51 protein-coding genes, 1 other RNA gene and 1 riboswitch (1 of these 53 only partly in view) are annotated in these 57,101 nt (G+C 61.8%); of the genes, 33 read left to right on the forward strand and 19 right to left on the reverse strand.

Going from position 1 to position 57,101, the window contains the following annotated elements; translation table 11 throughout:
• Positions 1-221 precede the first annotated feature (221 nt).
• Both BFQ00_RS13105 and upp read right to left on the reverse strand, forming a co-directional pair.
• A complete protein-coding gene (locus BFQ00_RS13105; RefSeq protein WP_065885798.1) occupies positions 222-1,496 on the reverse strand; it encodes a uracil-xanthine permease family protein in 1,275 nt (424 codons plus the stop codon).
• Between the two features lie 2 nt (positions 1,497-1,498).
• Entirely contained in the window at positions 1,499-2,137 is a 639-nt protein-coding gene (upp, locus tag BFQ00_RS13110) for a uracil phosphoribosyltransferase (protein ID WP_003188608.1), read from the reverse strand.
• 163 nt (positions 2,138-2,300) lie between these two features.
• Between upp and BFQ00_RS13115 the strand changes: the two genes are divergently transcribed.
• The 3 genes from BFQ00_RS13115 (at position 2,301) to BFQ00_RS13125 (ending at position 3,724) form a co-directional block, all read left to right on the forward strand.
• Positions 2,301-2,858, forward strand: coding sequence for a hypoxanthine-guanine phosphoribosyltransferase (locus BFQ00_RS13115; RefSeq protein WP_065885799.1), 558 nt, complete (start codon positions 2,301-2,303; stop codon positions 2,856-2,858).
• A gap of 3 nt (positions 2,859-2,861) precedes the next feature.
• The gene (locus BFQ00_RS13120; protein WP_065933745.1) at positions 2,862-3,329 is read left to right on the forward strand and encodes a WbuC family cupin fold metalloprotein; all 468 of its coding nucleotides are present in this window, start codon (positions 2,862-2,864) and stop codon (positions 3,327-3,329) included.
• A 107-nt stretch (positions 3,330-3,436) separates the two neighbouring features.
• A complete protein-coding gene (locus BFQ00_RS13125; protein ID WP_065933746.1) occupies positions 3,437-3,724 on the forward strand; it encodes a PA4642 family protein in 288 nt (95 codons plus the stop codon).
• 103 nt (positions 3,725-3,827) lie between these two features.
• On the opposite strand, the gene mqo is transcribed toward BFQ00_RS13125, so the two are convergent.
• Positions 3,828-5,366, reverse strand: a complete 1,539-nt coding sequence (mqo, locus tag BFQ00_RS13130) for a malate dehydrogenase (quinone) (protein ID WP_065885802.1) — start codon at positions 5,364-5,366, stop codon at positions 3,828-3,830.
• Between the two features lie 702 nt (positions 5,367-6,068).
• Positions 6,069-6,302 (reverse strand): hypothetical protein, encoded by a 234-nt coding sequence (locus BFQ00_RS13135; RefSeq protein ID WP_065933747.1) that lies wholly within the window; start codon positions 6,300-6,302, stop codon positions 6,069-6,071.
• Between the two features lie 182 nt (positions 6,303-6,484).
• Here BFQ00_RS13135 and BFQ00_RS13140 point away from each other — a divergent pair, with 182 nt between their 5' ends.
• Complete coding sequence (locus BFQ00_RS13140; RefSeq protein ID WP_065933748.1) at positions 6,485-7,069, forward strand: YajG family lipoprotein; 585 nt, start codon at positions 6,485-6,487, stop codon at positions 7,067-7,069.
• 57 nt (positions 7,070-7,126) lie between these two features.
• Here BFQ00_RS13140 and BFQ00_RS13145 read toward each other — a convergent pair whose 3' ends face one another.
• On the reverse strand, positions 7,127-7,336 hold the full coding sequence (locus BFQ00_RS13145) for a hypothetical protein (RefSeq protein ID WP_065885804.1): 210 nt from the start codon (positions 7,334-7,336) through the stop codon (positions 7,127-7,129).
• Positions 7,337-7,520: 184 nt separating this feature from the next.
• On the opposite strand from BFQ00_RS13145, the gene BFQ00_RS13150 reads away from it, so the two are divergent.
• Positions 7,521-7,769 (forward strand): hypothetical protein, encoded by a 249-nt coding sequence (locus BFQ00_RS13150; RefSeq protein ID WP_065933749.1) that lies wholly within the window; start codon positions 7,521-7,523, stop codon positions 7,767-7,769.
• A gap of 118 nt (positions 7,770-7,887) precedes the next feature.
• Here BFQ00_RS13150 and BFQ00_RS13155 read toward each other — a convergent pair whose 3' ends face one another.
• On the reverse strand, positions 7,888-9,051 hold the full coding sequence (locus tag BFQ00_RS13155) for a 1-acyl-sn-glycerol-3-phosphate acyltransferase (RefSeq protein WP_065933750.1): 1,164 nt from the start codon (positions 9,049-9,051) through the stop codon (positions 7,888-7,890).
• 132 nt (positions 9,052-9,183) lie between these two features.
• On the opposite strand from BFQ00_RS13155, the gene BFQ00_RS13160 reads away from it, so the two are divergent.
• The 4 genes from BFQ00_RS13160 (at position 9,184) to BFQ00_RS13175 (ending at position 11,240) form a co-directional block, all read left to right on the forward strand.
• Complete coding sequence (locus BFQ00_RS13160) at positions 9,184-9,366, forward strand: CPXCG motif-containing cysteine-rich protein (RefSeq protein WP_065933751.1); 183 nt, start codon at positions 9,184-9,186, stop codon at positions 9,364-9,366.
• Positions 9,367-9,381: 15 nt separating this feature from the next.
• Positions 9,382-9,642 carry a putative signal transducing protein gene (locus BFQ00_RS13165; RefSeq protein WP_065885808.1) on the forward strand — a complete coding sequence of 87 codons (261 nt, stop codon included), beginning with the start codon at positions 9,382-9,384 and terminating at the stop codon, positions 9,640-9,642.
• Between the two features lie 36 nt (positions 9,643-9,678).
• Complete coding sequence (locus tag BFQ00_RS13170) at positions 9,679-10,299, forward strand: SOS response-associated peptidase (RefSeq protein WP_065933752.1); 621 nt, start codon at positions 9,679-9,681, stop codon at positions 10,297-10,299.
• 122 nt (positions 10,300-10,421) lie between these two features.
• The gene (locus tag BFQ00_RS13175; RefSeq protein WP_065933753.1) at positions 10,422-11,240 is read left to right on the forward strand and encodes a M48 family metallopeptidase; all 819 of its coding nucleotides are present in this window, start codon (positions 10,422-10,424) and stop codon (positions 11,238-11,240) included.
• Positions 11,241-11,382: 142 nt separating this feature from the next.
• Here BFQ00_RS13175 and BFQ00_RS13180 read toward each other — a convergent pair whose 3' ends face one another.
• The 3 genes from BFQ00_RS13180 to BFQ00_RS13190 form a co-directional block, all read right to left on the reverse strand.
• Entirely contained in the window at positions 11,383-11,967 is a 585-nt protein-coding gene (locus BFQ00_RS13180; RefSeq protein WP_005784895.1) for a TMEM165/GDT1 family protein, read from the reverse strand.
• Positions 11,968-12,056: 89 nt separating this feature from the next.
• Positions 12,057-12,176, reverse strand: a riboswitch (yybP-ykoY riboswitch).
• A 51-nt stretch (positions 12,177-12,227) separates the two neighbouring features.
• Positions 12,228-13,226 (reverse strand): class I SAM-dependent methyltransferase, encoded by a 999-nt coding sequence (locus tag BFQ00_RS13185; protein ID WP_065933754.1) that lies wholly within the window; start codon positions 13,224-13,226, stop codon positions 12,228-12,230.
• A 30-nt stretch (positions 13,227-13,256) separates the two neighbouring features.
• The gene (locus BFQ00_RS13190; RefSeq protein ID WP_065933755.1) at positions 13,257-14,222 is read right to left on the reverse strand and encodes a 2-hydroxyacid dehydrogenase; all 966 of its coding nucleotides are present in this window, start codon (positions 14,220-14,222) and stop codon (positions 13,257-13,259) included.
• 84 nt (positions 14,223-14,306) lie between these two features.
• On the opposite strand from BFQ00_RS13190, the gene BFQ00_RS13195 reads away from it, so the two are divergent.
• The 6 genes from BFQ00_RS13195 to BFQ00_RS13220 all read left to right on the forward strand — a co-directional run bounded on the left by BFQ00_RS13195 (position 14,307) and on the right by BFQ00_RS13220 (position 24,794).
• Positions 14,307-14,939, forward strand: a complete 633-nt coding sequence (locus BFQ00_RS13195; protein ID WP_065892626.1) for a LysE family translocator — start codon at positions 14,307-14,309, stop codon at positions 14,937-14,939.
• 615 nt (positions 14,940-15,554) lie between these two features.
• Positions 15,555-17,237 (forward strand): fatty acid--CoA ligase, encoded by a 1,683-nt coding sequence (locus tag BFQ00_RS13200; RefSeq protein WP_065933756.1) that lies wholly within the window; start codon positions 15,555-15,557, stop codon positions 17,235-17,237.
• 334 nt (positions 17,238-17,571) lie between these two features.
• Positions 17,572-19,431: a DUF1302 domain-containing protein gene (locus BFQ00_RS13205; protein WP_065885815.1), complete on the forward strand. Its 1,860-nt coding sequence runs from the start codon at positions 17,572-17,574 to the stop codon at positions 19,429-19,431.
• Positions 19,432-19,473: 42 nt separating this feature from the next.
• Positions 19,474-20,838 (forward strand): DUF1329 domain-containing protein, encoded by a 1,365-nt coding sequence (locus tag BFQ00_RS13210; RefSeq protein WP_065885816.1) that lies wholly within the window; start codon positions 19,474-19,476, stop codon positions 20,836-20,838.
• Positions 20,839-21,088: 250 nt separating this feature from the next.
• The gene (locus BFQ00_RS13215; RefSeq protein WP_065933757.1) at positions 21,089-23,818 is read left to right on the forward strand and encodes a LuxR C-terminal-related transcriptional regulator; all 2,730 of its coding nucleotides are present in this window, start codon (positions 21,089-21,091) and stop codon (positions 23,816-23,818) included.
• Between the two features lie 202 nt (positions 23,819-24,020).
• Positions 24,021-24,794 (forward strand): OmpA family protein, encoded by a 774-nt coding sequence (locus BFQ00_RS13220; RefSeq protein WP_065933758.1) that lies wholly within the window; start codon positions 24,021-24,023, stop codon positions 24,792-24,794.
• A 68-nt stretch (positions 24,795-24,862) separates the two neighbouring features.
• Here BFQ00_RS13220 and BFQ00_RS13225 read toward each other — a convergent pair whose 3' ends face one another.
• The 4 genes from BFQ00_RS13225 to BFQ00_RS13240 all read right to left on the reverse strand — a co-directional run bounded on the left by BFQ00_RS13225 (position 24,863) and on the right by BFQ00_RS13240 (position 28,309).
• Positions 24,863-25,444 carry a BON domain-containing protein gene (locus BFQ00_RS13225; RefSeq protein WP_065885819.1) on the reverse strand — a complete coding sequence of 194 codons (582 nt, stop codon included), beginning with the start codon at positions 25,442-25,444 and terminating at the stop codon, positions 24,863-24,865.
• Positions 25,441-26,034, reverse strand: a complete 594-nt coding sequence (locus BFQ00_RS13230; RefSeq protein WP_003216190.1) for a phosphoheptose isomerase — start codon at positions 26,032-26,034, stop codon at positions 25,441-25,443. The genes BFQ00_RS13225 and BFQ00_RS13230 overlap by 4 nt, the downstream gene beginning before the upstream one ends.
• Before the next feature lie 92 nt (positions 26,035-26,126).
• Positions 26,127-26,498, reverse strand: a complete 372-nt coding sequence (locus tag BFQ00_RS13235) for a YraN family protein (RefSeq protein ID WP_065885820.1) — start codon at positions 26,496-26,498, stop codon at positions 26,127-26,129.
• Complete coding sequence (locus BFQ00_RS13240; RefSeq protein WP_065892621.1) at positions 26,498-28,309, reverse strand: penicillin-binding protein activator; 1,812 nt, start codon at positions 28,307-28,309, stop codon at positions 26,498-26,500. Before BFQ00_RS13240 ends, BFQ00_RS13235 begins: the two co-directional genes overlap by 1 nt.
• A 176-nt stretch (positions 28,310-28,485) precedes the next feature.
• Between BFQ00_RS13240 and rsmI the strand changes: the two genes are divergently transcribed.
• From rsmI to lpxC, 18 genes are all read left to right on the forward strand, one after another.
• On the forward strand, positions 28,486-29,391 hold the full coding sequence (gene rsmI / locus BFQ00_RS13245; protein WP_170827555.1) for a 16S rRNA (cytidine(1402)-2'-O)-methyltransferase: 906 nt from the start codon (positions 28,486-28,488) through the stop codon (positions 29,389-29,391).
• A 96-nt stretch (positions 29,392-29,487) separates the two neighbouring features.
• An RNA gene (rnpB, locus tag BFQ00_RS13250) (RNase P RNA component class A) lies at positions 29,488-29,841 on the forward strand.
• 353 nt (positions 29,842-30,194) lie between these two features.
• Positions 30,195-30,650 carry a division/cell wall cluster transcriptional repressor MraZ gene (mraZ, locus tag BFQ00_RS13255; protein WP_004371993.1) on the forward strand — a complete coding sequence of 152 codons (456 nt, stop codon included), beginning with the start codon at positions 30,195-30,197 and terminating at the stop codon, positions 30,648-30,650.
• Entirely contained in the window at positions 30,647-31,594 is a 948-nt protein-coding gene (gene rsmH / locus BFQ00_RS13260) for a 16S rRNA (cytosine(1402)-N(4))-methyltransferase RsmH (RefSeq protein ID WP_065892620.1), read from the forward strand. The genes mraZ and rsmH overlap by 4 nt, the downstream gene beginning before the upstream one ends.
• A complete protein-coding gene (gene ftsL, locus BFQ00_RS13265; protein WP_057724615.1) occupies positions 31,591-31,884 on the forward strand; it encodes a cell division protein FtsL in 294 nt (97 codons plus the stop codon). Before rsmH ends, ftsL begins: the two co-directional genes overlap by 4 nt.
• Entirely contained in the window at positions 31,884-33,626 is a 1,743-nt protein-coding gene (locus tag BFQ00_RS13270) for a peptidoglycan D,D-transpeptidase FtsI family protein (protein ID WP_165386125.1), read from the forward strand. The genes ftsL and BFQ00_RS13270 overlap by 1 nt, the downstream gene beginning before the upstream one ends.
• Complete coding sequence (locus tag BFQ00_RS13275; protein ID WP_065933760.1) at positions 33,626-35,089, forward strand: UDP-N-acetylmuramoyl-L-alanyl-D-glutamate--2,6-diaminopimelate ligase; 1,464 nt, start codon at positions 33,626-33,628, stop codon at positions 35,087-35,089. Before BFQ00_RS13270 ends, BFQ00_RS13275 begins: the two co-directional genes overlap by 1 nt.
• Positions 35,082-36,452: a UDP-N-acetylmuramoyl-tripeptide--D-alanyl-D-alanine ligase gene (gene murF / locus BFQ00_RS13280; protein ID WP_065933761.1), complete on the forward strand. Its 1,371-nt coding sequence runs from the start codon at positions 35,082-35,084 to the stop codon at positions 36,450-36,452. The genes BFQ00_RS13275 and murF overlap by 8 nt, the downstream gene beginning before the upstream one ends.
• Positions 36,452-37,534 (forward strand): phospho-N-acetylmuramoyl-pentapeptide-transferase, encoded by a 1,083-nt coding sequence (gene mraY / locus BFQ00_RS13285; protein WP_057724619.1) that lies wholly within the window; start codon positions 36,452-36,454, stop codon positions 37,532-37,534. The genes murF and mraY overlap by 1 nt, the downstream gene beginning before the upstream one ends.
• A 6-nt stretch (positions 37,535-37,540) precedes the next feature.
• Positions 37,541-38,887 (forward strand): UDP-N-acetylmuramoyl-L-alanine--D-glutamate ligase, encoded by a 1,347-nt coding sequence (murD, locus tag BFQ00_RS13290; RefSeq protein ID WP_065885824.1) that lies wholly within the window; start codon positions 37,541-37,543, stop codon positions 38,885-38,887.
• The gene (gene ftsW, locus BFQ00_RS13295) at positions 38,884-40,107 is read left to right on the forward strand and encodes a putative lipid II flippase FtsW (protein WP_065885825.1); all 1,224 of its coding nucleotides are present in this window, start codon (positions 38,884-38,886) and stop codon (positions 40,105-40,107) included. Before murD ends, ftsW begins: the two co-directional genes overlap by 4 nt.
• Positions 40,097-41,167 carry an undecaprenyldiphospho-muramoylpentapeptide beta-N-acetylglucosaminyltransferase gene (gene murG / locus BFQ00_RS13300; RefSeq protein ID WP_065933762.1) on the forward strand — a complete coding sequence of 357 codons (1,071 nt, stop codon included), beginning with the start codon at positions 40,097-40,099 and terminating at the stop codon, positions 41,165-41,167. Before ftsW ends, murG begins: the two co-directional genes overlap by 11 nt.
• A complete protein-coding gene (gene murC / locus BFQ00_RS13305; protein ID WP_065885827.1) occupies positions 41,160-42,605 on the forward strand; it encodes a UDP-N-acetylmuramate--L-alanine ligase in 1,446 nt (481 codons plus the stop codon). The genes murG and murC overlap by 8 nt, the downstream gene beginning before the upstream one ends.
• Complete coding sequence (locus BFQ00_RS13310; RefSeq protein ID WP_065933763.1) at positions 42,602-43,558, forward strand: D-alanine--D-alanine ligase; 957 nt, start codon at positions 42,602-42,604, stop codon at positions 43,556-43,558. Before murC ends, BFQ00_RS13310 begins: the two co-directional genes overlap by 4 nt.
• Before the next feature lie 3 nt (positions 43,559-43,561).
• A complete protein-coding gene (locus tag BFQ00_RS13315; RefSeq protein WP_065885829.1) occupies positions 43,562-44,431 on the forward strand; it encodes a cell division protein FtsQ/DivIB in 870 nt (289 codons plus the stop codon).
• A gap of 15 nt (positions 44,432-44,446) precedes the next feature.
• Positions 44,447-45,709: a cell division protein FtsA gene (gene ftsA / locus BFQ00_RS13320; RefSeq protein WP_057724626.1), complete on the forward strand. Its 1,263-nt coding sequence runs from the start codon at positions 44,447-44,449 to the stop codon at positions 45,707-45,709.
• Between the two features lie 75 nt (positions 45,710-45,784).
• On the forward strand, positions 45,785-46,990 hold the full coding sequence (ftsZ, locus tag BFQ00_RS13325) for a cell division protein FtsZ (protein ID WP_012722300.1): 1,206 nt from the start codon (positions 45,785-45,787) through the stop codon (positions 46,988-46,990).
• 112 nt (positions 46,991-47,102) lie between these two features.
• Complete coding sequence (lpxC, locus tag BFQ00_RS13330) at positions 47,103-48,014, forward strand: UDP-3-O-acyl-N-acetylglucosamine deacetylase (protein ID WP_003171886.1); 912 nt, start codon at positions 47,103-47,105, stop codon at positions 48,012-48,014.
• 73 nt (positions 48,015-48,087) lie between these two features.
• Here lpxC and BFQ00_RS13335 read toward each other — a convergent pair whose 3' ends face one another.
• The 6 genes from BFQ00_RS13335 to BFQ00_RS13360 form a co-directional block, all read right to left on the reverse strand.
• A complete protein-coding gene (locus BFQ00_RS13335; protein ID WP_065933764.1) occupies positions 48,088-49,584 on the reverse strand; it encodes a sensor domain-containing diguanylate cyclase in 1,497 nt (498 codons plus the stop codon).
• Positions 49,585-49,708: 124 nt separating this feature from the next.
• Positions 49,709-51,031: an OprD family porin gene (locus BFQ00_RS13340; protein ID WP_065933765.1), complete on the reverse strand. Its 1,323-nt coding sequence runs from the start codon at positions 51,029-51,031 to the stop codon at positions 49,709-49,711.
• A gap of 398 nt (positions 51,032-51,429) precedes the next feature.
• On the reverse strand, positions 51,430-52,794 hold the full coding sequence (locus BFQ00_RS13345) for a heavy metal sensor histidine kinase (RefSeq protein WP_065933766.1): 1,365 nt from the start codon (positions 52,792-52,794) through the stop codon (positions 51,430-51,432).
• On the reverse strand, positions 52,784-53,461 hold the full coding sequence (locus tag BFQ00_RS13350) for a heavy metal response regulator transcription factor (protein ID WP_065892611.1): 678 nt from the start codon (positions 53,459-53,461) through the stop codon (positions 52,784-52,786). The genes BFQ00_RS13345 and BFQ00_RS13350 overlap by 11 nt, the downstream gene beginning before the upstream one ends.
• Before the next feature lie 31 nt (positions 53,462-53,492).
• Complete coding sequence (locus BFQ00_RS13355; RefSeq protein WP_065933767.1) at positions 53,493-56,588, reverse strand: multidrug efflux RND transporter permease subunit; 3,096 nt, start codon at positions 56,586-56,588, stop codon at positions 53,493-53,495.
• Positions 56,585-57,101 carry the final stretch of an efflux RND transporter periplasmic adaptor subunit gene (locus BFQ00_RS13360; protein ID WP_065933768.1) on the reverse strand. Its footprint extends 650 nt past the window's final position, so only the last 517 of its 1,167 coding nucleotides appear in the window; the start codon falls outside the window, past its right edge — the gene reads right to left on this strand; its stop codon occupies positions 56,585-56,587. Before BFQ00_RS13360 ends, BFQ00_RS13355 begins: the two co-directional genes overlap by 4 nt.

Genomic DNA, 57,101 nt, shown 5'->3' on the forward strand with positions numbered 1-57,101 from the left:
AGCCTGCGTTCGGCCAGCGTGGTTTAACGGGGCGCCTGAGATCAAGATCAAAAGCAGATCAAGATCAAGAGCGACTCGCTGCGCATCGTGGTTACGGTTGAGCGTTACAGAGTTGTGTAGATACCTATGCCCCGATGAGGCTGTGTCAGTCAATAGATGTATTGACTGACACACTGCCATCGGGGGCAAGCCCCCTCCCACATTGGGTTCCAAGGTGTTAGTTAGAGCAGCGGTTCGTCAGGCTTCTTGTTCTTCCAGCCATCATTGCCCGGCAGCAGCAGGTTCAAACCAATCGCCACCACCGCACACAGGGCGATGCCCTTGAGGCCGAAATCGTCCGGGCCGGTGCCGGTGCCTACCAGCACACCACCAATCCCGAACACCAGGGTCACCGACACAATCACCAGATTGCGCGCTTCACCCAGGTCGATCCTGTGGCGGATCAGCGTATTCATCCCCACCGCCGCAATCGAGCCGAACAGCAGGCACAGAATCCCGCCCATCACCGGCACCGGAATGCTTTGCAGCAGCGCGCCGAACTTGCCGATGAACGCCAGGCTGATCGCGAATACCGCGGCCCAGGTCATGATTTTCGGGTTGTAGTTCTTGGTCAGCATCACCGCCCCCGTCACTTCGGCGTAGGTGGTGTTGGGCGGGCCGCCAAACAGGCCGGCGGCCGTGGTGGCAATCCCGTCACCCAGCAAGGTGCGATGCAGCCCTGGCTTCTTCAGGTAGTCGCGACCGGTCACGCTGCCTACCGCAATCACGCCACCGATATGTTCGATCGCAGGGGCCAGGGCCACCGGCACGATAAACAGGATCGCCTGCCAGTTGAACTCCGGCGCGGTGAAGTGGGGCAGGGCGAACCACGGTGCGGCGGCGATCTTTGCCGTGTCGACCACGCCGAAGTAGAACGACATGGCAAAACCCACCAGTACGCCGGAGATGATCGGCACCAGGCGGAAAATGCCCTTGCCGAACACGGCCACGATCAAGGTGGTCAGCAGAGCGGGCATCGAGATCAGCATGGCCGTCTGGTAGTGGATCAACTCGGCGCCGTCGCCGGACTTGCCCATGGCCATATTGGCGGCAATCGGCGCCATGGCCAGGCCGATGGAAATGATCACCGGGCCGATGACGACCGGCGGCAGCAGTCGGTCGATGAAACCGGTGCCTTTGACCTTCACGGCAAGGCCCAGGAAGGTATAGACGAAACCCGCCGCCATCACCCCACCCATGGTCGCCGCCAGGCCGAACTGGCCCTTGGCGAGAATGATCGGGGTGATGAACGCAAAGCTCGATGCCAGGAACACCGGCACTTGCCGTCCGGTCACCACCTGGAACAACAGCGTGCCCAGGCCTGCGGTGAACAGTGCGACGTTTGGATCAAGACCTGTGATCAGCGGCATCAACACCAGCGCGCCAAATGCTACGAAGAGCATTTGTGCGCCAGACAGGATCTGGCGCCAAAGCGGGTCGTTGAATTCATCCTGCATGGTCACGCGTCCTTCTGCTTGGTGCCGAAGATCTTGTCACCGGCATCGCCCAGGCCCGGGATGATGTAGCCGTGTTCATTCAGGCGTTCGTCGATGGAGGCGGTGTAGATCTGCACGTCAGGGTGCGCTTTCTCGACGGCGGCGATGCCTTCGGGGGCGGCCACCAGCACCATGGCGCGAATGTCGCGGCAACCGGCTTTTTTCAGCAGGTCGATGGTGGCGACCATGGAACTGCCGGTGGCGAGCATCGGGTCGATGATCATGGCCAGGCGCTCGTTGATTTCCGGGACGAGTTTTTCCAGGTAGGTGTGGGCCTGCAAGGTTTCTTCATTGCGGGCCACGCCCACGGCGCTGACCTTGGCGCCCGGGATCAGGCTGAGTACGCCTTCGAGCATGCCGATACCGGCGCGCAGGATCGGGACCACGGTGATTTTCTTACCGGCGATTTTCTCCACTTGTACGGGACCGGCCCAACCGGGGATCTCGTAGGTCTCCAGGGGCAAATCCTTGGTGGCTTCGTAAGTGAGCAGCGCTCCGACTTCCTGAGCAAGCTCACGGAAGTTCTTCGTGCTGATGTCGGCGCGGCGCATAAGGCCGAGTTTGTGTCGGATCAGCGGGTGGCGGATCTCGCGAGTGGGCATGGGAAAGGCTCCGGCGGCGGGCAAAAAAACCGGCCTAGATTAATCTATCCGAGGGTGTTGTCCTATAGACATCAAGTACGTTAGTCCATAAAGGCTTGATTGGAGCGCAGTAGAAGCGTACCTTCGCCCGCTTTTCTTGCCACAGCACCCCCTGGAGAGCGCCATGTCCGCTGATCTCGAGCATATCCGTCAAATCATGCACGAGGCTGACTGCCTGTACACCGAAGCGCAAGTCGAAGCAGCGATTGCCAAGGTCGGCGCGCACATCACCCGCGAAATGGCCGACACCAACCCAGTGGTTTTTTGCGTGATGAACGGTGGCCTGATCTTCGCCGGCAAATTGCTTACCCATCTGCAATTTCCGTTGGAAGCTTCTTACCTGCACGCCACCCGCTATCGCAACGAAACCAGTGGCGGCGATCTGTTCTGGAAAGCCAAGCCGGAAGTGTCATTTATCGACCGTGACGTGCTGATCATCGATGATATCCTCGACGAAGGGCATACCCTGGGCGCGATCATCGACTTCTGCAAACATGCCGGCGCGCGTAAAGTGCACACCGCCGTGTTGATCGACAAAGACCACGATCGCAAGGCGCGCCCCGAGCTGAAAGCCGATTTCGTCGGGCTGCCGTGCATCGACCGCTATATCTTCGGTTATGGCATGGACTATAAGGGCTACTGGCGTAACGCCAATGGCATCTACGCCGTTAAAGGAATGTAATCGATGGCCCGTTTTCTTGATCAGACCTTATTTGCAGAGTTGGCCGAGAAAGCGGGCGACAGCCCCCGTGGCCGGCACCATCACAACTTCCACCAGATGGAAGAGCCGTGTCATCGCCTCGCCGTGGCCCTGCAACCGAGTACCTATGTGCCGCCTCATCGGCACCTGAGCGCGGACAAGGCGGAAACCTTGCTGGTGCTAAAGGGCCGCTTGGGTTTGCTGATATTCAGCGAAACCGGTGAAGTCATCGCCAAGCGTGTCATGCAGGCGGGCGGCGAGTGCGCGGGCGTCGACCTGCCGCCCGGCGTATTCCATGGCCTGGCGGTGCTGGAACCCGATACGGTGATGTTCGAATGCAAGGCCGGGCCTTATCGGCCAGTGGGGGAGGGTGAACTGGCCGCCTGGGCGCCGCGCGAAGGCGATGCCGGTGTGGCCGACTACCAGCGCTGGATGCTCGCTCAGTTCGAGTGAGCTGACCAAAATCCAAATGTGGGAGGGGGCTCTTCAACGCTTTCGAAGCCTGTGCACCACAGGTAGACTTCAAACCCCGTGTCAATGTCTGCAGGCTGGAGTCGGTAATGCGTAAAGATAAAATACAGGTGATCGGTGACGAGATCGGCGACGACCAGATCAAGTTGTTCCTGAACTTCGAGCCGGTCGATGCGACTTCTCCGTCCCTGCACAAACTGATCAAGGCCTATCGCGGCCTGCGTATCGACGACTTCGAGCGCTTCCTGGGGTTCTTCAAGGCTGCCGGCCTGGACCTGGACGGCAAGGATGAGCATGGCCAGACCTTTGTCGACCTGATCAAGGACCAGCGCAACGCCGCCGAGTACATCGCGCTGATCGACAACGCTCGCGGCTGATTATCCGAAGCAATAAAAAACGCCCCGGCCTCATAAGAGTCCGGGGCGTTTCGCTTTTAACGGTAGGAGCGAGCTTGCTCGCGAAGAACCTGAGAGCGCCGCGTTAATCCACTTGCGCTGCGTTATCGTTGACGTTTTTCGCGAGCGAGCTCGCTCCTACAGGCTCCACCAGCTCAAGGCTGATGTTGTTCTGCGTATTGATCGTGCGATATAGCTCGGCATCCGTCTCCAGCACTTTTTCGCGCGCCGGGAAGATCTCATGCAGCTTGGTCGCCCATTCACCGTTGGCTTTCTCCGGGAAGCAGCGCTCGATCAAATCCAGCATGATCGACACCGTCACCGAAGCGCCCGGCGAGGCGCCCAGCAGCGCCGCCAGCGAACCATCCGCGGCGGCAACCAGCTCGGTGCCAAATTGCAGTACGCCGCCTTTCTTCGGGTCCTTCTTGATGATCTGCACGCGTTGGCCGGCCACTTCCAGGCGCCAGTCTTCGGCTTTCGCTTCGGGGTAGAAGCGGCGCAGGGATTCCAGGCGCTGCTCCATGGACTGGCGCACTTCGCTGACCAGGTACTTGGTCAGGTCCATGTTGTCGCGAGCCACTGCCAGCATCGGGCCGATGTTGCCGGCACGAATCGACATCGGCAGGTCCAGGAACGAGCCGTGCTTGAGGAACTTGGTGGTGAACCCGGCGTAGGGGCCGAACAACAGCGACTTCTGGCCATCCACCACGCGGGTGTCCAGGTGCGGCACGGACATCGGTGGCGAACCCACGGCCGCCTGGCTATAGACCTTGGCCTGGTGCTGCTTGACCACTTCCGGGTTATCGCAACGCAGCCACTGGCCGCTGACCGGGAAACCGCCGAAGCCTTTGCTTTCTTCGATGCCCGAAGCCTGCAGCAGCGGCAGGGCCGCGCCACCGGCGCCGAGGAACACGAAGCGGGCGTCCACTTCGCGGCTGTTGCCGCTGTTGACGTCCTTGATGCTGACGGTCCAGCCCGCACCATTGCGCTTGAGGTCGGTGACACGCTTGCAGTACTTGACCTGGGCGTCCGGCGAACTGGTCAGGTGGTTGAGCAGTTGGTTGGTCAGGGCGCCAAAGTTGACGTCAGTGCCATTGATCACGCGGGTGGCGGCGATTTTTTCATCGAGCGGGCGGCCCGGCATCATCAGCGGCATCCACTCGGCCATCTCGCTGCGGTCTTCGGTGTAGTGCATGTCCGAAAACGCATGGTGCTGGACGAGGGTTTCAAAACGCTTCTTGAGGAAGGCAACGCCGTTGTCGCCCTGCACGAAACTCAAGTGCGGGACCGGGCTGATAAAGGACTTGCACGAGCCAAAGGTGCCCTTTTTGGCCAGGTACGCCCAGAACTGCTTTGATACCTCGAACTGGGTGTTGATGTGCACGGCCTTCTTGATGTCGATGGAACCATCGGCGGCCTGCGGCGTGTAGTTCAGCTCACAGAGCCCGGCGTGGCCGGTACCGGCGTTGTTCCAGGGGTTGGAACTCTCCGCGGCACCCGAGTCCATCAGCTCAACGACTTCCAGCTTGAGGCCGGGGTCGAGCTCCTTGAGCAGTACGGCCAGGGTGGCACTCATGATGCCGGCCCCTACCAGAACTACGTCGACTGCTTCGTTATGCGCCATTTAACGCGTCTCCAAAATCTGCAGCACCAAATTGACGGCATGGCTGCCAGGAGTGACGGGGCGATTCACGTGTTGCCCCAGGTTACCCATGGCCAGGATCGCCATGTCCGTTTCGCAATTCTTTGCAACTTCAGCGCACGCTTCCTGCCCGGCTAATCTGCCTATGAACGCATTCATGGGCGCCTGTGGCAATTCGACTTATGGTCAAAGCGTGCGATTCGTGCAACCAATCCGTAGCGGACAGGCTCAAGCTCCGCTTATTGAGGAACGCTCGGTCCTGTGTTGGGCTGTTTCAGACGCTGATGGTGCTTGTACAAACGCCAAACTATTCATTTGCTCGCCACACTCTTGTGAAGTTGTGAAAACCCGTTTTTTTCACGCTCTTTTGAAGACGTGAACCTCAAAAAAGGGCTGCCCCAGCCTGGCACCTGGCCCGCGAAACGGGCAAACAACTCAAGTGGCCGAGCGCAATGGCAGCTCTGGCAGATTCGATAAAGACGGGTGGTTTGCACAGGAAACAGCAAGCACGCCAGCTTCACTCGATCTGTGTGGGCGGCTCTCTGTGGGCGATTGGGAGGTTAATGCCGAGGCAATAACGATGCTGCGGGGCCCGATCAGGAGACGTCCTTATAATCGGGGGGAGATTGTAGCGAAGAACGCCATGGAAATGGGCGTGTTTTATGACTTTTATTAGTGCGCCGGTCAGGAGGCCAACGCTTGGTGCGATTGTGCGCGTACAAACTGAGGGCTGACCCTGGCACTGGCCGGCAGCGGGCGGTGCATCCAGCCCAGATGCGTCTCCGCGACTTCGACCCAGCCTTCACCGACGGGCGGCAGGCTGCATTGCTTGAACGCCAGGCAATAACCGTGGGCATCGAGCAGGGCAAAGTGGCGGTGGCGGCTGTGTGACAGGAACAATGACTTGAGAAGGCGCATGGCTGTGTACCGGTTGCGTTACATGCTTGAAGGTTGTCAGTCTGGCATGACAGGGGAATGACGTTTTGATGGGAAATTGTAATTTGCCGATGTCTTCAGCTGCGGTTCAGGATCGCTGGTGGGTGACGCGCGTGCACCGTTATACTGGCGGCCTGTGTGCGCCTAGTCCTGGAGAAATGAGTATGTTGCAACGCCTGTTGTTCGGTTTGATCACTGTGACCAGTTTGGCTTTGGTTGGCTGCGCCAACAGCCCGCAACAACTCAGCCCGCAACCTAAAGTCACGGCGCAGTTGGCGCCGGTCGGTCACGGCCAGCCTGTATCGGTGCGTGTAGTGGACGGTCGCCCGTCACCGACCCTCGGTTCCCGTGGCGGCCTGTACCCGGAGACCGCGCTGATTTCGGTGACCGGCCAGGACGTGCTGCCCAAGCTGCAGGCCCAGGCTGAAGCCGCTGTGCGTCTGCTGGGCTTTACCCCGACCAATTCGCCCGGCGCGCCGCAACTGACCGTTACCCTGGCCGAACTGAAATACCAGTCGCCCAAGGAAGGCCTGTATGTGACCGAAGCGTCCATCGGCGCAACCTTCAAGTCCGACGTCAGCGCCGGTACCCGTCGCTACAGCGGCCGCTACGCCGCCTCCCTAAACCAGCGCTTCGGCATGTCGCCGAACCAGGAAACCAACACCAAGCTGGTCAGCGACGTGCTCAGCGATGCCTTTACCCGACTGTTCAAGGACCCGAGCATCGGCCAGTTGCTCAGTTCGCAATAAGCTGTTCACGTCAAACCGGGCTCATCGCTGAGCCCGGTTTTTTTATGCCTGTCGCTTTTAGGCGGCGGTATCGACGTAAAAATCCAGCATGCTCACGCCCGTGAGTAAATCCAGTTCCGGCAAGTCGGCATGCGGGTGCCCGGCGAGGGCGCAATACACCAGCCAATGGCGGTCCTGGACATTGAAGGCAAGGCCGCCGATCAGGGCTTCCTGTTCATCGCTCGGGGCGATCAGATACAGCCGGTCCTGGTTTTGCGCGTGCAGCATGACAAGCTCCTCAAACGTCGAAGGGCAACAGAGTGGCCTGTTAAGGTGACGTTCAGGTGACGCTGTAAATTACTGGATACATTAAACCGTCAACGGGGAGGGAGCTTTAAAGGCGCAGGGAGCCACTATCGTTCAGGTTCGTATCTGGACCGATACCCGAATACTGTTTCGCCGAGGTTTTGCGATGGCGCTGCTGATCAATGCTGTTGCCCTGATGGTTGCCTGCTGCGGCGCCATACTGCTGTTCATCACTCGCCTGCGGGCGCAACGGGCGATGGCCGAACTCACCGCGCAAAGTGAAGAGCGCGCCATTGACCAGCCGATGCTGTTTCTGGACACGCGCACCGAACGGGCGCATCGCCAGGCTTACCGCATCGGGTTCGCCGGCCTGGGGTTGGCGCTGGCCATTTCCTGGCTCAGTACCCACTTCTAAGAACACCTGCAGACAAATGTGGGAGGGGGCTTGCCCCCGATAGCGGTGGGTCAGATACAGATAGGCTTACTGACACACTGCAATCGGGGGCAAGCCCCCTCCCACATTGGATCGATGTTTACAGCGCGATCCCGGCCTTGACCCGGTATTGATTGCGCACCGGCGTCGCATATTGCGTCACCAGATACGGACGATGCTCGGACGGGCATTCATTCAAGCGCCGTTCCCACTCCGCCTTCGCCTTGGCCAGCTCATCGGCCGGAAATACGTCTTCGGCCTTGGGCACGTCCAGTTGCGGGTCGGCATCGTTCCATTGGGCGTAAGCCAGGTAGTGCACCGGGAACAGCCGATAACCGCCGAGAATCTGCCGGTCCATTTCGACCGCCAGCAACTTGGTGTCCTCGAAGCGCTCGGTAATCGGTGGCGCGAAATTCACGTGCACCCGGCCTTTGTAACCGGTGATGCCCAGCGCAATGCTCACGTCATCCTCGCCCGGCGCCTTGCTGTAGGTGCCGGTGGTGGCGCGGATATACAGCTCGCGCGCCTTGGCGGCGTCGCACGGATCATACTCGTAGCTGATCGACACCGGCGTCAGGTTCAACGACTGGATGACTTCGGCGAACGGCTCGTCCTTGCGGCTGACGTGGAACATCTTGAGGATCGCCGATTCGGTGCGATCATCCCCATCCTTGGCCCGGCCTTCCGCCTGGGCGATCCAGATCGACTGGCAGTCGTTGCGGATCGAATGGTTGATGTAGGCCGACAGCAACTGGTAGGCCGCCATCTTTTCCTTTCGCCCGGTGATCGAGCGGTGCACGATGAAGCTCTTGTTCAAGCGCATCAGGTCGCTGACAAACGGTTTTTGCAGCAGGTTGTCGCCGATGGCGATGCGCGGCGTCGGCAGGCCGGCATGGTAGACGGCGTAGTTGACGAAGGCCGGGTCCATCACGATGTCACGGTGGTTGGCCAGGAACAGGTAGGCGGTGCCGGACTTCAATTGCTCGACGCCGGTGTAGGTCACGCCGTCGGTCGCGCGGTCGATGGTATGGTCGACGTAATACTCGACTTTATCCTGCAGCGTCGCCACGGTGGTGACGCCGGCAAACTCACGGCGCAGTTTGCGCGCGATCATCGGCTTGAGCAGCCAGCCCAGCGCGCCGGCAAAGCGCGGGAAGCGAAAGTGAGTCAGGATGTCCAGAAAGGCCTTGTCACTGAACAGCCGGTCCAGTACTGCGGGGACTTCGCTGTCGTTGTAAGGTCGGATGGTATCGAATTCGCCCATCATGCTCTCTTGTTAGAAACGGCTAGGGTAAGTAAAGGAAATACCAGGGGCGGCTTGAGTAAACGGGCTCAGCCGGGAATAGCCCTGTCAATAGACCGGCGATTATACGCACAAGTCACCTGGGAGACTGCGATGCTCGAAACTGCGCTGTACGATTGTCCTTATTGTGGGGAAACGGTCGAAACGATGGTGGATTTGTCCGGCGGTGATCAGGTTTATATAGAAGACTGTCAGGTGTGTTGCCGACCAATCACTTTCGATCTGCAGGTTCATGTGGACGAGTGGATGCTCGAAACCCGCAGCGAGAACGAATAAACAACAGGTATTTCCATGCAGCGAATCTACGAACCGGAAAACCTCATGGAAGGCGAGCTGCTGCAACAGATGCTTGCCAGCGAAGGCATCGAGGCGCACCTGGTGGGTCGCCATTTGCTCGGTGGCACGGGTGAGCTGCCGATCTTCGGCTTGCTGGGACTGGAGGTCGATAATGATCAAGCCGCTTGCGCACGCGAGCTCATAACCGCCTATAACGACGCGCAGCCCTTACCCTTTGATGACGCCGACAGCTTGCCCGACGTATTGGTCTGTTAGGCTGTCGGTTGGTTTACCCAAGAGTCGTGTTGCCCCATGTGTGGACGTTATGCCCTGTTTCGCTGGAACCCCGCCTTTGCTGCCTTGCCGGGTTTCCCGGCCGACCAGCAGGCCCAGTGGAATATCTCCCCCAATGATTCGGTGCTGATCCAGCGTGCCATCGATGGCCAGCTCAGCCTGGCGCGTGCGCGCTGGGGGCTCACACCGCCGTGGCTCACCGACCTCTCCCGCACCCCCGCCCACGCCCGCGCCGAAACCGTGGCCGAGCAGCCGATGTTTCGCGAAGCGTTCCGCCAGCGCCGCTGCCTGCTGCCCGCCAACGGTTTTTACGAATGGCGCGGCACCCAGCGCAAGCGCCCGTACTGGCTGACGCCGGGGGAAGGCTCCACGCTGTTTTTTGCGGCGATCTGGGAGGCGTACCCGGTGCAGGAGCAGGTGTGGCTGAGCACGGCGGTCATCACTCAAGCGGCGCAGGCCCAGCGCCGACCGTTGATCCTGGATGAGGCGGGGCAGGCCGCCTGGCTGGACCCCGAGACGCCGCTGCATGTGCTGCAAAGCCTGCTGGCCGGTGAACCCGCCGCGTTGCGCGAGCGGGTGCTGGCCAATATGGTCAACGATCCCAAGCTCAACGGGCCGGAGTGCCTGACCCCGGCTTGAGCCTGAGCTTATCGGCCGGCACGTGGGATGGATCCGAAATACACCCGTTAAACGTCTGATGTATCTGGCGCGGATACAAATGTCCGCCTACGATACGCGCCATGTTTCCAGGGAGCGTGTTCATGAATAAGTCATTGGCGGTAAGTGGGTTGGTTGCAGCGATGCTGCTGGCCGGGTGTCAGTCGGTCAACACTACCAGCGGCGGCGCGGTGGGGGTTGAGCGCAAGCAGTACATGTTCAGCATGCTGTCGAGCCAGGAAGTCGATCAGATGTACGCCCAGTCCTACCAGCAGACCCTGGGCGAGGCCAGTGGCAAAGGGATTCTGGACAAGACCAGCGCCAACGCCAAGCGCGTGCAGGCCATTGCCAATCGCCTGATCGCCCAGGCACCGACCTTCCGCCCGGATGCGGCGCAATGGAAGTGGGAAGTGAACCTGATCAAGAGCGACGAGATGAACGCCAACTGCGGGCCGGGTGGCAAGATCCTGGTGTACAGCGCATTGATCGATAATCTCAAGCTCACCGATGATGAACTCGCCGCCGTGATGGGCCATGAAATCGCCCACGCCTTGCGCGAACACGGCCGCGAAGCCATGTCCAAGGCCTACGGTATCGAAATGGCCAAACAGGGCGCCGGTGCGATATTCGGGCTCGGCCAGGACAGCCTGGCGCTGGCCGATACCGTGGCCAACTATGGCATGACCTTGCCCAACAGCCGCAGCAATGAGAACGAAGCCGACCTGATCGGCCTCGAACTGGCCGCCCGCGCCGGTTACAACCCGAACGCGGCCATCACGCTGTGGAACAAGATGGCCAAGGCCTCGGAAGGCGCGCCGCCGGAGTTCATGAGTACTCACCCGGCGTCTGATAGCCGCATTGCCTCGTTGCAGGCGGCGATTCCGAAGGTCATGCCGCTGTACCAACAGGCCAAAAAATCCTGATATTCCAAGTCTGGTAAAGATCCAAATGTGGGAGGGGGCTTGCCCCCGATAGCGGTGTTTCAGCTAAATATTTATAAGCTGATCCACCGCTATCGGGGGCAAGCCCCCTCCCACATTGGATTGGGTTTACAGCCCTGGTTCCTTAGATCCAGCCACTGCTCTGCATGGCCTTGTACACCGCCACAATCGCCAGTACAAAAAACGCCGTAGCCGCCAAACGCCGAATCAACGTCAACGGCAGCTTCTCCGCCGCAAAATTCCCCGCCAGCACCACCGGCACGTTGGCAATCAACATGCCCAGGGTGGTCCCGATAATCACCAGCCACAATTCCGGATACTGGGCTGCCAGCATCACCGTGGCGATCTGGGTCTTGTCACCGATTTCCGCGAGGAAGAATGCAATCAACGTGGTCAGGAACGGCCCGAACTTGCGCGTGGTGCTGGCTTCGTCATCGTCGAGTTTGTCCGGCACCAGGGTCCACAGCGCCGTGGCGCAGAAGCTTGCCGCGAGAATCCAGTGCAGCACCGCGTCGGAGAAGAAACTTCCGAACCAGGCTCCCACTGCACCGGCAGCCGCATGGTTGGCCAGGGTCGCGGCGACGATGCCGGCGATGATGGGCCAGGGCTTGCGAAAGCGGGCAGCGAGAATGAGCGCGAGCAGTTGCGTCTTGTCGCCGATTTCGGCCAGGGCAACGATTGCGGTAGGTACGAGCAATGAATCCAGCATCAGGTAGGTTTCCAGGGGCGGGTCGACACGGCTATGACACGTACAGCCTTCCCGCCCCGGGTAAGGTGTGCGTGTCATAGGTCTTGTCAGACCCCGGTCCGTCTGTGCGGACTCCTGGGTCGCATACGCCATGGTCTGCTGACCAAGTATGTTGACGTATGCCGGACGAGCATGGCGCTCGTGGGAGACTACTCCCCTAGGACGCTGCGGATTCTGCCTAGGCAAAACCCTTTCGGCAAGCGTTCTTTTTCAAACGCCCGTCAGGGACGCTTGGCCCGGTAGATGCGAAAACCATTGCCCTCGGCCTTGATCGCGCAGATGCCCAGATGCTCTTCGATCAGCGGCTGGTATTTCAGGAAGCTATTGGCGACCAGGCGCAGTTCGCCGCCTTTTGCCAGATGTTTACCTGCTTTTCGCAGCAGGTTTTCCGTAGCGAAGTAATCCGTGTGCACCCCGACATGGAACGGCGGGTTGCTTAAAATCGCGTTCAAACCCATCGGTGCGGCGTCGATGCCGTCACCGGTCAGTACTTCGGCTTCCAGGTCATTGGCAGCCAGGGTCAGGCGGCTGCTGGCGGCGGCGAAGGCGTCCACATCAAGCAGGGTCACGGTGTTGTGCGGGTAGCGACGTTTCACCGCTGCTCCCAATACGCCGGCGCCGCAGCCAAAGTCGAGCAAATGCCCGCTGGGCAGCTTGTCCAGGTGTTCCAGCAACAGTTCGGTGCCCCGGTCCAGGCGACCATGGCTGAACACGCCCGGCAGGCTCACCACCTTGAGCGGCCCGTCGACCAGCGGTACCTCAAAGGTCTGCGCCAGGCTATCCAGGTCGGGCGCTTGCGGCGCGTTGCCCACCGTGACCTGCCAGAGCTGGCAGTGCCGCGCGTTATCCAGCTTGCGCGGTTTGCCGAAGGGGATCATCTGCTTGGCCGCGCTTTCGATGCCGGCCTTTTTTTCGCCCACTAGAAACAGCTCGGCGCCGGGCAGGCGCGCGGCCACGGCGTTGAGCAGGTAGTCGGTGAGGTCTTTGGACTTGGGCAGGAAAATCACCGCGGCATCAAATGCGCGTTCGGGCACCTTCACGCCGAACTGGCTGCGCTCGGGAAAACGCGCCTCCAACGCCGCCTGATCGCCGGCGTGCCAGCTCCAGCCGTGGGCGTTGGGCAGGCGGCCGAGCAAATCGTCGGCAGGCAAGCCGACCAGCAGCAGGTTGCCTTGAAAAAGTTCGGCCTGGCGAAGCAGTACTTCACTGCGCGGATCCATGGTCTGCTCCTTGAAAAGGGGCGCAGTTTATCAAGCGACGACGCGCAGCGGGGCACCGTTGAAAAAGCCCAGGGCGTTTTCGCTCAATTGCGCGACGATCCGCTGCCGCGCTTCACGGCTGCCCCAGGCATTATGGGGCGTGACGATCAGCCGAGGGATATCACCGGCCAGCAGCGGGTTGCCGTTTACCGGAGGCTCGACGCTCAACACATCGGTGGCCGCACCACCCAGGTGGCCGTTGCGCAATGCGTCGGCCAGGGCCTGTTCGTTGATCAAGCCACCGCGTGCGGTGTTGACGATAAACGCGCCGGGCTTGAGCAAGGCTAGTTCGCGCGCCCCGATAAAATCGCGGGTGTGCTCGTTGAGCGGGCAGTGCAAGGTCAGCGCGTCGACCTGTGCCAGCAATTCATCCAGCGGCATGCGGTCGGCGCGGGCAGGGCGCCCGGGAATCGCGCCCAGCACCACGCGCATGCCAAAGGCTTCGGCCAGACGTGCCACGGCGCTGCCCAGTTCGCCATGGCCGAGCAGGCCGAGGGTCTTGCCTTCCAGCTCGACAATCGGGTAGTCCAGCAGGCAGAACTGCCTGGCCTGCTGCCATTTGCCGGCTGCCACATCGCGCTGATAGTCCTTCAAGTGCGTGGCCAGGTTCAGCAGCAGCATGATCGTATGTTGCGCCACCGATGGCGTGCCGTAGCCGTGGCAGTTGCTCACGGTGATGCCCTGGGCACGGGCGGCTTCAAGGTCGATGTTATTGGTGCCGGTGGCCGACACCAGGATCAGCTTGAGCTCGGGGCAGGCCGCCAGGAGCTCGGCGCTGAGCGGAACTTTGTTAGTGATGGCGACTTGAGCGCCCTGCAAGCGTTCGCGCACATTCTGCGGCGTGGTCTGCTCGCACAGCTGCAGCTCGCTGAAGCAGTCACGCAACCCGCTGAGGTCGAGGTCGCCGAGGTCCAGGGAGGGGTGATCGAGGAAAACGGCGCGGCGCTTGTTCATCATCAACTGTACCTTTTGCGGCGGAGTTCGAAGGCGTAATCTGCTGAGCCTATCAGATGAAATAATCCGTTACTTAATGGAGTGCGCATGTACGTCGCCGAGTTTTTGACCGTAGCCTTGATTCACTTGTTGGCGGTCGCCAGCCCCGGGCCGGACTTCGCCGTGGTGGTGCGTGAAAGTGTGACCCATGGCCGTCGCGCCGGCACATGGACTGCGCTGGGCGTCGGTTCGGCGATTTTCCTCCACGTTGGCTACTCGTTGCTGGGCATCGGCTTGATCGTGTCCCAGTCCATCGTGCTGTTCAATGCATTGAAATGGGCGGCGGCGGCGTACCTGCTGTATATCGGCTTCAAGGCGCTGCGCGCGCAACCGGCCAAGCCGCCGGTGGAAGGCGAGTTGCATCGCGAAGTGGGCGAGCGCACCCCGCGGGGCGCGTTTACCGCAGGTTTCGTGACTAACGGTTTGAATCCCAAGGCCACGCTGTTTTTCCTGTCACTGTTCACGGTAGTGATCAACCCGCACACACCGCTGGCGGTGCAGGCTGGTTATGGCGTGTACCTGGCGGTGGCGACGGCGCTGTGGTTTTGCCTGGTGGCCATGCTGTTCAGCCAGCAGCGCGTACGCGCCGGGTTTGCGAAGATGGGGCATTGGTTCGATCGCACCATGGGCGCGGTCTTGATCGCGATTGGGGTGAAGTTGGCATTTACCAGCATGAAATAAGCGCCGCTCACTCAAGCCGGCACGGTCAAAATGTGGGAGGGGGCTTGCCCCCGATAGCCATAGGTATCTACACACCTGCGTAGCACCCAACCGCAACCACGATGCGAAGCGAGCCGCTCTTGATCTGGCTTTTGATCTTGATCTCAGGCGCCCCGTTAAACCACGCTGGCCGAACGCAGGCTTGAATCCGTGGGTAACCCGGCAGGACGCCGGGTTAGCCGCACTGGGCCAGGGATGGCCCATTGCGGCGGCCCACGGATTCAAGCCTTCGTTCGGGCACACCGAGCCTGGGCGAGGTGCCGAGTGGTGGGGCAAGAGCGTTTTGCTTACTTTTGCGCTTTTCAAAAGTGAGCCGCTGTAAAAGCGGAACCCATAGCAGCCGTTACCGCAGAAACGGATATGGACTCGATCTGATCCAACATCCTGGTCGGCCCAGAGGCCGCCATCGGGGGCAAGCCCCCTCCCACATTGGATCGGCATGCGTCCAAGATCATGGCTAAAAGCTAGCATTTACCGGACCCTGCAAATCATTCCTTTGGCTGATTTAGCTGCAACATAACCTCTCTACAGTGCAGGTCTTCACGCCAAGACCGCGCAGTCATAAAAGGGAGTCGTATGTTGCAGACCCGTGTTATCCCACCCGCCGAAGGCGCTTACCAATACCCGCTGTTGATCAAACGCCTGTTGATGTCCGGGGCGCGTTACGAGAAAACCCGGGAAATCATTTACCGCGACAAACTGCGCTACACCTACCCGACGCTGATCGAGCGCGTCGCGCGCCTGGCCAATGTGCTGACCGAAGCCGGGGTCAAGGCCGGTGATACGGTGGCGGTGATGGACTGGGACAGCCATCGTTACCTGGAGTGCATGTTCGCCATCCCGATGATCGGCGCGGTGATCCACACCATCAACGTGCGCCTGTCGCCGGAACAGATCCTCTACACCATGAACCACGCCGAGGACCGCTTTGTGCTGGTCAACAGCGAGTTCGTGGGGCTTTACCAGGCGATCGCCGGACAGCTCACCAGCGTCGACAAGACCGTGCTGATCACCGACGGCGACAGCAAGACAGCCGACCTGCCCAACCTGGTGGGCGAGTACGAAACCCTGCTGGCGGCGGCGAGCCCGACGTACCACTTCGAGGATTTCGACGAGAACTCCGTGGCCACCACCTTCTACACCACCGGCACCACCGGCAACCCCAAGGGCGTGTATTTCACCCATCGCCAACTGGTGCTGCACACCATCGGCGTGGCGACCATCATGGGCAGTGTCGACAGCGTGCGTTTGCTCGGCACCAACGACGTGTACATGCCCATCACACCAATGTTCCACGTGCATGCCTGGGGCCTGCCTTACGTGGCGACCATGCTCGGTTTGAAGCAGGTCTACCCCGGCCGCTACGACCCTGAATACCTGGTGGAGCTATGGCGCAAGGAAAAGGTCACCTTTTCCCATTGTGTGCCGACCATCCTGCAAATGGTGCTCAATGCCAAGGCCGCCCAGGACGTGGATTTCGGCGGTTGGAAAATCGTCATCGGCGGCAGCGCCCTCAACCGTTCGCTGTACGAGGCCGCCAAGGCCCGTGGCATTCAGTTGACGGCTGCGTACGGCATGTCCGAGACCGGGCCGCTGGTGTCCTGTGCTCATCTCAATGACGAGCTGATGGCCGGCAGCGAAGACGAACGTACCACCTATCGGATCAAGGCCGGTGTGCCCGGGCCGCTGGTGGAGGCGGCGATCATGGACACCGATGGCAACTTCCTGCCTGCCGATGGCGAATCCCAGGGCGAGCTGGTACTGCGCGCACCCTGGCTCACCGAGGGCTATTACAACGAGCCGCAAAAGGGCGCCGAGCTGTGGGCCGGTGGCTGGATGCACACCGGTGATGTCGCCACTCTGGATGCGTTCGGCGTGATCGATATCCGTGACCGCATCAAGGATGTGATCAAGACCGGTGGCGAGTGGGTCTCGTCCCTGGCCCTGGAAGACCTGGTCAGCCGCCACCCGGCGGTACGCGAAGTAGCGGTGGTGGGGATGGCCGACCCGCAGTGGGGCGAGCGCCCGTTTGCCCTGTTGGTGTTGCGTGATGGCCATGTGATAGGGGCTCGTGAGCTCAAGGAACACCTCAAGCCGTTCGTTGAATTGGGCCACTTGAGCAAGTGGGCGATTCCGAGCCAGATCGCCGTTGTTACTGAAATTCCCAAGACCAGCGTCGGCAAGCTCGACAAAAAACGTATCCGTATCGACATCATCGAATGGCAGGCCAACAACAGCACGTTCCTGTCGACCCTGTGACGCCGCTTGCCGTCCCCGTTCGGGGGCGGCAATGCTCTATCTCAGGCCTTTACTTGTGATTTGTGGAATTTCAGCCATCCTTGCCGCGTCGACCTTCGTCGGCGTGGCGAAAGGGTCGGGGCAGACGGGTTGGTGATGCAAATCACACTTTAGAGGGATCAAGCACTACCCCCTGCTGGCTATAGTCCCTTCCAGAGTTTTTCGCGGATGTTGCGCTTCGGGTGAAGGTGGCCCGGTTGTCGCTCGGCATTGGAATCGTTGTATCCCGGCCGTTACATGCATCTTCCGAAAGAGCTCGCTGCCATAACAATAAAATGCACATGGAGTAGCGTCGATGACCTCAGTAAACCAGTTCTGGCGCCGGGCACGTCTGCCCCTGGCCGTCAGTCTCGCTTCTACGCTCGCCGGGCCCGCATTCGGCGTCAGTTTCAACATTGGCGAAATCGAAGGGAGCTTTGACTCATCCCTGTCGGTAGGCGCCAGTTGGAGCACGTCCAAGGCCAATCGCGACCTGATCGGCGCCAATAACGGCGGCAGGGGCCTGTCCCAGACCTCCGATGACGGGCACCTGAACTTCAAGCGCGGAGAAACCTTTTCGAAGATCTTCAAAGGTATCCACGACCTGGAACTGAAATACGGCGACACCGGTGTGTTTGTGCGTGGCAAGTACTGGTACGACTTTGAACTCAAGGACGAAAGCCGTCCGTTCAAGGACATCAGCGACAACAACCGCAAGGAAGGCGCCAAGTCTTCCGGCGGGCAGATCCTCGATGCGTTCGTCTACCACAACTACTCGATCGCCGACGCGCCGGGTTCCGTGCGTTTCGGCAAGCAGGTCGTGAGCTGGGGCGAAAGTACCTTCATTGGCGGCGGTATCAACTCGATCAACCCGATCGACGTCTCGGCGTTTCGCCGTCCGGGGGCCGAGATCAAGGAAGGCTTGATTCCGGTCAACATGTTCTACGTGTCCCAGACCCTCACCGACAACCTGTCGGCCGAGGCGTTTTACCAATTGGAATGGGACCAGACCGTCACCGACAACTGCGGCACCTTCTTCTCGCAGCCGGACGTTATTTCCGACGGCTGCAGCAACAACCTGCGGGTACTCAACAAGCGCTCGACCATCCCTGCCGCAGCGCTGCCGACCCTGGGCGCGCTGGGTGTGGACGTCAACAGCGAAGGCGTACTCGTGCGCCGTGGCCCGGACCGTGATGCCCGCGACAGCGGCCAGTTCGGCGTGGCCATGCACTATAACTTCGAACCGCTGGATACCGAATTCGGCGCCTACTTCATGAACTACCACAGCCGTGCGCCGATCTTCAGCGCACAGGGCGCGCCATCGGCGGCCTACACCCGTCCGCTGGGCCCGCTGGGGGCATTGCGTCCGCTGATCGTGGCGGGCAGTTCGAACTACTTCGTCGAGTACCCGGAAGATATCCGCCTCTACGGCCTGAGCTTCTCCACCACCTTGCCCACGGGCACCGCGTGGAGCGGTGAGTTGAGCTACCGGCCGAATGCGCCGGTGCAGTTGAGCACCACCGACATTCTGTTCGCCGGTGTTACGCCGATCCCGGGGTTTGGCAATGCGTCCGTGCTCAAGGGCACGCCGGGCCAGGACCTGCACGGCTACAACCGCAAGGAAGTGACCCAGTTCCAGACCACCTTCACGCACTTCTTCGACCAGGTGATGGGCGCCAGCCGCCTGACCACCGTCGGTGAAATCGGCGTGACCCATGTGGGTGGCCTGGAAAGCAAATCCCAGGCCCGCTATGGCCGCGACCCGGTATTTGGCCCTGGCAGCTTGCCAGGTGGGTTCTGCAACGCCCTCAACAATTCGACCGCAACCGGTGCCGGCCTGCCCAACGCTGCCGGCCTGAACACCAACTGCAACAACGACGGCTACACCACCGCAACCTCCTGGGGCTACCGCGCCCGTGCCATCTGGGAATACCCGGACGTGTTCGCCGGGGTCAACCTCAAGCCCAACGTCGCCTGGTCCCATGACGTCAAAGGTTACTCGCCAGGCCCTGGCGGCAACTTCGAAGAAGGGCGCAAGGCGGTCAGCCTGGGCCTGGATGCCGAATACCAGAACACCTACACCGCCAGCCTGGCCTACACCAACTTCTTTGGTGGCAAGTTCAGCACCGTGGATGACCGCGACTTTGTCGCGCTGAGCTTCGGCGCCAACTTCTAAGCACACTCTTTTCAAGTGGTATGTATTCAGGAAGTCCAGAACATGAAAATAACTAAAAGTCTGTTGCACGTGGGTGTGCTTGGGCTGTCGATCCTGGCGAGCAACGTCATGGCGGCGGTGTCGGCGGATGAAGCAGCCAAGCTGGGCACCAGCCTGACCCCGATGGGCGCCGAAATGGCCGGGAACGCAGCCGGCACCATCCCCAAATGGTCGCCGATGCCGGTGAACGCAGGGGCGGTGGATGCCAAGGGTTTCCTGGCCAACCCGTACGCCAGCGAACAACCGCAGTTCACCATCACCGCGCAGAACGTCGAGCAATACAAAGACAAACTGGCCCCCGGGCAGTACGCGATGTTCAAGCGTTACCCGGACAGCTTCAAGATGCCGGTGTACCCGACCCATCGCGGCGCCACGGTGCCGGCTGACGTGTTCGCCTCCATCAAGAAAAACGCCACCACGACCAACCTGGTGTCCGGCGGCAACGGCCTGGAAAACTTCGAGACGGCGGTGCCGTTCCCGATTCCGAAAAGCGGCGTCGAGGTGATCTGGAACCACATCACCCGTTATCGCGGCGGCAGCGTCACCCGCCTGGTGACCCAGGCCACGCCGCAAACCAACGGTTCCTACAGCCTGGTGTACTTTCGCGACCAGTTTGTGTTCCGCGACAAAATGAAGGACTTCGACCCGAAAAACCCCGGCAATGTGCTGTTCTACTTCAAGCAGCAAGTCACCGCGCCGGCGCGTCTGGCCGGTGGTGTTCTGCTGGTGCACGAGACTCTGGACCAGGTCAAGGAACCGCGTTCGGCGTGGGTCTACAACGCCGGGCAACGCCGCGTGCGCCGGGCGCCGCAGGTGTCCTATGACGGGCCGGGCACGGCCGCCGATGGCCTGCGCACCTCCGACAACCTCGACATGTACAACGGCGCGCCGGACCGCTACGACTGGAAACTGGAAGGCAAGAAGGAAATCTACATCGCCGCCAACAGCTACAAGATCGACGATCCGAAGTTGAAATACGCCGACATCATCAAGGCCGGCCACATCAACCAGGACCTGACGCGCTACGAGCTGCGCCGCGTCTGGCATGTGGTCGCGACCTTGAAGGAAGGTCAGCGCCACATCTATGCCAAACGTGACTTCTACATCGACGAGGACACCTGGCAAGCTGCGGTGATCGACCATTACGACGGCCGTGGCCAACTGTGGCGCGTCGCCGAAGCCCATGCCGAGAACTACTACGACAAGCAAGTGCCGTGGTATGCCCTGGAAACCCTCTACGACTTGCAGTCCGGCCGCTACCTGGCCCTGGGCATGAAGAACGAAGAGAAGCAGGCGTATGACTTCGGCTTCACCGCCACCACCAGCGACTTCACCCCGGCAGCCCTGCGCCAGGACGGCGTTCGCTAACCTGCGCTGATCCTCAAATGTGGGAGGGGGCTTGCCCCCGATAGCGGCGCGACAGTCGATGCATGTATTGACTGACCCATCGCCATCGGGAGCAAGCTCCCTCCCACATTTGTTTGGTGTGTCTGTAGGGATATTTTTTGTCGCAGTTCTTTTTCAGACATTTGTTGCAAAGATCTACAATCCCGCCGCTTTTACCGCTAGTCTGCGGACATCTGCAATGCCGACAACAGCCTTCTACAAGAGCCCGGCGATGACTGATCTGTCCCGAATCCAGGGGCCTGCCGGCGCGGTGATTCCGAGCCTGGAAGGCCGTTTCTACAGGCCGCCGTTGCCCGACGGTTACGTGCTGCGTCCACGCCTGTGCGAACGCCTGGGCGCCGGCCTGGAAGGGCGGCTGTTGCTGGTCAGCGCGCCGGCGGGGTTCGGCAAGAGTTCCCTGGCGGTCGAGTTCTGCCAGAGCCTGCCGGCCCACTGGCAAAACCTGTGGCTGGGCCTGAGCCCACGGGACAACGACCCTGGCCGTTTTCTCGAGCGCCTGCTCGAAGGCTTGCGCGCGTATTTCCCGCAACTGGGTGCCCAGTCCCTGGGCTTGCTGAAAATGCGTCAGCGTCACCAACCCTTCGCCTTTGAAGAATGGCTCGATGGCCTGCTCGATGAGCTGACGGTGCATTTGTCTGTCCACGCGCCGCTGCTGCTGGTGCTCGATGACTACCATTTGGCCCAGGGGCCGGTGCTGGACCGTTGCCTGCAGTTTTTCCTCAATCATCTGCCCGATGGCCTGGTGATGCTGGTCACCAGCCGCCAGCGTCCGGACTGGCACCTGGCGCGCCTGCGCCTGTCGCGGCACCTGCTGGAACTGCATGAGCAGGACCTGCGCTTGACCCATGACGAATCCCTGGCCGTGCTGCACCGGCACAGCAGTTCGCTGCGCGGTGAGGCTCTGGAGAACCTGATCCGTCGCAGTGAGGGCTGGGTCGCCGGCCTGCGCTTCTGGCTGCTGGCGGCCTCCGAAGCCGGCAGCGGCGGTGCCTTGCCCCAGGGCCTGAACGGCGGCGAAGGACTGATTCGCGATTATCTGCTGGAAGAGGTCATCGACTGCCTGCCTGCGCAGGTGCAGGCGTTCCTGTACGACACCGCGTCCCAGGAGCGTTTCTGCAGCGAGCTGTGCGACGCGATCCGCGAGGCCCATGACAGTCCGGAAATCCTGCGCTACCTGCAGGCCCACCAGGTATTTCTGGTGCCGTTGGATGAACAGGGCCACTGGTACCGTTACCACCATTTGTTTTCCGACCTGCTGCGCGCGCGCCGCGAGAAGAGCGCCACCTTGCCCCTGGCCAGTCTGCACCTGCGGGCCTGTCGCTGGTTCAACGCCCAGGGCTTGATCGATGAGGCGGTGGAGCAGGCGCTGCGGGCCGGTCACCTGGATGTGGCGGCGAACCTGGTGCAGAACCTGTCCGAGGAACAACTGCTGGCGGAACAGAATATCGGCATGTTGCTGCGCTGGAAAATGGACTTGCCCGACAGCCTGTTGATCAGCACGCCGCGCTTGATCGTGCTCTACAGTTGGGCGCTGGGGTTGGCGTGCCAGTTGGACGCGGCGCAGGAATTATCCAGCTACCTCAGCCGCTTCCTGCCGGCGCCGTCGGCCACCGCGCAGAAATCCATGCTGGCCCAATGGCTGGCACTGAGCGGGATCATCGCCCGTGGGCGAGGGGATCGCGAATTGACCCAGCGCTATTGCAGCGAGGCGTTGGAGAGTCTGCCGCACAAGCGTTATGGCCAGCGCCTGATGTGCCTGTCGACCTTGTCCAACCTGGCGATCGTCGATGCCGATCTGTGGCGTGCCCGTGGCCTGAATCGTGAGTCCCTGGAATTGGCGCAGCGTGTCGGTAACCCGCTGTTTGAAGCCCTGGCCCATTACGACCGCGCCCGGGTGCTGCAGGCGCGCGGCGAGGTCCTGCGTGCCCTGGACGAAGTGCGCCAGGGCCTGCAGCGCCTGCACGGGCTGGCGGCTCAGCGGCTGTATGCCGTGCGCGCGCGATTGTCGCTCTATGAAGGTTTCCTGTTGCTGCTGCGTTACCAGCCCGAAGCCGGCCTAGCGCGGTTGCGCGCCGGCCTGACTGAAGCCCGCGCCTGCCGGGATATCAGCGTGCTGATCGGGCATTGTGTGATCGCCAGCTTCGAAGGCCGGCGTGGCGATTTTTCCACGGCTTTTGCCGAACTGGCCGAGGCTGAACGCCTGATGCACATCTGGGACGTGCCGCCGATCTACTACCTGGCGATGATCACCCTGATCAAATGCGAGCTGTGGCTGGCCCAGGGCCGTACCGACCTGGCCGAGGCCTGGCTGGCCCGGCTGGGACAGACCTACACCGGTGAGCAGGCCGCCGCCGCACCGGAGTTTCACCCGCACTTGCCGCAACATGTGGAGCTGCAACAGGCCGCGCTGGATGCCATTCGCCAACAGCCCGACAAGGCGCTGCAACGGCTTGAGGACTTGGCGCAACAGGCGCTCAATAGCGGTCGCCAGATAATCGCCCTGATCGCCCTGGCCCAGCAGGCGCATTTGTTGCTGGCGTGTGGTCAGCAAGCCAGGGCCGGGTTGGTGCTGGCTCGCGCCCTCGAGGCCGGTACGGGGGGCGCACTGCAACCGTTCCAGCGGTTGCTGGAGCAATACCCGCAGTGGATGCGCGAGCAGTTGGGCAAGCATCCACATAACGTGCTGAACCAGGCGTTGCTGGCACTGCTACCGGCAATCGCCGCCGTTGAGATCTCCCCTCACCATGAAACCCTGAGCACACGGGAGCTGGCGGTACTGCAACTGATCGCCCAGGGCTGTTCAAATCAGGAGATCAGCAACCAGCTGTTCATTTCCCTGCACACCGTGAAAACCCACGCCAGCCATATCAACAGCAAGCTCGGCGTGGAACGCCGTACCCAGGCGGTGGCGCGGGCCAAGTCGATGGGGCTGCTGGGCTGATGGCGCCGCGCATTGTGCAGCGTTGAATTGAATGATCCACCGCTGTCGGGAGCACGTACCTCCCGAACCTGAATGATTCATGGCCTGGCTCCGGTTTGCGTCTCGCTCACGGAATTTTTACCGCTTGTCGTGTTCCAAACCCGGCACAGGCCCGTTGCCCACGTCCTCTGCATCACCGAATGCAAAAGTAGGAGCTTCCTTCATGTTCACTCCGCGTCGTCTGCTTGTTGTTGCTACCGCCGTAGCCCTTTTATCCGGCTGCGCTTCACCTAATCCTTATGATGGCAGCCAGGGACAGGCCGGCAATGGTTCCGAGAGCGGCATGAGCAAGACCGCCAAGTACGGCGGCCTCGGCGCGCTGGCCGGGGCATTGGCCGGTGCGGCCATCGACCATAACCACCGTGGCAAGGGCGCGCTGATTGGCGCAGTGGTCGCCGGTGCCGGCGCTGCCGGCTATGGCTACTACGCCGACCAGCAAGAGAAAAAACTGCGCGAAAGCATGGCCAACACCGGCGTTGAAGTGCAACGCCAGGGTGACCAGATCAAGTTGATCATGCCCGGCAATATCACCTTCGCCACCAACTCCGACGCTATCGCCAGCAGCTTCTACCAGCCGCTGAACAACCTGGCCAACTCCCTCAAGCAGTTCAACCAGAACACCATCCAGATCGTCGGCTACACCGACAGCACCGGCAGTCGCCAGTTGAACATGGACCTGTCCCAGCGCCGTGCGCAGAGCGTGGCCAATTATCTGACGTCCCAGGGCGTCAGTGCCGCCAACCTGAGCGCACGCGGTGCCGGCCCGGATAATCCGATTGCCAGTAACGCCGACGTCAATGGTCGTGCCCAGAACCGTCGTGTAGAAGTGAACCTTGGTCCGATCCCGGGCCAGCAGTACGGCCAGCCGGGCGCCCAGCAACAGGCGCCGCAGCAGAACAACCAGTTCCAGGGCAACCCGTACTCGCAATACCAGTAAACAACCGATACAAAAAAGGGCGCCGTGCAGTCAATGCACGGCGCCCTTTTTCATGGCTGACGGTTACATCAGTCGATGTATTCGAACACCTTCACGATTTTCTGCACACCCGACACGCCCTGTACCAGGTTGGCCGCGCGAGTGGCTTCAGCCTGGGTCAGCAGGCCCATCATGTAGACGATGCCGTTGTCGGTGACGATCTTGATACGCGAGCCCGGTACGGCGCTGTCGGTAAGCATCTGCGCCTTGATCTTGGTGGTCAGCAACGCATCGTTGCTGATCGCCAGCAGGGTGATCGGGTCCATGACCTGCAGTTCGTTGTGCACCTTCTTGACCCGCTGCACCGTCGAGGCAGCCTGTTCGGCCTGGGCCTTGAGCTCTTCGCGCGGCGTCTGACCGGCCAGCAGCACGACGCCGTTGAAGCTGGTCACGACGATGCGCGATGCGCCATTACCCAGGTCCGTAGCCGCTTTGGCGACGTTGACCTTGACCTTGGTTTCGATCAGCGAGTCATCGATGGTGCTGCCGAAGGTGCGTGTGCCCCGGTCGTCCTGGATGGGGGTGTCCCGTGTTGCGGTGATTGCCGTGCTGCAACCGCTGATGGCGAGGCACAGCGTGATGGCCAAAAGGCTAAGGCGGTTAACGGTCATTCTTCACTCCCGAACAGTTGGCTGTCGATCAGATCGCACAGGCAGTGGATCGCCAGCAGGTGGACTTCTTGAATGCGTGCAGTGACATTGGCCGGGACGCGAATCTCCACGTCCTCAGGCAGCAGCAATGAGGCCATGCCACCGCCGTCGCGCCCGGTCAAGGCTACGACAATCATTTCGCGATCATGTGCGGCCTGGATCGCTTGAATGATGTTCGCCGAGTTGCCGCTGGTGGAAATCGCCAGCAACACATCGCCCGGCTGACCGAGGGCGCGGATCTGTTTGGAGAAGATTTCGTTGTAGCTGTAGTCGTTGGCGATTGAGGTAATCGTCGACGTGTCGGTGGTCAGGGCGATCGCCGGCAGGCTCGGGCGCTCGCGCTCGAAGCGGTTGAGCAGCTCGGAGGAAAAATGCTGGGCGTCACCGGCCGAGCCGCCGTTACCGCACGAAAGCATTTTGCCTTCGTTGAGCAAGGCATTGACCATGACCTGACTGGCTTGCTCGATGTGCGGTGCAAGTACGTCCATCGCCTGTTGCTTGGTGTCGATGCTGGCCTGGAAAAGCTGGCGAATTCGGGATTGCATGTCCATCTGTGTGACCTTAATTAGCGCGGCTGTTTGACACGGAAATGTGCAGCCCGCAAAGCAAAGAGCAAAAGTGTGTGGTGAAGGTGCCGGGTGAGTCAGCTGTCGAAGGCATCTTTGAGCCAGTTCAGATCAGCAGGGCCCGACGGTGTGCTTTCTATGGCAACCACATCGAAACGGCAGGGGGAATTGGCCCAGCGATGCTCTTTTAACAGGAAAAACTGCGCGGCGAGTATCAGCTTCTGACGCTTGCGCCCATCGATACTGGCGAGCGCGCCACCCCATTGTGCGTGTTTTCTGTAGCGGACTTCGACGAATACTACTGTATCGCCGTCAAGCATGACCAGATCAAGCTCACCGCGTTTACATAACCAGTTCTGCGCCAGAAGGCGCAGACCCTGTTGTTGCAGGTAGCTCAATGCGTGGTGTTCGGCATCCTTGCCGCTTTGTGCGCTGGACCGCTCGGGCATCAGCGCGGGGTGTCCGGCAGGCGCTGGATTTCGCCGCCGACAAACTTCGCCCAAGGCATCTGGCGGTCAACGCGCTGGTTGGCGCCGATGCCCAGGTTACCGGAGAGACCGTCGACCCGGGTGTCCGGCAGCGCCTTGAGCTGGCCCAGGCGTGGCGCCAGGCGATAGGCATCGACGCCCATCGCGTAGAGGCGGCCCAGGCTGCCATTGGCTTGCGGCCATTGTGCGGCAACCTGGTTGCGCAGCGGGTCGGTGGTGTTGAGCAGCCAAGGGGTTTCGCAGAACATCACGTTGGTCATGTCCAGGTACTGGTTGCGGTCGCCGCTGGCGCTGAATACGTGGGAAGTCGCGTAGACAGGCACATCACCGGCGTATTGGAAGTTCAGGGTCGGCTTGATCTGCTGGGCCAGTTGCGGGGTCACGGCCAGGAAGATGAACTCGATGTCCTGGCGACGCGACGGCTGGGCGGCAACGTCAGTACCGACGGTGCTTTGCAGGCTCTTGGCGCGGCCTTCGCTCTTGCGCAGCTGGAACAGGTCGGCGATCTGCTGGGCCAGTGCCACCGGCTGATCGACGTACTCGACGCCCATGACGGTGCCGCCGTTGGCTTCCCAATCCTGACGGAACGCTTTGTACACACGCTCGCCCCATTCGCCACGGGGCACCATGGCGGCGGCGCGGTGCAGGCCGTCGGCACGGGCGCGGCGCGACACTTCACGGGCTTCGTCTTCAGCGGCCAGGCCGAACTGGAACAGTTGCGCCGGGCCTTGATCGGTTTCGCTGTAGTTCAGCGCCAGGGTGGTGATGGGGAGTTGCGGGCGAGCACTGAGCTGTTTGACCAGCGGCTTTTCCAGCGGGCCGACCACCAGTTGCACGCCGGCGGCCTGGGCCTTGGCGTAGAAGTCGTCGATGGAGGTCAGGCGCGAGCTGTCGTAAAACTCAATCACGGGCGGTTTCTGCCCGGCCTGTTCGGCCTGGTAGTGCGCGGCCATGAAGCCTTCACGCAACGCCTTGCCGACTGCCGCCAGGGCGCCTTCCTGCGGCAGCAGCAGGGCGATCTTGTTGAGCGGCTGGCTGGCCAGTTCCTTGAGTTTGGTCAGCGGCGTCGGCAATTGCACAGCCGCCGGATGGCCCGGGTTGCGCGCACGCCAGGTGTCGATGGCGGTTTGCTGTTGCTCCAGTGTGCCGGCGCCCTTGACCGCCTGGGCCAGGGTGATCCAGCCGTCCAGCGTCGGGTTGCCGGTCGCTTGCAACTGCTCGGACGGCAGTGCGGCAATCAACGCCCAGATCGCTTCGTGGTTGTTGTTGGCAGCATCGCCGCTGAGCAGAGGTGCCATGGCGACACGCTCGCGCGCCGCAGCCAGGGTCTGGCCGTCGGCTTCATAGGCGCGGGCATGCACGGTGCCGGTGCGGACCTGCTGATCGGCCGGCAGCTCCTTCAGGCTTTGCAGGCTGGGATGGTCCAGCGCCGTCAAGGCAGCCTTGGGCTGGTTGCGGGTCATCGCCAGTTCCGCTGCCAGGGTGCTGGCAAATATCTGCCCGGCCGGCTTCAGTACATTCAGGGGCACCTGGGCCAGGATCTGCGAGGAACGGCCAGCATTGTTCTGCCGGTAGGCCAGGTCAGCCGCACTCAGGCGCAGCAATGCGGCCTTTTCCGGTGTGCTGGCGGCCGTGGCCTGTTCAAGCAATTGCTCGATACTGGCATCCGGGGTGCGTGGAAGGTCGCCAAGACTCGACGAGGGCGAGCTGGCGCAAGCGGCCAGCAAGGCAGCGAGGCAGAGGGCGGAGAGCAGCCGCAGGCAAGCGATCATGTAAGTGTTCCTGATACCGAACAAATTAGCGTGGAAGTGTACCCAAGCACTGGCTCAGGCGCGATGTTCGTGGCGTGAAACCGTGGATTTAGGTCGTGCAATTGTTGCCGGTTGCTAACAGTGGCTGAAACGACATCCGCCGTGACGGCATATTTTCAGCGCGTCGACGCGCTACAATGTGGCTTTTGCCAATCATCGAGGTGTGCGTTTTGACTGCTCCAGGTCCTTTGAATTCCACTGCAGGCTCGCTTTTTGTGGTGGCGACGCCGATTGGCAACCTGGACGACATCAGTGCCCGGGCATTGAAGGTGTTGCGCGACGTCAAATTGATCGCGGCGGAAGACACGCGGCACTCCCAACGGTTGATGCAGCATTTTGGTATCAGCACGCCACTGGCGGCGTGCCATGAACACAACGAGCGCGAGGAGGGCAGCCGTTTTATCACCCGTTTGCTGGCGGGTGATGATGTTGCGCTGATCTCCGATGCGGGCACGCCGCTGATTTCCGACCCCGGGTACCATCTGGTCCGCCAGGCGCGCGCCGCAGGTATCAATGTAGTGCCTGTTCCGGGAGCGTGCGCGCTGATTGCCGCATTATCTGCAGCCGGCTTGCCGTCGGACCGTTTTATCTTCGAAGGCTTCCTGCCCGCCAAGACCGTGGGGCGTCGCGCCCGTCTCCAGGCGTTGAAGGAAGAGCCGCGCACCCTGATTTTCTACGAAGCCCCGCACCGCATCCTGGAATGCCTGCAGGATATGGAACTGGTGTTCGGCGGCGAGCGTCTGGCGCTGCTGGCGCGTGAGTTGACCAAGACCTTCGAGACCCTCAAGGGCCTGCCCCTGGAAGAGCTGCGCGGGTTTGTCGAGGGTGACAGCAATCAGCAGCGTGGCGAGTGCGTCGTGCTGGTGGCCGGCTGGACGGCTCCCGAGAGTGAGGACGCGGTCGGTAGCGAGGCCATGCGCATTCTCGATTTGCTGTTAAAGGAAATGCCGCTCAAGCGCGCCGCTGCCCTGGCGGCGGAAATTACCGGGGTGCGCAAGAATGTGTTGTATCAAGCCGCGCTCGATAAACAGAAAGCCGAATAGTTCCGGGGGCGGGCCGGTGTTTCGTCCGAACGTGATGGCAATGCTGCACTTTTAATACTTGTCCTGAAGCCGTCGTGCCGTTAACCTGCGCGGCGGAGAGTCGATTGGACAGTCGCTGCCTTCTATGAAAATTAGGGGGGGGAGGAAAGTCCGGGCTCCATAGGGCGAAGTGCCAGGTAATGCCTGGGAGGCGTGAGCCTACGGAAAGTGCCACAGAAAATAACCGCCTAAGCACTTCGGTGCCGGTAAGGGTGAAAAGGTGCGGTAAGAGCGCACCGCGCGACTGGCAACAGTTCGTGGCTAGGTAAACCCCACTTGGAGCAAGACCAAATAGGGTCCCAAGGCGTGGCCCGCGCTGGGACCGGGTAGGTTGCTAAAGATGTCCAGTGATGGCCATCGTAGACGAATGACTGTTCAAGACAGAACCCGGCTTACAGATCGACTCTCCACCTTTTTCCTTCCGTCCGAATCTCGGGCAGAAACCGGTAGTAACGCAAGAATCCCTCCCTGCCAAATCATTGGCAGATGCGTCTTCGTAATACCAAAAAAATCTTACTCTTAATAAATTACTTTAACTTTGAGCCTCAGCTCTTTGAGTTCTTTGCGCTTGTTGAGTCAAAAACAACGCTGAAGTCGGGTTTCTCCTCTCTTTACGCTCGTAAATCTCCGTTCTGTAAGGCTTTTCCTTCTATCCGCGCCTTGACGGTGTGGTGGGCGCATTCCTATAGTGTGCGCAAGTGGCGGAAAGTGGCACAAAGTGGGTTTTTTGAACGTAAAACGCTAAAATTTGGAGAAACGCATCTGTGTTTCGCGGAGCTAACGCTATCAGTCTCGATGCAAAAGGCCGTCTCGCCATGCCGAGCCGGTATCGTGACGAGCTCATTTCGCGAAGTTCAGGGCAGTTAATCATCACGATTGACGCTGTTGACCCTTGTTTATGTGTTTACCCCCTCGATGAGTGGGAGTTGATCGAAACCAAGTTGCGCGCGCTCCCTTCATTGCGTGAAGAAAACCGCCGCCTGCAGCGTTTGCTGATCGGTAATGCCGTCGACCTTGAACTCGATGGCAGCGGTCGTTTCCTGGTGCCTCCGCGGTTGCGCGAATACGCCAGGCTCGACAAGCGCGCGATGTTGGTAGGCCAACTGAACAAGTTCCAATTGTGGGACGAAGATGCCTGGGATGCTGTTTCTGCAGCTGACCTGGCTGCTATTCAACAACCGGGCGCCATGCCTGATGAACTGCGTGATTTGATCCTGTGACTATTGATAGCGGCTTTAACCACATCACCGTACTGCTTGACGAAGCCGTTGAGGCTCTCGCCGTACGCGCGGATGGCTGCTATCTGGACGGCACCTTCGGCAGGGGCGGGCACAGTCGGTTGATACTCAGCCAGCTCGGGCCCAACGGTAAACTCCTCGGGTTCGACAAAGACCCTCAAGCGATTGCCACCGGGCAAGCGCTAGCGGCCGAAGACGGCCGCTTTGTCGTTGTGCAGCGCAGCTTTGCCGAGCTTGGCGCTGAAGTCGCCGAGCGCGGCATGGCGGGCAAGGTGGCCGGGGTTCTGCTCGACCTGGGCGTGTCCTCGCCGCAGCTCGATGACCCGGAGCGCGGCTTCAGCTTCATGAACGACGGCCCCCTCGACATGCGCATGGACCCGACGCGTGGCGTCAGCGCCGCGCAGTTCATCGCCACCGCGCCAGTCGAAGAAATCGCCCGGGTGTTCAAGGAATACGGTGAAGAGCGCTTCGCCGGCCGCATGGCTCGCGCCGTGGTCGAGCGCCGCGAGATCCAGCCGTTCGAACGCACCGCCGACCTGGCCGAAGTGCTCAAGGTCGCCAACCCGGCCTGGGAGAAGGGCAAGAACCCGGCGACCCGTGCGTTCCAGGGCTTGCGCATTCACGTCAACAACGAATTGGGCGATCTGGAGGCCGGCCTCGAGGCTGCCCTCGAGGCGCTGGAAGTGGGCGGTCGCCTGGTGGTGATCAGTTTCCATTCCCTGGAAGACCGCATCGTCAAACTGTTCATGCGGCGCTTGGTCAAGGGCGAATCGGACAACCTGCCGCGCAACCTGCCGGTGCGTTTCGAAGCCTTTGTGCCGAAAATCAAAATCCATGGCAAAGCGCAGTTCGCCTCCGAAGCCGAACTCAAGGCCAACCCACGTTCCCGTAGCGCCGTCATGCGCGTCGCGGAGAAGTTGCGGTGAGCAAGCTTTTCGCCAAACCCCTGCCGGGCGGCAGCTTCTTTATGTTGCTGCTGTTTGTCGGCGTGCTGGTGTCCGCGATTGCGGTGTCCTACAGCGCGCATTGGAACCGTCAGTTGCTCAATACCCTCTACGGGGAATTGAGCGTGCGCGACAAGGCGCAGGCGGAATGGGGTCGGCTGATCCTGGAGCAGAGCACCTGGACGGCCCATAGCCGTATCGAAGTGCTGGCCACCGAACAACTGAAAATGCACATTCCGGGCGCTGCCGACGTTCGCATGGTGGCGCCATGATGAAGCTCGAGGGCGCACTCTACCCATGGCGCTTCCGTCTGATGCTCGGCTTGCTGGCGTTGATGGTAGGCGCGATCGTCTGGCGGATCTTCGACCTGCAGGTGGTCGACCGTGACTTCCTGATCGGCCAGGGCGACGCCCGTAGCCTGCGACATATTCCGATTCCAGCGCACCGCGGCCTGATCACCGACCGTAACGGCGAGCCCCTGGCCGTGAGTACGCCGGTGACCACCCTGTGGGCCAACGCCAAGGAATTGCAGGTGGCCAAGGAAAAGTGGCCCGAACTCGCCGCTGCCCTGGGGCAGGATCGCAAGGCCCTGACCGAGCGCCTGGAAGCCCAGGCCAATAAAGAATTCATCTACCTGGTTCGCGGGCTCACCCCTGAGCAGGGTCAGCAAGTGCTCGACCTTAAAATCCCCGGTGTCTATGGCATCGAGGAATTTCGTCGTTTCTACCCGGCCGGGGAAACCACTGCGCACATGGTCGGTTTTACCGATATCGATGACCATGGCCGCGAAGGGGTCGAGTTGGCCTACGACGAATGGCTGGCCGGGGTTCCGGGCAAGCGCCAGGTCATCAAGGATCGGCGCGGCAGACTGATCAAGGATGTACAGGTCACCAAGAACGCCAAGGCCGGCAAGCCCTTGGCGTTGTCGATTGACTTGCGCCTGCAGTACCTGGCCAACCGTGAACTGCGTAACGCGATCATCGAGAACGGCGCAAAAGCCGGCAGCCTGGTGATCATGGACGTGAAGACTGGCGAGATCCTCGCCATGGTCAACCAACCGACGTACAACCCGAACAACCGTCGCAACCTGCAACCGGCGATGATGCGCAACCGCGCCATGATCGACGTGTTCGAGCCGGGTTCGACCATGAAAGCCATCTCCATGAGCGCCGCCCTGGAAACCGGACGCTGGAAGCCCAGCGACAAGGTCGAGGTGTATCCAGGTACGTTGCAGTTGGGCAAATACACCATTCGTGACGTGTCCCGTACCGAGGGCCCGGTGCTGGACCTGACCGGCATCCTGATCAACTCCAGTAACGTGGGCATGAGCAAGGTCGCCTTTGATATCGGCGGCGAGACCATCTACCACCTGGCGCAGAAAATCGGCCTGGGTCAACCCACCGGGCTCGACTTCCCCGGTGAGCGCGTAGGCAACCTGCCGAACTACCGTGACTGGAAAAAAGCCGAGACCGCCACGCTGTCCTACGGCTACGGCCTGTCGGTGACCGCGATCCAGCTGGCCCATGCTTTCTCTGTATTGGCCAATAACGGCCGCATGGTTCCGCTGAGCCTGATCCATGTCGACGAAGCGCCGAAAGCCACCCAGGTGATCCCGGAAAAAGTCGCCAAGACCATGCAAGGCATGCTGCAACAAGTGATCGAGGCGCCGCGTGGTGTATTCCGCGCCCAGGTGCCGGCTTATCACGTGGCCGGCAAGTCCGGTACCGCACGTAAAACCTCGGTCGGTACCAAGGGCTATGCGGAAAACTCCTATCGCTCGCTGTTCGCCGGTTTCGGCCCGATGAGCGACCCACGCTACGCCATCGTCGTGGTGATCGATGAGCCGAGCAAGGCCGGTTACTTCGGTGGCCTGGTCTCGGCGCCGGTGTTCAGCAAAGTCATGTCCGGCACCCTGCGCCTGATGAACATCACGCCGGACAATCTGCCGCCGACCCAGCAAGCGAACGCCGCACCGCCGGTAGCCGCTGTAAAAGCCAATGGAGGGCGCGGCTGATGTCTCTTAGCCTGAACAAGATTTTTGCCCACGCCGGCCGCGATCTGTTGATCCGCGAGTTGAGCCTGGACAGCCGCACGGTACGCGCCGGTGACTTGTTCCTGGCGGTGCCCGGTGGCAAATTCGATGGCCGTGCGCATATCGCCGATGCGCTGCAGCGTGGCGCTGCCGCCGTGGCCTATGAAGTGGATGGCGCCACCGTGCTGCCAATCACCGATGTGCCGTTGATTCCGGTGAAGAACCTGGCCGCCCAGCTGTCCGACATTGCCGGGCGCTTCTATGGCGAGCCGAGCCGCCACCTCAACCTGGTCGGCGTGACCGGCACCAACGGCAAGACCAGCGTGACTCAGCTGGTCGCCCAGGCGCTGGACCTGCTGGGCCAGCATTGCGGCATCGTCGGTACCCTGGGCACCGGCTTTTATGGCGCGTTGCAAAGCGGCCTGCACACCACGCCGAACCCGATTGCCGTGCAGGCGACCCTGGCCGACCTGAAAAAGGCCGGTGCCAGGGCGGTTGCCATGGAAGTCTCGTCCCATGGCCTGGACCAGGGCCGCGTGACGGCGTTGGCGTTTGATGTGGCCGTGATGACCAACCTGTCGCGGGATCATCTGGACTACCACGGCACCATGGAGGCATACGCCGCCGCCAAGGCCAAGCTGTTCGCCTGGAATGATCTGAAATGCCGGGTGGTCAACCTCGACGACGCGTTTGGCCGCCAGCTGGCTGCCCAGGACAGCGAAGCGCGCCTGATCAGCTACAGCCTGGAGGATTCCAGCGCCTACCTGTATTGCCGTGAGGCCCAATTCAATGACGAAGGCGTGCGCGCTACGTTGGTTACGCCTCAGGGCGAACACCATTTGCGCAGCACCTTGCTCGGTCGCTTCAACCTGAGCAACGTGCTCGCCGCTATCGGCGCGCTGCTCGGCCTGGATTACGCCCTCGACGAAATCCTCAAGGTGTTGCCGAAGCTGGAAGGCCCGGCCGGTCGCATGCAGCGCCTGGGTGGCGGCACACAACCGCTGGTGGTGGTCGACTACGCCCACACCCCTGACGCCCTGGAAAAAGTCCTGCTGGCGCTGCGCCCCCATGCCAGGGGCAAGCTGTTGTGCCTGTTCGGCTGCGGCGGCGACCGCGATCGCGGCAAGCGTCCGTTGATGGCCGAGATTGTCGAGCGCCTGGCTGATGGCGTGCTGGTGACCGACGACAACCCGCGCAGCGAAGACCCGGGGCGGATTTTCGACGATATCCGCGAAGGCTTCAAAGACACCGCCAACGTCACCTTCGTGGCCGGTCGCGGCACCGCCATCGCGCAATTGATCGCCAGCGCCAGCGCGGATGACGTGGTCGTGCTGGCCGGCAAGGGGCATGAGGATTACCAGGAAATCAACGGCGAGCGTCATGCCTTTTCCGATCTGGTCGAGGCGGATCGCGCCTTGACTGCCTGGGAGGTCGCCCATGCTTAAGGCGATGACATTCAGCGAACTGGCCCAGGCGTTGTCCGCCCGCGTGCTGTCCAGCGATTGCACGTTCGACGGCGTCAGTATCGACAGCCGCGACATCACGCCGGGCCAGTTGTTCGTCGCCCTCGCAGGCCCGCGCTTCGATGGCCACGACTACCTTAACGAAGTCGCCGCCAAAGGCGCCGTGGGTGTCCTGGTGCAACGCGAAGTGGCACACGCCACCTTGCCGCAGCTGCTGGTCGCCGATACCCGCCTGGCCCTGGGTCAACTGGGCGCGCTGAACCGCGCCGCCTTCGACAAGCCGGTTGCCGCCGTCACCGGTTCCAGTGGCAAGACCACCGTCAAAGAGCTGTTGGCCGGTGTACTGCGCACGCGCGGGCCGGTGCTCGCTACCCGTGGCAACCTGAACAATGATTTCGGCGCACCGCTGACCCTGCTCGAACTGGCCCCGGAACACACGGCGGCGGTGATCGAGTTGGGCGCTTCACGCATCGGCGAGATTGCCTACACCGTGGCGCTGACCCAGCCTCACGTCGCAATTATCAATAACGCCGGCACCGCCCACGTCGGTGAGTTCGGTGGCCCGGAAAAAATCGTCGAAGCCAAGGGTGAAATCCTTGAAGGCCTCGACGCTTCGGGCACTGCTGTACTGAATCTGGATGACAAGGCGTTCGAGACCTGGCGTGCACGCGCTGCCGGTCGCAAGGTACTGACGTTTGCCGTGCTGAACGCTGCGGCCGATTTCCACGCCTCCAACATTACCGTCGATGCACGGGGTTGCCCGTCCTTCACCTTGCATACCCCGCAAGGCAATGAGCACGTGCAACTGAACCTGCTGGGCAACCATAACGTCGCCAACGCCCTGGCCGCCGCCGCTGCCGCTTACGCCCTGGGCGTGTCGCTGTTCGGCATCGCCACAGGCCTGGGCGCGGTGCAGCCGGTCAAGGGGCGCACCGTGGCGCAATTGGCCAGTAACGGCATGCGCGTGATCGATGACACCTACAACGCCAACCCGTCTTCCATCAATGCCGCCGTGGACCTGCTCACAGGCTTTGATGGGCGCAAAGTGCTGGTACTCGGCGATATCGGCGAACTGGGCGACTGGGCCGAGCAAGGCCACCGCGAAGTCGGTGCCTATGCCGCCGGTAAAGTCGACGCGCTCTACGCGGTCGGCCCGAACATGGCTCACGCGGTAGACGCCTTCGGCCCCGGCGCGCGCCATTTCGCGACCCAGGCCGAATTGATCCAGGCGTTGGCTGCGGTCGAGCGCGATAAACACACAACCATTTTGATCAAGGGATCGCGCAGCGCGGTGATGGAAAACGTCGTCGCAGCCTTGTGTGGCTCAAGTACGGAGAAACATTAATGCTGCTGCTGCTGGCTGAGTATCTGCAACAGTTCCACAAAGGCTTCGCGGTCTTTCAGTACCTGACCCTGCGCGGGATCCTGGGTGTGCTGACCGCGCTGTGTTTGTCGCTGTTCCTGGGGCCGTGGATGATCCGCACCCTGCAGAACCTGCAAATTGGTCAATCGGTTCGCAATGACGGCCCGCAGTCGCACCTGTCCAAGTCCGGCACCCCGACCATGGGCGGTGCGTTGATCCTGTCGTCCATCGGCGTCAGCACCCTGCTCTGGGCGGACCTGCATAACCGCTATGTGTGGGTGGTGCTGCTGGTGACCCTGCTGTTCGGCGCCATCGGCTGGGTGGATGACTACCGTAAAGTGATCGAGAAAAACTCCAAGGGCCTGCCAAGCCGCTGGAAGTATTTCTGGCAATCGGTATTCGGCCTGGCGGCGGCGATCTTCCTCTACACCACCGCGCCCAGCGCCGTGGAAACCACCCTGATCATCCCGATGCTCAAGGACGCCAGCATTCCACTGGGCATCGGCTTCGTGGTGCTGACCTATTTCGTGATTGTCGGCTCCAGCAACGCGGTGAACCTGACCGACGGCCTCGACGGCCTGGCGATCATGCCGACGGTGATGGTGGGCGGCGCGCTCGGCATCTTCTGCTACCTGTCGGGTAACGTGAAATTCGCTGAATACCTGCTGATTCCCTATGTGCCGGGCGCGGGCGAGTTGATTGTGTTCTGCGGCGCGCTGATTGGCGCCGGCCTGGGGTTCCTGTGGTTCAACACCTACCCGGCGCAAGTGTTCATGGGCGACGTCGGCGCACTGGCGCTGGGCGCGGCACTGGGCACCATCGCGGTGATCGTGCGTCAGGAAATCGTGCTGTTCATCATGGGCGGTGTGTTCGTGATGGAAACCCTGTCGGTGGTCATCCAGGTGGCCTCCTTCAAATTGACCGGGCGCCGCGTATTTCGCATGGCGCCGATTCACCACCACTTTGAACTCAAGGGCTGGCCCGAGCCACGCGTGATCGTCCGTTTCTGGATCATCACCGTGATTCTGGTACTGGTCGGCCTTGCCACCCTGAAACTGAGGTAGAAACGAGTGTCCCTGATCGCTTCAGACCACTTCCGCATCGTTGTCGGCCTCGGCAAGAGCGGCATGTCCCTGGTTCGCTTCCTGGCGAACCGGGGCACGTCGTTCGCCGTGGCCGATACGCGGGAAAATCCACCGGAGCTGGTCACGCTGCGCCGTGACTACCCGCACGTGGAAGTGCGCTGTGGCGAACTGGATGTCGAGTTTCTGTGCCGCGCCGATGAGCTCTACGTGAGCCCCGGCCTGGCGCTGGCCACACCGGCCCTGCAAGCCGCTGCGGCGCGGGGCGTGAAGCTGTCCGGCGATATCGACCTGTTTGCGCGCAACGCCAAGGCGCCGATCGTGGCCATCAGCGGTTCCAACGCAAAAAGCACCGTGACCACCCTGGTCGGCGAAATGGCGGCTGCGGCCGGCAAGCGCGTGGCGGTGGGCGGCAACCTGGGGATGCCTGCGCTGGACCTGCTCAGCGACGACGTCGAGCTGTACGTGATGGAACTGTCGAGTTTCCAGCTGGAAACCACTCACGAGCTGGGTGCCGAAGTCGCCACCGTGTTGAACGTCAGCGAAGACCACATGGACCGCTACAGCGGCCTGCCGGCTTATCACCTGGCCAAGCACCGGATCTTCCGCGGTGCCAGGCAGTTTGTGGTCAACCGCCAGGATGCCCTGAGCCGTCCACTGATCGGCGAGGGCATGCCGTGCTGGACCTTCGGCCTGGGCAAGCCCGACTTCAAGGCATTCGGCATTCGCGAAGAGAACGGCGAGAAGTACCTGGCCTTCGAATTCCAGAACCTGATGCCGGCGCGCGAACTGAAAATCCGTGGCGCCCATAACCAATCCAATGCCCTGGCAGCTCTGGCGCTCGGCCACGCGGTTGGCCTGCCGTTCGACGCCATGCTCGCCGCCCTGCGCACGTTCGCCGGCCTTGAGCATCGCTGCCAGTGGGTGCGCGACCTCGATGGCGTCAGCTATTACAACGATTCCAAAGCCACCAATGTCGGTGCTGCCCTGGCAGCCATCGAAGGCCTGGGTGCCGATATCGACGGCAAGGTGGTGCTGATCGCCGGTGGCGACGGCAAGGGTGCCGACTTCAAGGACCTTAAAGGCCCGGTGGCTGCGCATTGCCGCGCCGTGGTGTTGATGGGCCGCGATTCGGACCTGATCGCCGCCGCCCTGGGTGACGCTGTGCCGCAGGTGCGTGCCACTTCCCTGGATGACGCGATTGCCCGGTGCAAGGCCCTGGCCCAGCCGGGTGATGCGGTGCTGCTGTCGCCGGCCTGCGCCAGTTTCGACATGTTCAAGAACTATGAAGAGCGCGGCCAGCTGTTCGCCCGCGCCGTGGAGGCTTTGGCATGAGCCTCAACCTGAAGAACATTATCAAGCCGTACCCGTCGCCGATCATTACCGGGCGCGGCATCGACCTTGACTTCCCAATGCTCGCCGGTTGCCTGGCGCTGCTCGGCCTGGGCCTGGTGATGATCACCTCGGCATCCTCCGAAGTGGCTGCCGTGCAGTCGGGCAACACCCTGTACATGATGATCCGCCACCTGGTGTACCTGGTGATCGGCCTCGGTGCGTGCATCGTCACTATGATGATTCCGATCGCCACCTGGCAGCGCCTGGGTTGGCTGATGCTGATCGGCGCGTTCGGTTTGCTGGTCATGGTGATCCTGCCCGGCATCGGCCGCGAGGTGAACGGTTCGATGCGCTGGATCGGCTTCGGTGCATTCAACGTACAGCCGTCGGAAATCGCCAAGGTGTTCGTGGTGATTTACCTGGCCGGTTACCTGGTACGCCGTCAGAAAGAAGTGCGCGAAAGCTGGATGGGCTTCTTCAAGCCGTTCATCGTGCTGCTGCCCATGGCCGGCCTGCTGCTGATGGAGCCCGACTTCGGTGCCACCGTGGTGATGATGGGGGCTGCCGCCGCGATGCTGTTCCTCGGCGGTGTCGGTCTGTTCCGCTTCACCTTGATGGTGGTGCTGGCCGTTGCGGCCGTGACGATCCTGGTGCAGGCGCAACCCTACCGGATGGCGCGCCTGATTACCTTTACCGACCCGTGGTCCGACCAGTTCGGCTCCGGTTATCAGCTGACCCAGGCGTTGATCGCGTTCGGGCGCGGCGAGTGGCTGGGCGTGGGCCTGGGCAACAGCGTGCAGAAGCAGTTCTACCTGCCGGAAGCGCACACCGACTTCGTGTTCTCGGTGCTCGCCGAGGAACTGGGCGTGGTCGGTTCGCTGTGCACCGTCGCGCTGTTCGTATTTGTGTGCGTGCGCGGCATGTACATCGGCTTGTGGGCCGAGAAAGCCAAACAGTATTTCGCCGCCTATGTGGCGTACGGCTTGTCGTTCCTGTGGATCGGCCAGTTCCTGATCAATATCGGTGTGAACGTCGGCTTGCTGCCGACCAAGGGCCTGACCCTGCCGTTCCTCAGTTACGGCGGCAGTTCGTTGGTGATTTGCTGCGCTTGCCTGGGCTTGTTGCTGCGCATCGAGTGGGAAAGTCGTACGCACCTGGGCAGCGAAGAGATGGAGTTCAGCGAAAGCGACTTCGCCGAGGAGCCGACCCATGGGCGCTAACGTGCTGATCATGGCCGGCGGCACCGGGGGCCATGTGTTCCCGGCCCTGGCCTGCGCGCGCGAATTCCAGAGCCGTGGCTACAGCGTGCACTGGCTGGGCACGCCGCGTGGCATCGAGAACGAGCTGGTGCCGAACGCCGGTTTGCCGCTGCACCTGATCAACGTCACCGGCCTGCGTGGCAAGGGCAAATTGTCCCTGCTCAAGGCGCCGTTCGTGTTGCTCAAGGCGGTCATGCAGGCACGCAAGATCATCCGTGAACTGAAGCCGGTGTGTGTGCTCGGCTTTGGCGGTTATGTGACCGGCCCCGGTGGCGTGGCGGCGAAACTCGCCGGCGTACCGGTGATTGTCCATGAACAGAACGCCGTCGCCGGTACCGCCAACCGTCTGTTGGTGCCGTTGGCCGCGCGGGTGTGTGAAGCCTTCCCGAAAACGTTCGCGGCTTCGGACAAGCTTCGCACCACTGGCAACCCGGTGCGTACCGAGCTGTTCATGGCCATCGCACGTGAAGCGCTGGCCGGACGCAAGGCACACCTGCTGATCCTCGGCGGAAGCCTGGGCGCCGAGCCGCTGAACAAATTGCTGCCTGAAGCCGTTGCGCAACTGCCCGAAGCACTGCGTCCGGAAATCTTCCATCAGGCCGGCAAAAACCACGATGAAGTCACCGCCACGCGCTATCGCGAAGCCGGTGTCGAGGCGAACGTACAGCCCTTCATCAAAGACATGGCCCACGCCTATGGCTGGGCCGACCTGGTGGTCTGTCGCGCTGGTGCGCTGACCGTCAGTGAACTGGCTGCCGCCGGTCTGCCGTCATTGCTGGTGCCTCTGCCCCATGCAATCGACGATCACCAGACCCGCAACGCCGAATATTTGGCCGGGGAGGGCGCTGCCTTCCTGCTGCCGCAAAGAACGACTGGCGCCGCCGATTTGGCCGCACGCCTGACCGAGGTTTTGATGCAACCGGAACGACTCAACAGCATGGCGAGCACCGCAAGCCGCCTGGCCAAACCTGACGCAACCCGCACCGTGGTCGATATCTGCCTGGAGGTGGCCCATGGTTGAGAATCAGAAAGCCATGCCGCAACCGGAAATGCGCCGCATCCGTCGCATCCACTTCGTCGGTATCGGCGGCGTGGGCATGTGCGGCATTGCCGAAGTATTGCTGAACCTGGGCTATCAGGTGTCCGGCTCCGATTTGAAAGAGTCGCCGGTCACCGAGCGCCTGAAGTCCTTTGGCGCGCAGATCTTTATCGGCCACCGTGCCGAGAATGCCGCCGAGGCTGATGTGCTGGTGGTATCCAGCGCTGTGAATACCTCCAACCCGGAAGTGGCCACCGCCCTCGAGCGTCGTATCCCCGTGGTGCCGCGCGCCGAGATGCTCGCCGAGCTGATGCGCTACCGCCACGGCATCGCCGTCGCCGGTACTCACGGCAAGACCACCACCACCAGCCTGATCGCCTCGGTGTTCGCCGCCGGTGGCCTGGACCCGACCTTCGTCATCGGTGGCCGCCTGAATGCAGCCGGCACCAATGCTCAGCTCGGCACCAGCCGCTACCTGATCGCCGAAGCCGATGAAAGTGACGCGAGCTTCCTGCACCTGCAACCGCTGGTCGCCGTCGTCACCAACATCGACGAAGACCACATGGCGACCTACGACGGTGACTTCAACAAGTTGAAGAAAACCTTCGTCGACTTCCTGCACAACCTGCCGTTCTACGGGTTGGCGGTGGTGTGCCTGGACGACCCGGTGGTGCGTGAAATCCTGCCGCAGGTCAAGCGCCCGACCGTGACCTACGGCTTCAGCGAAGACGCCGACGTGCGCGCGATCAATGTACGCCAGCAAGGCATGCAGACCTTCTTCACCGTGCTGCGCCCCGACCGCGAGCCGCTGGATGTCTCGGTGAATATGCCGGGCAACCACAACGTACTGAACTCCCTGGCGACCATCTGCATCGCCACCGATGAGGGCGTCAGCGATGAAGCCATTGTCGAAGGCCTGTCGCGCTTTGCCGGTGTCGGCCGACGCTTCCAGGTCTACGGTCAACTGCCGGTCGAAGGCGGCGACGTGATGCTGGTGGACGACTACGGTCACCACCCGACCGAAGTCGCCGCCGTGATCAAGGCCGTGCGCGGTGGCTGGCCGGAGCGCCGCCTGGTGATGGTCTACCAGCCGCACCGCTACAGCCGCACCCGCGACCTGTACGACGACTTCGTCAATGTCTTGGCCGATGCCAACGTGCTGCTGCTGATGGAAGTCTACCCGGCCGGTGAAGAACCGATCCCGGGCGCCGACAGCCGCAAGCTGTGCAACAGCATCCGTCAGCGCGGGCAGTTGGACCCGATCTACATCGAGCGTGGTGTGGACCTGGCGCCGATCGTCAAGCCGCTGCTGCGCGCCGGCGACATCCTGCTGTGCCAGGGTGCCGGTGATATCGGTGGTCTTGCCCCCAAACTGCTCGCGAGTCCTTTGTTCACCGCCGAGAAGGGAGCATCGAAATGATCACTGATTACGCCTCCCTGTTCTCCACGGTCGCGCCGGCCGACTTCGGTCGCGTCGCGGTGCTGTTCGGCGGCAAGAGCGCCGAGCGCGAAGTGTCACTCAAGTCCGGCAATGCCGTGCTTGAAGCCTTGCAAAGTGCCGGTGTGAATGCATTCGGCATCGACGTGGGCGATGACTTCCTCGCCCGCCTGCAGGCCGAAAAGATCGACCGCGCCTTCATCATTCTGCATGGCCGTGGCGGTGAAGACGGCAGCATGCAGGGCCTGCTCGAGTGCGCCGGCATTCCCTACACCGGCAGCGGCATCCTGGCGTCGGCGCTGGCGATGGACAAGTTGCGCACCAAGCAGGTGTGGCACAGCCTGGGGATTCCAACGCCGCGTCATGCCGTGCTGTGCAGCGAAGACGATTGTATTTCTGCAGCCAAGGAACTGGGCCTGCCTTTGATCGTCAAACCAGCCCATGAAGGCTCCAGTATCGGCATGGCCAAAGTGAACTCGGCCGCCGAATTGATCGACGCATGGAAAGCGGCAAGCACCTACGATTCGCAAGTGATGGTGGAACAGTGGATCCAGGGTCCCGAGTACACCATCGCCACCCTGCGTGGCCAGGTATTGCCGCCCATCGCATTGGGCACGCCCCACACTTTTTACGATTACGACGCCAAGTACGTGGCTTCCGATACCCAGTACCGGATTCCCTGCGGTCTTGACGCAACCAAGGAACAACACTTGATGGACCTCACGGCGAAAGCCTGTGAGGCGCTGGGTATCGCCGGCTGGGCGCGGGCAGACGTGATGCAGGATGACCAGGGCAATTTCTGGTTCCTGGAAGTCAACACCGCACCGGGCATGACCGACCACAGCCTGGTCCCCATGGCCGCCCGTGCCGCCGGCCTGGATTTCCAGCAGTTGGTGCTGGCGATCCTGGCCGCCAGCATCGAGCCAAGAGGCTAAGACATGAAAGGCGCATCGCTTCGTCATCAGCCCCCACAAGCACCGAGCCGCAAGCCGGTGCCACGGGGTGCCAGCCGCATGGTGGCCAAAGAGCCGATGTCGGCGCGCCTGCCCAAAGCCAACTTTGGTTTCATCAAGGCGCTGTTCTGGCCGGTGTTGCTGGTGGTGCTGGGTTTTGGCACCTACGAGGGCGCGCAGCGTCTGTTGCCGTATGCCGACCGGCCGATCACCAAAATCAGCGTGCAGGGCGACTTGAGCTACATCAGCCAGCAAGCGGTGCAGCAGCGCATCAGCCCGTTCCTGGCGGCGAGCTTCTTCACCATCGACCTGGCCGGCATGCGCGCCGAGCTGGAACAGATGCCGTGGATCGCCCACGCCGAAGTCCGTCGCGTATGGCCGGACCAGGTCACGATCCGCCTGGAAGAACAACTGCCCGTGGCCCGCTGGGGCGACGGTGCACTGTTGAACAACCAGGGGCAGGCGTTTGCGCCGCGTGAAGTGGCGAACTATGAGCACCTGCCGCAGCTGTTCGGGCCGCAGCGGGCGCAACAGCAAGTGATGCAGCAGTATCAGGCCCTGAGCCAGATGCTGCGGCCACTGGGTTTCTCCATTGCACGCCTGGAATTGCGTGAAAGGGGCAGCTGGTTTCTGACGACCGGGGCAGGCAGTTCCGGCCCGGGCATCGAGTTGTTGCTGGGACGCGACCGCTTGGTGGAAAAGATGCGCCGCTTTATTGCCATCTATGAAAAAACCTTGAAAGAACAGATCACGAACATTGCGAGCGTCGACCTGCGTTACGCCAACGGCCTGGCCGTCGGTTGGCGTGTACCGGCGGCGCCCACGGCAGCACAACCCGCTGTCGCGAAGAATTAAGAAGAGGCAGGACCCATGGCAAACGTGCAAAGCGGCAAAATGATCGTCGGTCTCGATATCGGCACCTCCAAGGTGGTGGCGCTGGTCGGCGAGGTCGGTGAAGACGGCACGATCGAAATCGTCGGTATTGGCACGCATCCGTCCCGGGGCCTGAAGAAGGGCGTGGTGGTGAACATCGAGTCCACCGTGCAATCGATCCAGCGCGCCATCGAAGAAGCGCAGCTGATGGCCGGTTGCCGGATTCACTCGGCGTTCGTCGGCGTGGCCGGCAACCATATCCGCAGCCTGAACTCCCACGGCATCGTGGCGATCCGCGACCGTGAGGTCAGCGCGGCCGACCTCGAGCGCGTCCTCGACGCCGCCCAGGCCGTGGCGATCCCGGCTGACCAACGTGTGCTGCACACCTTGCCGCAGGACTACGTGATCGATAACCAGGAAGGCGTGCGCGAGCCGCTGGGCATGTCCGGCGTGCGCCTGGAAGCCAAGGTCCACGTGGTGACCTGCGCCGTCAACGCTGCACAGAACATTGAAAAATGCGTGCGCCGCTGTGGCCTGGAAATCGACGACATCATTCTCGAGCAGTTGGCGTCCGCGTATTCGGTACTGACCGATGACGAAAAAGAACTGGGCGTGTGCCTGGTGGACATCGGCGGCGGCACCACCGACATCGCGATCTTCACCGAGGGTGCGATCCGTCACACCGCCGTGATCCCGATCGCCGGCGACCAGGTCACCAACGACATCGCCATGGCCTTGCGTACACCGACCCAGTACGCCGAAGAAATCAAGATCCGCTACGCCTGCGCCCTGGCCAAGCTGGCCGGTGCCGGTGAAACCATCAAGGTGCCGAGCGTCGGCGACCGTCCGCCGCGCGAACTGTCGCGCCAGGCCCTGGCCGAAGTGGTCGAGCCGCGTTACGACGAGCTGTTCACCCTGATCCAGGCCGAGCTGCGTCGCAGCGGCTACGAAGATTTGATCCCGGCCGGCATCGTGCTGACCGGTGGCACCTCGAAGATGGAAGGCGCGGTCGAACTGGCCGAGGAAATCTTCCACATGCCGGTGCGCCTGGGCGTGCCCCATGGCGTCAAGGGCCTGGGCGACGTGGTGCGCAACCCGATTTATTCCACCGGTGTGGGCTTGCTGTTGTACGGACTGCAAAAGCAGACCGACGGCATTTCCCTGTCGGGCCCGAGTATCCGTGACAGCTACCGCAGCGATGACGAAGCCAAGGCGCCGTTGTTCGAGCGGCTGCAGGCGTGGGTCAAAGGCAATTTCTAAAGACTTACCGTGACACCGCAACACCCGTAACAAGCAGTAGGCGAAAAAACTAGAGAAAACGAAAGGAGAGGGAACATGTTTGAACTCGTAGACAACATCCCCGCTAGCCCGGTTATCAAAGTAATCGGTGTCGGCGGTGGCGGCGGCAACGCTGTCAACCATATGGTCAAGAGCAACATTGAAGGCGTTGAATTCATCTGCGCCAACACTGATGCCCAGGCGCTGAAAAGTATCGGCGCGCGGACCATCCTGCAATTGGGCACAGCCGTGACCAAGGGCCTCGGCGCTGGCGCCAATCCGGAAGTCGGCCGTCAAGCCGCTCTGGAAGACCGCGAGCGTATTGCCGAAGTGCTGCAAGGCACCAACATGGTGTTCATCACCACCGGCATGGGCGGCGGTACCGGTACCGGTGCAGCGCCGATCATTGCCGAAGTGGCCAAGGAAATGGGGATCCTGACGGTTGCTGTCGTAACCCGTCCGTTCCCGTTCGAAGGCCGCAAGCGTATGCAGATCGCCGACGAAGGTATCCGTCTGCTGTCTGAAAGCGTCGACTCGTTGATCACCATTCCCAACGAGAAACTGCTGACCATCCTGGGCAAGGACGCAAGCCTGCTGTCCGCGTTCGCCAAGGCTGACGATGTACTGGCCGGTGCCGTTCGCGGTATCTCCGACATCATCAAGCGCCCGGGAATGATCAACGTCGACTTTGCCGACGTACGTACTGTCATGAGTGAAATGGGCATGGCGATGATGGGCACCGGCTGCGCCAGCGGTCCGAACCGTGCACGCGAAGCCACCGAAGCGGCCATCCGCAACCCGCTGCTGGAAGACGTGAACCTGCAAGGTGCACGCGGCATCCTGGTGAATATCACCGCCGGCCCTGACCTGTCCCTGGGTGAGTACTCCGACGTGGGTAGCATCATCGAAGCCTTCGCTTCCGAGCACGCCATGGTCAAGGTCGGTACCGTTATCGATCCGGACATGCGCGACGAGCTGCACGTGACCGTGGTTGCGACCGGCCTGGGTGCGAAAATCGAGAAGCCTGTGAAGGTCATCGACAACACCCTGCACAACAGCCAGGCCAGCCACGCCAGCCAGTCGGCTGCCGCTCCAGCGCCTTCGCGCCAGGAACTGCCGTCGGTGAACTACCGTGACCTGGACCGTCCGACCGTGATGCGCAACCAGGCTCAGGCCGGTGCTGCGGCGTCCCGTAGCCCGAATCCGCAAGACGATCTGGACTACCTGGATATCCCGGCATTCCTGCGTCGTCAGGCCGATTAATGGAATGTATCAGGGCTATGAAGGTGATTGGTGTTCAGCAAAGGTCTGGTCTGCTATTATCGCCAGCCTTTGTTGATACCAGTTCGCAATTTGCGCTGAAGCGGTCCAAGCCATGATTAAACAACGCACCCTGAAGAATATTATTCGTGCCACAGGTGTAGGTCTGCACTCCGGGGAGAAGGTATACCTGACCCTCAAGCCTGCACCTGTCGACACCGGCATCGTGTTTGTGCGTGCCGACCTGGACCCTGTTGTGCAGATTCCTGCTCGCGCGGAAAACGTTGGCGAAACCACGATGTCGACCACACTGGTCAACGGTGACGTCAAAGTGGATACGGTGGAGCATTTGCTCTCGGCCATGGCTGGCCTGGGCATCGATAACGCCTACGTCGAGCTCTCCGCGTCCGAAGTCCCGATCATGGATGGCAGCGCTGGACCCTTCGTATTCCTGATTCAATCTGCCGGCCTGGAAGAACAGGACGCAGCCAAGAAGTTCATTCGCATTCTGCGGGAAGTGACAGTAGAAGACGGCGACAAGCGCGCTACCTTCGTCCCGTTCGAAGGCTTTAAAGTGAGCTTTGAGATCGATTTCGATCACCCGGTATTCCGTGACCGCACCCAGAGTGCAAGCGTGGATTTTTCCAGCACTTCGTTCGTAAAAGAAGTCAGCCGCGCCCGTACCTTTGGTTTCATGAGTGACATCGAGTACCTGCGCAAGCACAACCTCGCACTCGGCGGCAGCGTTGAAAACGCCATTGTGGTCGACGCGGATGGTGTACTGAACGAAGACGGTCTTCGCTACGAAGACGAATTCGTCAAGCACAAGATCCTCGATGCAATCGGTGACCTCTACCTGCTGGGCAATAGCCTGATAGGCGAGTTCAAAGGCTTCAAGTCGGGCCACGCCCTTAACAACCAGCTGCTGCGCAAGTTGATTGAGCAGACAGACGCTTGGGAAGTCGTGACCTTCGAAGATGCCAGCACCGCACCGATCTCTTACATGCGTCCCGTTGCGGCGGTGTAAGTAACAACTCTCTTTCTTTAGTTTTTAAAGGCTGCCTTCGGGTGGCCTTTTTTTATGCGCTGATAGATCGTTCCTACACGGGCAGGGTTGTCGCATCCATCGTCCGATTGCGCCCGCTGTGCTTGGCCTCGTACAACGCCTGGTCGGCCTTGAACAGCAGATCCTCAAGGGTATTACGGCTGTGTTTGTGCCAGGTGCTCATGCCGATGCTCACCGTGATCGGCTGATCATCCCCGGCCATCCGTGGCAAGTACTGGACGCTCTGGCGGATACGCTCGGCAATCACCCACGCGCCCTTGGCATCGGTGTGGGGCAGCACTACCGCAAATTCTTCACCGCCATAACGCGCCGCCAGGTCGGCCGGGCGGCGGATATTGCTGTCTATTACCTGCGCCACGGCGCGCAGCGCATCATCTCCGCCCTGGTGACCATGGCGGTCGTTGAAAGCCTTGAAGTGGTCGACATCGATCATCAGCACCGTCAGCGGCTCGGTCGAGCGTTGTGCGCGGTCCCATTCCAGGCGCAGGCGCTCGTCCAGGGTGCGGCGGTTGGCCAGGCCGGTAAGGGCATCGGTTCCTGCCAGTTCTGACAGCACCTGCTCGACCCGGTGGCGCCGGCGCAGCTCCTTGCTCAGCGCCCAGGTCAGCCATAACAGGCCAATGCACAACACCCCCGTTGCGAGGCCGACCAACCAAGCGGCGCGTCGCCAGGGCGCGAATACCTCATCGCTGGCCAGGGCCACCGCGACGATCAACGGCAAATTGCCGACACTCGAGAAACTGTAGAGCCGCCCCCGATGGTCGACACTGGATACGCTGCGAAAATTGCCGTCCCGCTCGCGCAGCATGCGTGCCACATTGGGCCGCGCACTCAGGTCCTTGTTGATCATGTCCGCTTCCAGCAAAGGCTCCTGCGCCAACAGGATGCCTTGATGGTTGAGCAGAGTGATGGTGCTGCCGGCGCCAATATTCAGGCTGCTGAACAGTTGGTGGAAGTACGAAAGACGCATGGAGGCGACGGCCACCCCTTGAAAGCGCCCGTCCGCCGATGAAAGGCGGCGGCTGAATGCAATGCGCCAGGGGTCTTCGCATTCACAGCGGGCCATGAACGGGCGACTGATATACAGCCCGATGTCGGAACTGCCACGGTGAATCTGGAAATAGTCGCGGTCGGCGAAGTTGCCGGACTTGGGTGTGAGCAGGGATGAGTCGGCTATCACCTCGCCGCCTGGACCCAGCAGCAGGATGTCGCCCTTGTAGGGCGCTGCGTTGGAGCGGTCGAACAGCACCAGGTGCCGGATGCTGGCGGGCAGGTCCTGCAGGTCGGTGCGCGCGGTCGCGGCGATCAGGCCTTCCAGCGCCATGTCATACAGCTCGACGTTGCGCAGCACATCGGCGTCGATCAATTGAGTGATGGTGTTGGCGGTGCGCTTGGCGGTCTGCAAGGTATTGGCGTGTTCACGAATCAACAAGGCGGTGACGATGCCTACGATCAGCAATACCGTGAGGGTGCTGCCCAGGATCAGCAAGCGCTCCGGGCGGCGGGTAGGGCGGGCAGGGCTTGGGCTCATCGGACGTACTTCTGCGTTGAGATGCCCTTAGCGTAGTAGCAACTCCGGAATATGGCGCAGATCCAAATGTGGGAGGGGGCAAGCCCCCTCCCACATTGGATCTTCATCGTCAGAACGATCGTCCTCAGAACACGTTGATCGGATAGTCCACAATCACCCGGTACTCATCCACATCCCGGTCCACCGCCGAATAGCCATTGCCACCCCGGTGGGTCGCCCATTGCAGGCGCACCGCCAGGTCCTTGGCCTTGCCATCTTGCACCACGTACTTCAGGTCGATGTCCCGCTCCCAGTGCCTGGCGTTCTTGCCATCGGCGCTGTACCAGTTGCCGTAGCCGCGGCTGTTGGGGTCGACGCGGGTCAGGTCGGTCTTGCCGCTGATATAGGACACGGCGGACGTCAGGCCCGGCAGGCCGACACCGGCAAAATCGTAGGCGTACTTGAGCTTCCACGAACGCTCGTTGGGGCCGTTGAAGTCCGAGTATTGCTGGGAGTTGTCCAGGTACACGCTGTCGCCCTGGGTGATGTAGTCGAACGGCGTGTTGCCGTTGACCCGCTGGTACGCAGCGGTGACGCTGTGGTTGCCCACGCCCACGGTGACATGCAGGCTGTAGGTGTTGTTGTCGATATCGCCGAGCAGCGCCTGGCCGGTGTCCTGGGTGTGGTAGTAGTGCAGGCCGGGGGTCAGGCTGACCAGGTCGTTCAGTGCGTAGGTGTATTCAAGGTCGTAGTAGTACTGGTGCCATACGTCCTTGAGCTCAGCGGCGTACAGGTTGCTGGTCAGCGCCGGGATTGCGCTGAACGAGACACCGGCCCAGTTCAGGTGCCGGCTGTCGGCGTTGGCCGGCAACGCGCCGTAGCTGGTGCCGATGCGCCGGTGGCCGCTCTGGTTGTAGAGCTTGGTAAAGCTGGCCTGGCCGCCTTCGAACATCCAGCCATCGAGACTGTGGTTGCTCAGGCTCACACCGCGAAACGTCTGGGGCAGCATGCGCGTCATGCCGCCGGCAATCACCGGGTTGTTGAGGAACAGGTCGCCGGCCTTCAACTCGGTATCGAACGCACGCATTTTCAAGGTGCCGCCAGCGGTGGAAAACGCACCGGGCGCCTTGCCGTTACCGCTGCCGTACGGAAGGATGGTGGAGCCGTCCGTGCCGCCACCGCCGTCGAGCTTGAGGCCGAGCATGGCGTTGAGGTCCAGGCCGAAACCGACCGCGCCCTGGGTGTAACCGGACGTGAAGGTGCCGATAAAGCCCTGGCCCCACTCCTTGCTGTCATCGGTGTGAAGGTCGCGGCGGTCGCGGTTCATGTAGTAGTTGCGGGTGTTGATCGTGAGGTGCGAACCCTCGATGAAACCTTCGTCGAGTGTGGTGTCTGCCGCGTGGGCAAGGGGGGTGATCGTTGCTGCGATTGCGAGGAATAACGGGGTCAACGTCAGCGAGTTCTTCACCGGTGGAGCTCCTTTGGTCAAGCATGAACGGCCAGTGTCGTGGGGGTGTGCCCGGCCTTTTTTCACGGCAAAAAAAAGCCGCTGAAGTCAGCGGCTTTAAGACAGATTCCCAGTGTAGAGCCCTGGAAATAAGTCGAGGGAAATTCGGGTGAGGGTCAGCTGCCTTTGCCGGCGCGCTCATCGATGCGTCAAAGTAACGCAGGTGAGTGCTGTGATACAGAGTGTAACAAGATAATGACTGTTGCCCAAATTGCAACAGTTTGTACGGGTATGCCTATTCTAACTGTGGGAGGGGGCTTGCCCCCGATGGCGGTGGATCAGCCGACTCATCTGTAGCAGGCATACCGCAATCGGGGGCAAGCCCCCTCCCACATTTTTGACTGAGGTGTTCTCCAGACTTAGACAGGCAGGGTCATGCCGAAGGTATTGCCGCCACCCTCGCTGCGCACAAATACATCCCCGCCATGCATCAACGCAATCGCCTTGACGATGGCCAGTCCCAGCCCGTGATTCGCTCCACTGTTGCTGCGCGACGCGTCCACTCGATAAAACCGTTCGAACAGGCGCGGCAGGTGTTCGTCGGCAATCGCCTCACCGGGATTGGTCACGCCGATCATTACCTGTTGGCCCTGCACTTCTATATGCACGTCGATGACCTGCCCCGGCGCGGTGTGTTGCACGGCATTGCTCAGCAGGTTGATCAGCGCGCGGCGCAGGTGGGCCTTTTCGATCTGCACCCGAGCATCGCCGTGCACACGCACGGTTACCTGGGCGTCTTCCAGGATGAAGTCCAGGTAGTCGAGGGTGGTGGCGACTTCATCGGCCAGGGCGCTTTCGATCAGCTTGGTGGCCTTGCTGCCCTGGTCGGCACTGGCGAGGAACAGCATGTCGTTGATGATCGAGCGCAGCCGCTCCAGTTCTTCCAGGTTCGATTGCAGCACCTCGAAATAATGCTCGGCCGAGCGCCCGCGGGTCAGTGCGACCTGGGTCTGGCCGATCAGGTTGGTCAGCGGCGAGCGCAGTTCGTGGGCCACGTCGGCGTTGAAGGATTCCAGGCGCGAGTAGGCGAGTTCGACGCGGTCGAGGGTGGCGTTGAACGAGTTGACGAACTGGCTCAGTTCCGGCGGCAGCGGTGACAGTTGCAGGCGCCCGGAGAGCTTGGGCGGCGCAAGTTTGCGCGCTTCGGCCGAAAGTTTTTCCAGGGGTTTGAGGCCGATGCGCGACACCCAGAAACCCAGCAGCGAGGCCATCACCACGCCGACCAGCGCCAGGCTGACCAGCGCCACCAGCAGATGGTGCTGGGTGGCGCGGAAATTCTCGGTGTCGATGGCGATCATGAAGCGCAGCGGTGGGCGTTGCTCCTTGGCGGCAAACTGGCTGACCAGCACCTTGAACGGATAATCGTGGCCGGGCAGGCGCAGGTCGCGTTTACCCGTCGGGCCCTGGGCAAACGCACGAATCTGCGCATCGGGCTCGCCGTATTCGTAACCCGGGTCGCTGCTGACCACCCAGAAGCGAATGCGCTTGTCTTCTTCGCCCAGCAGCTTGAGCTTGGCCTTTATCTTGACCCAATGCTCGGGCGTACCGAAGCGGTTCACCGAGGATTCCAGCACGCTGTAGCGCGCATCCAGTTCGGCCCCCGGCAACAGCCCCAGGCCGCGGTCCACTTGCTGGTAGAGCGCGCCGCCGATCAGCACGAAGATCAGCAGCGCCACCAGGCTGAACATGCCGCTCAGGCGCAGGGCGATGGAGTTAGCCGACACTTCGGTTCTCCAGCACGTAGCCCATGCCACGGATGGTGTGCAGCAGCTTGTGCTCGAAGGGCCCGTCGAGTTTGGCGCGCAGGCGTTTGATTGCCACTTCGACGACGTTGGCGTCGCTGTCGAAATTGATGTCCCAGACCATCTCGGCAATCGCGGTCTTGGACAGGATTTCGCCCTGGCGTCGCGCCAATACGCTGAGCAGCGAGAACTCCTTGGCGGTCAAGTCCAGGCGCACGCCGTTGCGGCTGGCCTTGCGGCTGATCAGGTCGATCCACAGGTCGGCCACCGTCACCTGCACCGGCTCATGGCCGCCGCTGCGTCGGGTCAGTGCTTGCAGGCGCGCCACCAGTTCCAGGAAGGAAAAAGGCTTGCCCAGATAGTCGTCGGCGCCTTCGCGCAGGCCACGGATGCGATCTTCCACACGTTCGCGGGCAGTGAGCATGATCACCGGGGTCTGTTTGCGCGCACGCAAGGCGCGCAACACGCCGAAGCCGTCGAGCGCCGGCAGCATCACGTCGAGCACGATCACCGCGTAATCGTTCTCCAGCGCCAGGTGCAAACCCTCGACGCCTTCGCGCGCCACGTCGACGGTGTAGCCTTGCTCCGTCAGGCCGCGGTGCAGGTAGTCCGCGGTTTTTTCTTCATCTTCAATAATCAGGACGCGCATCAGCCTTTTGTTCCAGGGCGGGGCCTTGGCCTCAGTGTGTGGTCGCCGGCGCGAGCGCCGGTTTGGGCCTGTGGAAAAAACGTTCAAGGTACAAGTATATGACCGGCGTGGTGAACAGCGTCAGCGCCTGGCTCACCAGCAAGCCACCGACCACCGCGATGCCCAGCGGTTGGCGCAGCTCCGCGCCGGGGCCGGAACCGAGCATCAACGGCACCGCGCCAAGCAAGGCGGCGAGGGTGGTCATGATGATCGGCCGGAACCGCGTGACACAGGCTTCATAGATCGCATCCTCAGGTGGCAGGCCACGCACGCGCTGGGCCTCCAGGGCGAAGTCGATCATCAGGATGCCGTTTTTCTTGACGATACCGATCAGCAGCACCAGGCCGATCAGGGCCATGATCGAAAAGTCTTGGCCCAACAGCCACAGCATGATCAACGCGCCCAGGCCTGCCGAGGGCAGGGTGGAAATGATTGTCAGCGGGTGCACGAAACTCTCGTACAGCACGCCCAGGATAATGTAGACCGCCACCAGTGCCGCGAGGATCAACCACGGCTGGCTGGCCAGCGAACTCTGGAACGCCTGGGCCGCGCCCTGGAAATTACCGATGATCGCAGCGGGCATGCCGATGTCGTTCTTGGCCTGGTTGAGCATGATCACCGCGTCGCCCAGCGCCACCCCGGGGGCCAGGTTGAACGACAGGTTGGCGGCGGGGAACATGCCGTCATGGCTGATGGACAACGGCCCCACGGTCGGCGGGTCGACCCTGGCCAGCGCCGACAGGGGCACCATCTCGTTGGTCAGTGGCGAGCGCAGGTAAAAATAGTTCAGGCTCTCGGCCTTGCCGCGCTGTTGGCGGTCCAGCTCCAGCACCACCTGGTACTGGTTGATTTCGGTCTGGTACTCGTTGATCTGGCGCTGGCCGAAGGCATCGTACAGCGCCTGGTCGACATCGGTGGCGTTCAGGCCGAAGCGCGCGGCGGCCTGGCGGTCGATCGTGATGTGGGTGATGCTGCCGCCCAGTTGCAGGTCGTTGGACAGGTCACGAAACGCCGGGTTGGTGCGCAGTTTTTCGGTGAGTCGCTGGGTCCAGGTGTTCAGTGTCGGACCGTCGTTGCTCTTGAGCACGTATTGGTACTGGGCGCGGCTGGGGCCGGAGCTCAAGTTGATGTCCTGGCCGGCGCGCAGGTACAGGACGATGCCCGGCACCTTCGCCAACTGCGGGCGGATGCGGTCGATGAACTGGCTGGCGGACACGTCGCGGTCGGCGCGGTCTTTCAAGGCAATCCAGAAGCGGCCGTTGGCGATAGTCTGGTTGCTGCCGGTCACCCCCACCGAGTGGGAGAACGCCTGCACCGCCGGGTCGGCCTTGACGATCTCGGCCAGGGCCTTGTGCTTGGCGACCATGTCCGGGTACGACACATCGGCCGCCGCCTCGCTGGTGCCGAGCACAAAACCGGTGTCCTGCACCGGGAAGAATCCCTTGGGGATAAACACGTAGCCGACCACGGCCAGGGCCAGGGTCACCACGAAGATCGCCGCCATGCTGCGTTGATGGGCCAGGGCGCGGCGCAGGTTGCGCGCATAACCGGTCAGCAGGCGCTCGCTGAACGTGGGCTTGGCATGGGCAGGATGGGTCGGCGCACCCATGAACAGTGCCGCGAGGGTGGGCGCCAGGGTCAGCGAGACCACCACCGAAATCAGGATGGTCGAGGTGGCGGTCAGCGCAAACTCCTTGAACAGCCGCCCGACCACGCCGCCCATGAACAGCAGCGGAATGAATGCCGCCACCAGCGAGAAGCTGATGGACACCACGGTAAAGCCGATTTCGCCCGAGCCTTTGATCGCGGCCTCGCGCTTGCCCAGCCCGGCCTCCAGATGCCGATGGATGTTCTCCACCACCACAATCGCATCGTCCACCACAAAGCCCACGGCAATCACGATGGCGACCAGCGTCAGGTTGTTCAGGCTGAAGCCCATCACATACATCAGCGCGAAAGTGGCCACCAGCGAAACACCGAGCACGGCCGACACAATCAACGTCGCCGACAGTTGGCGCAGGAACAGCGCCATCACCGCCACCACCAGCAGGATGGCGATCAGCAGGGTCATTTCCACTTCATGCAGGGAGGCGCGGATGGTCTTGGTGCGGTCGGTCAATACGCTGACCTGCACCGAGGCCGGCAGCATCGCTTCCAGGCGTGGCAGCGCTTGCTGGATGCGGTCGACCGTGTCGACGATATTCGCGCCCGGCTGGCGCGAGATCACCAGGTTGACCCCCGGGGTATCGCCGGACCAGGCCTGCACGTAGGCGTTTTCCGCACCGTTGACGACCCTGGCGATATCACGCAACTGCACCGGCGCGCCATTTTTGTAGGACACAATCAACTGGCCGTATTCGTCGGGGTGAAACAGTTGGTCGTTGGTCGACAGGGTCGACACGCTGTCTGCGCCGTAGATCGCGCCCTTGGCCAGGTTCAGGCTGGACTGCTGGATGGCCAGGCGGATGTCCGCGAGCGTCAGGCCGACCGCCGCGAGTTTGTCGGGGGAGGCCTGCACGCGAATCGCCGGGCGTTGCTGGCCGGTGATGTTGATCTGGCCGACACCGTCGATCTGGCTGATCTGGCGCGCCAGCAGGGTTTCCACGTAGTCGCTCAGTTCGGTGCCGGGCATGCTGGCGGAGCTGACGCTGAGGATCAGCACCGGGCTGTCGGCCGGGTTGACCTTCTTCCAGGTCGGCAGGCTTGGCATATCGCCGGGCAGCTTGCCGGAGGCGGTGTTGATCGCGGCCTGCACTTCCTGGGCGGCGGTGTCGATGCTTTTGTCCAGGGTGAATTGCAGGGTCAACAGGCTCGAGCCCAAGGCGCTGCTGGAGGTCATCTGGGTCATGCCGGGGATGGCGCTGAATTGCACCTCAAGCGGCGTCGCCACCGAGGAGGCCATGGTGTCCGGGCTGGCGCCGGGTAACTGGGCCGTGACCTGGATCGTCGGAAATTCCGCTTCCGGCAGTGGCGCCACGGCCAGTCGCGGGAAGGCAATGATGCCCAGCAGCACCAGGGCAAATGTCAGCAGCAGGGTGGCGACCGGGTGATCAACGCACCAGGCTGAGGGCGAGCGACTGCCGCTCATGGCTGCACCCTGGCATCGGCGGTCTGGATGATTTGCGGCGGCTCCTTGAGCACTTCCACCTCGGCGCCGGCCTTGAGCCGCGACTGGCCGTCGCTGACCAGCACATCCCCGGCCCGCACGCCCTCGATGATATTCACCTCGCTGTTCTGGTAGCTGACCCGCACCGGCACCACTTCAACGTGGTCACCCTTGAGCCGGTACACGAAATGCGAATCCAGGCCACGCTGCACCACGGTCGGGGGCACCACCAGGGCGTTCCTGTCGAGCGCGGTCTGGATCTTGATGGTCACCAGTTGTCCCGGCCACAGCTTCTGCGCGCCGTTCGCGAACTCGGCCTTGGCGCGCAGGGTGCCGGTGCTGGAACTGATCTGGTTGTCGATCACGCTCAAGTGGCCTTCGCCGAGCAAGTCACCGGTCTGGCCGTCGGTGTCGGCACCCAGGTAGGCATTCACGCTGGCTTTCTCGGGCGCGGCGATCAGGCCTTGCAGGCTCGGCAGCATCTGCTGCGGCAGG

It is taken from the genome of Pseudomonas sp. 28 E 9 (assembly GCF_900004785.1).
GTDB lineage: Bacteria > Pseudomonadota > Gammaproteobacteria > Pseudomonadales > Pseudomonadaceae > Aquipseudomonas > Aquipseudomonas orientalis_A.

Coding starts and splice junctions, on each gene's coding strand:
- upp (WP_003188608.1), bottom strand. CDS start 2,137: ATGCCCACTCGCGAGATCCGCCACCCGCTGATCCGACACAAACTCGGC.
- BFQ00_RS13195 (WP_065892626.1), top strand. CDS start 14,307: ATGTACGTCGCCGAGTTTTTGACCGTAGCCTTGATTCACTTGTTGGCG.
- mqo (WP_065885802.1), bottom strand. CDS start 5,366: ATGGCGCATAACGAAGCAGTCGACGTAGTTCTGGTAGGGGCCGGCATC.
- BFQ00_RS13175 (WP_065933753.1), top strand. CDS start 10,422: ATGAATAAGTCATTGGCGGTAAGTGGGTTGGTTGCAGCGATGCTGCTG.
- BFQ00_RS13205 (WP_065885815.1), top strand. CDS start 17,572: ATGACCTCAGTAAACCAGTTCTGGCGCCGGGCACGTCTGCCCCTGGCC.
- BFQ00_RS13165 (WP_065885808.1), top strand. CDS start 9,382: ATGCAGCGAATCTACGAACCGGAAAACCTCATGGAAGGCGAGCTGCTG.
- BFQ00_RS13185 (WP_065933754.1), bottom strand. CDS start 13,226: ATGGATCCGCGCAGTGAAGTACTGCTTCGCCAGGCCGAACTTTTTCAA.
- BFQ00_RS13275 (WP_065933760.1), top strand. CDS start 33,626: ATGTCTCTTAGCCTGAACAAGATTTTTGCCCACGCCGGCCGCGATCTG.
- BFQ00_RS13310 (WP_065933763.1), top strand. CDS start 42,602: ATGATCACTGATTACGCCTCCCTGTTCTCCACGGTCGCGCCGGCCGAC.
- ftsA (WP_057724626.1), top strand. CDS start 44,447: ATGGCAAACGTGCAAAGCGGCAAAATGATCGTCGGTCTCGATATCGGC.
- BFQ00_RS13115 (WP_065885799.1), top strand. CDS start 2,301: ATGTCCGCTGATCTCGAGCATATCCGTCAAATCATGCACGAGGCTGAC.
- mraY (WP_057724619.1), top strand. CDS start 36,452: ATGCTGCTGCTGCTGGCTGAGTATCTGCAACAGTTCCACAAAGGCTTC.
- BFQ00_RS13170 (WP_065933752.1), top strand. CDS start 9,679: ATGTGTGGACGTTATGCCCTGTTTCGCTGGAACCCCGCCTTTGCTGCC.
- BFQ00_RS13240 (WP_065892621.1), bottom strand. CDS start 28,309: ATGATCGCTTGCCTGCGGCTGCTCTCCGCCCTCTGCCTCGCTGCCTTG.
- BFQ00_RS13150 (WP_065933749.1), top strand. CDS start 7,521: ATGGCGCTGCTGATCAATGCTGTTGCCCTGATGGTTGCCTGCTGCGGC.
- BFQ00_RS13180 (WP_005784895.1), bottom strand. CDS start 11,967: ATGCTGGATTCATTGCTCGTACCTACCGCAATCGTTGCCCTGGCCGAA.
- lpxC (WP_003171886.1), top strand. CDS start 47,103: ATGATTAAACAACGCACCCTGAAGAATATTATTCGTGCCACAGGTGTA.
- BFQ00_RS13200 (WP_065933756.1), top strand. CDS start 15,555: ATGTTGCAGACCCGTGTTATCCCACCCGCCGAAGGCGCTTACCAATAC.
- murF (WP_065933761.1), top strand. CDS start 35,082: ATGCTTAAGGCGATGACATTCAGCGAACTGGCCCAGGCGTTGTCCGCC.
- BFQ00_RS13230 (WP_003216190.1), bottom strand. CDS start 26,034: ATGGACATGCAATCCCGAATTCGCCAGCTTTTCCAGGCCAGCATCGAC.
- BFQ00_RS13135 (WP_065933747.1), bottom strand. CDS start 6,302: ATGCGCCTTCTCAAGTCATTGTTCCTGTCACACAGCCGCCACCGCCAC.
- BFQ00_RS13350 (WP_065892611.1), bottom strand. CDS start 53,461: ATGCGCGTCCTGATTATTGAAGATGAAGAAAAAACCGCGGACTACCTG.
- BFQ00_RS13160 (WP_065933751.1), top strand. CDS start 9,184: ATGCTCGAAACTGCGCTGTACGATTGTCCTTATTGTGGGGAAACGGTC.
- BFQ00_RS13225 (WP_065885819.1), bottom strand. CDS start 25,444: ATGACCGTTAACCGCCTTAGCCTTTTGGCCATCACGCTGTGCCTCGCC.
- murC (WP_065885827.1), top strand. CDS start 41,160: ATGGTTGAGAATCAGAAAGCCATGCCGCAACCGGAAATGCGCCGCATC.
- BFQ00_RS13105 (WP_065885798.1), bottom strand. CDS start 1,496: ATGCAGGATGAATTCAACGACCCGCTTTGGCGCCAGATCCTGTCTGGC.
- BFQ00_RS13215 (WP_065933757.1), top strand. CDS start 21,089: ATGACTGATCTGTCCCGAATCCAGGGGCCTGCCGGCGCGGTGATTCCG.
- BFQ00_RS13140 (WP_065933748.1), top strand. CDS start 6,485: ATGTTGCAACGCCTGTTGTTCGGTTTGATCACTGTGACCAGTTTGGCT.
- BFQ00_RS13125 (WP_065933746.1), top strand. CDS start 3,437: ATGCGTAAAGATAAAATACAGGTGATCGGTGACGAGATCGGCGACGAC.
- BFQ00_RS13335 (WP_065933764.1), bottom strand. CDS start 49,584: ATGAGCCCAAGCCCTGCCCGCCCTACCCGCCGCCCGGAGCGCTTGCTG.
- BFQ00_RS13210 (WP_065885816.1), top strand. CDS start 19,474: ATGAAAATAACTAAAAGTCTGTTGCACGTGGGTGTGCTTGGGCTGTCG.
- BFQ00_RS13120 (WP_065933745.1), top strand. CDS start 2,862: ATGGCCCGTTTTCTTGATCAGACCTTATTTGCAGAGTTGGCCGAGAAA.
- ftsW (WP_065885825.1), top strand. CDS start 38,884: ATGAGCCTCAACCTGAAGAACATTATCAAGCCGTACCCGTCGCCGATC.
- BFQ00_RS13355 (WP_065933767.1), bottom strand. CDS start 56,588: ATGAGCGGCAGTCGCTCGCCCTCAGCCTGGTGCGTTGATCACCCGGTC.
- BFQ00_RS13220 (WP_065933758.1), top strand. CDS start 24,021: ATGTTCACTCCGCGTCGTCTGCTTGTTGTTGCTACCGCCGTAGCCCTT.
- ftsZ (WP_012722300.1), top strand. CDS start 45,785: ATGTTTGAACTCGTAGACAACATCCCCGCTAGCCCGGTTATCAAAGTA.
- murG (WP_065933762.1), top strand. CDS start 40,097: ATGGGCGCTAACGTGCTGATCATGGCCGGCGGCACCGGGGGCCATGTG.
- BFQ00_RS13190 (WP_065933755.1), bottom strand. CDS start 14,222: ATGATGAACAAGCGCCGCGCCGTTTTCCTCGATCACCCCTCCCTGGAC.
- BFQ00_RS13145 (WP_065885804.1), bottom strand. CDS start 7,336: ATGCTGCACGCGCAAAACCAGGACCGGCTGTATCTGATCGCCCCGAGC.
- BFQ00_RS13315 (WP_065885829.1), top strand. CDS start 43,562: ATGAAAGGCGCATCGCTTCGTCATCAGCCCCCACAAGCACCGAGCCGC.
- rsmI (WP_170827555.1), top strand. CDS start 28,486: ATGTGGCTTTTGCCAATCATCGAGGTGTGCGTTTTGACTGCTCCAGGT.
- BFQ00_RS13155 (WP_065933750.1), bottom strand. CDS start 9,051: ATGGGCGAATTCGATACCATCCGACCTTACAACGACAGCGAAGTCCCC.
- BFQ00_RS13235 (WP_065885820.1), bottom strand. CDS start 26,498: ATGCCCGAGCGGTCCAGCGCACAAAGCGGCAAGGATGCCGAACACCAC.
- BFQ00_RS13270 (WP_165386125.1), top strand. CDS start 31,884: ATGAAGCTCGAGGGCGCACTCTACCCATGGCGCTTCCGTCTGATGCTC.